50 protein-coding genes (2 of these 50 cut by a window edge) are annotated in these 56829 nt (G+C 65.4%); 24 read left to right on the forward strand and 26 right to left on the reverse strand.

Annotated elements, in window-relative coordinates; all coding sequences use genetic code 11:
• From WMC41_RS17140 to odc2, 3 genes are all read right to left on the reverse strand, one after another.
• On the reverse strand, positions 1–306 hold the 5' portion of the coding sequence (locus WMC41_RS17140; protein WP_432343309.1) for a transposase. Its footprint begins 57 nt before the window's first position; only the first 306 of its 363 coding nucleotides appear in the window; it begins with the start codon at positions 304–306; the stop codon falls past the left edge of the window.
• 139 nt (positions 307–445) lie between these two features.
• Positions 446–1036, reverse strand: coding sequence for a GNAT family N-acetyltransferase (locus tag WMC41_RS17145; RefSeq protein WP_432345056.1), 591 nt, complete (start codon positions 1034–1036; stop codon positions 446–448).
• A 92-nt stretch (positions 1037–1128) separates the two neighbouring features.
• Complete coding sequence (gene odc2 / locus WMC41_RS17150) at positions 1129–2262, reverse strand: ornithine/lysine decarboxylase (RefSeq protein ID WP_272806578.1); 1134 nt, start codon at positions 2260–2262, stop codon at positions 1129–1131.
• A 560-nt stretch (positions 2263–2822) separates the two neighbouring features.
• Here odc2 and WMC41_RS17155 point away from each other — a divergent pair.
• The 3 genes from WMC41_RS17155 to WMC41_RS17165 all read left to right on the forward strand — a co-directional run bounded on the left by WMC41_RS17155 (position 2823) and on the right by WMC41_RS17165 (position 5458).
• Positions 2823–3728: a LysR family transcriptional regulator gene (locus WMC41_RS17155; RefSeq protein ID WP_244768224.1), complete on the forward strand. Its 906-nt coding sequence runs from the start codon at positions 2823–2825 to the stop codon at positions 3726–3728.
• Positions 3729–3815: 87 nt separating this feature from the next.
• Positions 3816–4457, forward strand: a complete 642-nt coding sequence (locus WMC41_RS17160; RefSeq protein WP_244768223.1) for a DUF1007 family protein — start codon at positions 3816–3818, stop codon at positions 4455–4457.
• The gene (locus tag WMC41_RS17165) at positions 4451–5458 is read left to right on the forward strand and encodes a nickel/cobalt transporter (RefSeq protein ID WP_432345059.1); all 1008 of its coding nucleotides are present in this window, start codon (positions 4451–4453) and stop codon (positions 5456–5458) included. Before WMC41_RS17160 ends, WMC41_RS17165 begins: the two co-directional genes overlap by 7 nt.
• 28 nt (positions 5459–5486) lie before the next feature.
• Here the strand turns inward: WMC41_RS17165 and WMC41_RS17170 are convergent, their stop codons facing one another.
• The 4 genes from WMC41_RS17170 to WMC41_RS17185 all read right to left on the reverse strand — a co-directional run bounded on the left by WMC41_RS17170 (position 5487) and on the right by WMC41_RS17185 (position 7949).
• On the reverse strand, positions 5487–5699 hold the full coding sequence (locus WMC41_RS17170; RefSeq protein ID WP_288079769.1) for a hypothetical protein: 213 nt from the start codon (positions 5697–5699) through the stop codon (positions 5487–5489).
• Positions 5696–6385, reverse strand: coding sequence for a GNAT family N-acetyltransferase (locus WMC41_RS17175; RefSeq protein WP_432345062.1), 690 nt, complete (start codon positions 6383–6385; stop codon positions 5696–5698). The genes WMC41_RS17170 and WMC41_RS17175 overlap by 4 nt, the downstream gene beginning before the upstream one ends.
• Positions 6386–6482: 97 nt before the next feature.
• Positions 6483–7175, reverse strand: a complete 693-nt coding sequence (locus tag WMC41_RS17180; RefSeq protein WP_432345064.1) for a tellurite resistance TerB family protein — start codon at positions 7173–7175, stop codon at positions 6483–6485.
• 135 nt (positions 7176–7310) lie between these two features.
• Positions 7311–7949: a 2-dehydro-3-deoxy-phosphogluconate aldolase gene (locus WMC41_RS17185; RefSeq protein ID WP_244768218.1), complete on the reverse strand. Its 639-nt coding sequence runs from the start codon at positions 7947–7949 to the stop codon at positions 7311–7313.
• A gap of 154 nt (positions 7950–8103) precedes the next feature.
• Here WMC41_RS17185 and WMC41_RS17190 point away from each other — a divergent pair, with 154 nt between their 5' ends.
• Both WMC41_RS17190 and WMC41_RS17195 read left to right on the forward strand, forming a co-directional pair.
• Positions 8104–8589 carry a CYTH domain-containing protein gene (locus tag WMC41_RS17190; protein ID WP_244768217.1) on the forward strand — a complete coding sequence of 162 codons (486 nt, stop codon included), beginning with the start codon at positions 8104–8106 and terminating at the stop codon, positions 8587–8589.
• 49 nt (positions 8590–8638) lie between these two features.
• The gene (locus WMC41_RS17195) at positions 8639–9577 is read left to right on the forward strand and encodes a rhodanese-related sulfurtransferase (RefSeq protein ID WP_432345068.1); all 939 of its coding nucleotides are present in this window, start codon (positions 8639–8641) and stop codon (positions 9575–9577) included.
• Here WMC41_RS17195 and WMC41_RS17200 read toward each other — a convergent pair whose 3' ends face one another.
• Positions 9578–11767 (reverse strand): putative bifunctional diguanylate cyclase/phosphodiesterase, encoded by a 2190-nt coding sequence (locus WMC41_RS17200; protein ID WP_432345070.1) that lies wholly within the window; start codon positions 11765–11767, stop codon positions 9578–9580.
• An 87-nt stretch (positions 11768–11854) separates the two neighbouring features.
• Entirely contained in the window at positions 11855–13228 is a 1374-nt protein-coding gene (locus WMC41_RS17205; RefSeq protein WP_432345071.1) for a GH1 family beta-glucosidase, read from the reverse strand.
• A 215-nt stretch (positions 13229–13443) separates the two neighbouring features.
• Here WMC41_RS17205 and WMC41_RS17210 point away from each other — a divergent pair, with 215 nt between their 5' ends.
• A complete protein-coding gene (locus tag WMC41_RS17210; RefSeq protein ID WP_432345073.1) occupies positions 13444–14349 on the forward strand; it encodes an HD-GYP domain-containing protein in 906 nt (301 codons plus the stop codon).
• Between the two features lie 49 nt (positions 14350–14398).
• Here WMC41_RS17210 and WMC41_RS17215 read toward each other — a convergent pair whose 3' ends face one another.
• The 5 genes from WMC41_RS17215 to WMC41_RS17235 form a co-directional block, all read right to left on the reverse strand.
• Positions 14399–15583: a Gfo/Idh/MocA family protein gene (locus WMC41_RS17215; protein ID WP_432345075.1), complete on the reverse strand. Its 1185-nt coding sequence runs from the start codon at positions 15581–15583 to the stop codon at positions 14399–14401.
• Between the two features lie 178 nt (positions 15584–15761).
• A complete protein-coding gene (locus WMC41_RS17220) occupies positions 15762–16814 on the reverse strand; it encodes a sugar phosphate isomerase/epimerase family protein (RefSeq protein ID WP_432345077.1) in 1053 nt (350 codons plus the stop codon).
• Positions 16815–17103: 289 nt separating this feature from the next.
• Entirely contained in the window at positions 17104–18057 is a 954-nt protein-coding gene (locus WMC41_RS17225) for a substrate-binding domain-containing protein (RefSeq protein ID WP_244768210.1), read from the reverse strand.
• A 93-nt stretch (positions 18058–18150) separates the two neighbouring features.
• A complete protein-coding gene (locus tag WMC41_RS17230) occupies positions 18151–19161 on the reverse strand; it encodes an ABC transporter permease (RefSeq protein ID WP_244768209.1) in 1011 nt (336 codons plus the stop codon).
• A 46-nt stretch (positions 19162–19207) separates the two neighbouring features.
• The gene (locus WMC41_RS17235) at positions 19208–20734 is read right to left on the reverse strand and encodes a sugar ABC transporter ATP-binding protein (RefSeq protein ID WP_432345080.1); all 1527 of its coding nucleotides are present in this window, start codon (positions 20732–20734) and stop codon (positions 19208–19210) included.
• A 220-nt stretch (positions 20735–20954) separates the two neighbouring features.
• On the opposite strand from WMC41_RS17235, the gene WMC41_RS17240 reads away from it, so the two are divergent.
• On the forward strand, positions 20955–21986 hold the full coding sequence (locus WMC41_RS17240; protein ID WP_288079761.1) for a LacI family DNA-binding transcriptional regulator: 1032 nt from the start codon (positions 20955–20957) through the stop codon (positions 21984–21986).
• Between the two features lie 34 nt (positions 21987–22020).
• Here the strand turns inward: WMC41_RS17240 and WMC41_RS17245 are convergent, their stop codons facing one another.
• The 7 genes from WMC41_RS17245 to WMC41_RS17275 form a co-directional block, all read right to left on the reverse strand.
• Positions 22021–23529: a methyl-accepting chemotaxis protein gene (locus tag WMC41_RS17245; RefSeq protein WP_288079760.1), complete on the reverse strand. Its 1509-nt coding sequence runs from the start codon at positions 23527–23529 to the stop codon at positions 22021–22023.
• A gap of 348 nt (positions 23530–23877) precedes the next feature.
• Positions 23878–25188 (reverse strand): xylose isomerase, encoded by a 1311-nt coding sequence (gene xylA / locus WMC41_RS17250; protein ID WP_272806595.1) that lies wholly within the window; start codon positions 25186–25188, stop codon positions 23878–23880.
• A 27-nt stretch (positions 25189–25215) separates the two neighbouring features.
• On the reverse strand, positions 25216–26670 hold the full coding sequence (gene xylB, locus WMC41_RS17255) for a xylulokinase (RefSeq protein WP_432345084.1): 1455 nt from the start codon (positions 26668–26670) through the stop codon (positions 25216–25218).
• 10 nt (positions 26671–26680) lie between these two features.
• Positions 26681–27730 (reverse strand): LacI family DNA-binding transcriptional regulator, encoded by a 1050-nt coding sequence (locus tag WMC41_RS17260; RefSeq protein WP_432345086.1) that lies wholly within the window; start codon positions 27728–27730, stop codon positions 26681–26683.
• 83 nt (positions 27731–27813) lie between these two features.
• Positions 27814–28926, reverse strand: coding sequence for a metallophosphoesterase (locus WMC41_RS17265; protein WP_432345088.1), 1113 nt, complete (start codon positions 28924–28926; stop codon positions 27814–27816).
• Positions 28927–28997: 71 nt separating this feature from the next.
• Positions 28998–30587, reverse strand: coding sequence for a DHA2 family efflux MFS transporter permease subunit (locus WMC41_RS17270; RefSeq protein WP_432345090.1), 1590 nt, complete (start codon positions 30585–30587; stop codon positions 28998–29000).
• Positions 30588–30613: 26 nt separating this feature from the next.
• A complete protein-coding gene (locus WMC41_RS17275) occupies positions 30614–31816 on the reverse strand; it encodes an HlyD family secretion protein (protein ID WP_432345092.1) in 1203 nt (400 codons plus the stop codon).
• A 143-nt stretch (positions 31817–31959) separates the two neighbouring features.
• On the opposite strand from WMC41_RS17275, the gene WMC41_RS17280 reads away from it, so the two are divergent.
• The 5 genes from WMC41_RS17280 (at position 31960) to lysS (ending at position 38736) form a co-directional block, all read left to right on the forward strand.
• The gene (locus tag WMC41_RS17280) at positions 31960–32619 is read left to right on the forward strand and encodes a TetR/AcrR family transcriptional regulator C-terminal domain-containing protein (protein ID WP_432345095.1); all 660 of its coding nucleotides are present in this window, start codon (positions 31960–31962) and stop codon (positions 32617–32619) included.
• Positions 32620–32764: 145 nt separating this feature from the next.
• Positions 32765–33514, forward strand: a complete 750-nt coding sequence (locus tag WMC41_RS17285) for a TerC family protein (protein WP_244768198.1) — start codon at positions 32765–32767, stop codon at positions 33512–33514.
• Positions 33515–33811: 297 nt separating this feature from the next.
• A complete protein-coding gene (locus tag WMC41_RS17290; RefSeq protein WP_432345098.1) occupies positions 33812–35584 on the forward strand; it encodes an SLC13 family permease in 1773 nt (590 codons plus the stop codon).
• 175 nt (positions 35585–35759) lie between these two features.
• Positions 35760–37229, forward strand: coding sequence for a glutamate--tRNA ligase (gene gltX / locus WMC41_RS17295; protein ID WP_432345102.1), 1470 nt, complete (start codon positions 35760–35762; stop codon positions 37227–37229).
• Positions 37230–37242: 13 nt separating this feature from the next.
• The gene (lysS, locus tag WMC41_RS17300) at positions 37243–38736 is read left to right on the forward strand and encodes a lysine--tRNA ligase (RefSeq protein ID WP_432345105.1); all 1494 of its coding nucleotides are present in this window, start codon (positions 37243–37245) and stop codon (positions 38734–38736) included.
• A gap of 208 nt (positions 38737–38944) precedes the next feature.
• Here the strand turns inward: lysS and WMC41_RS17305 are convergent, their stop codons facing one another.
• Positions 38945–39586, reverse strand: a complete 642-nt coding sequence (locus WMC41_RS17305; protein ID WP_432345107.1) for a hypothetical protein — start codon at positions 39584–39586, stop codon at positions 38945–38947.
• A gap of 239 nt (positions 39587–39825) precedes the next feature.
• Between WMC41_RS17305 and WMC41_RS17310 the strand changes: the two genes are divergently transcribed.
• The 6 genes from WMC41_RS17310 (at position 39826) to WMC41_RS17335 (ending at position 45683) form a co-directional block, all read left to right on the forward strand.
• Complete coding sequence (locus WMC41_RS17310; protein ID WP_432345110.1) at positions 39826–40728, forward strand: metal ABC transporter substrate-binding protein; 903 nt, start codon at positions 39826–39828, stop codon at positions 40726–40728.
• The gene (locus WMC41_RS17315) at positions 40725–41594 is read left to right on the forward strand and encodes a manganese/iron ABC transporter ATP-binding protein (protein ID WP_280531076.1); all 870 of its coding nucleotides are present in this window, start codon (positions 40725–40727) and stop codon (positions 41592–41594) included. Before WMC41_RS17310 ends, WMC41_RS17315 begins: the two co-directional genes overlap by 4 nt.
• Positions 41591–42463, forward strand: a complete 873-nt coding sequence (locus WMC41_RS17320) for a metal ABC transporter permease (RefSeq protein WP_272806608.1) — start codon at positions 41591–41593, stop codon at positions 42461–42463. The genes WMC41_RS17315 and WMC41_RS17320 overlap by 4 nt, the downstream gene beginning before the upstream one ends.
• On the forward strand, positions 42460–43317 hold the full coding sequence (locus WMC41_RS17325; RefSeq protein WP_432345112.1) for a metal ABC transporter permease: 858 nt from the start codon (positions 42460–42462) through the stop codon (positions 43315–43317). Before WMC41_RS17320 ends, WMC41_RS17325 begins: the two co-directional genes overlap by 4 nt.
• Before the next feature lie 122 nt (positions 43318–43439).
• Positions 43440–44675: an NAD(P)/FAD-dependent oxidoreductase gene (locus WMC41_RS17330; RefSeq protein WP_432345114.1), complete on the forward strand. Its 1236-nt coding sequence runs from the start codon at positions 43440–43442 to the stop codon at positions 44673–44675.
• 57 nt (positions 44676–44732) lie between these two features.
• The gene (locus WMC41_RS17335; RefSeq protein ID WP_432345117.1) at positions 44733–45683 is read left to right on the forward strand and encodes a nucleoside hydrolase; all 951 of its coding nucleotides are present in this window, start codon (positions 44733–44735) and stop codon (positions 45681–45683) included.
• A gap of 24 nt (positions 45684–45707) precedes the next feature.
• Here the strand turns inward: WMC41_RS17335 and WMC41_RS17340 are convergent, their stop codons facing one another.
• From WMC41_RS17340 to WMC41_RS17350, 3 genes are all read right to left on the reverse strand, one after another.
• Positions 45708–46682, reverse strand: a complete 975-nt coding sequence (locus WMC41_RS17340) for a squalene cyclase (protein WP_432345119.1) — start codon at positions 46680–46682, stop codon at positions 45708–45710.
• A gap of 32 nt (positions 46683–46714) precedes the next feature.
• Complete coding sequence (ung, locus tag WMC41_RS17345; protein ID WP_432345121.1) at positions 46715–47410, reverse strand: uracil-DNA glycosylase; 696 nt, start codon at positions 47408–47410, stop codon at positions 46715–46717.
• An 85-nt stretch (positions 47411–47495) separates the two neighbouring features.
• On the reverse strand, positions 47496–48668 hold the full coding sequence (locus tag WMC41_RS17350; protein ID WP_432345124.1) for a dihydrodipicolinate synthase family protein: 1173 nt from the start codon (positions 48666–48668) through the stop codon (positions 47496–47498).
• 375 nt (positions 48669–49043) lie between these two features.
• Between WMC41_RS17350 and WMC41_RS17355 the strand changes: the two genes are divergently transcribed.
• Genes WMC41_RS17355 through WMC41_RS17375 form a run of 5 tightly spaced genes read left to right on the forward strand, consistent with a single transcriptional unit; the run spans position 49044 to position 54984 of the window.
• The gene (locus WMC41_RS17355) at positions 49044–50090 is read left to right on the forward strand and encodes a LacI family DNA-binding transcriptional regulator (protein ID WP_244768186.1); all 1047 of its coding nucleotides are present in this window, start codon (positions 49044–49046) and stop codon (positions 50088–50090) included.
• Complete coding sequence (locus WMC41_RS17360; protein WP_432345127.1) at positions 50087–51097, forward strand: Gfo/Idh/MocA family protein; 1011 nt, start codon at positions 50087–50089, stop codon at positions 51095–51097. Before WMC41_RS17355 ends, WMC41_RS17360 begins: the two co-directional genes overlap by 4 nt.
• Positions 51094–52707 (forward strand): acyl CoA:acetate/3-ketoacid CoA transferase, encoded by a 1614-nt coding sequence (locus WMC41_RS17365; protein ID WP_432345129.1) that lies wholly within the window; start codon positions 51094–51096, stop codon positions 52705–52707. The genes WMC41_RS17360 and WMC41_RS17365 overlap by 4 nt, the downstream gene beginning before the upstream one ends.
• Entirely contained in the window at positions 52700–53479 is a 780-nt protein-coding gene (locus WMC41_RS17370; RefSeq protein ID WP_432345131.1) for an enoyl-CoA hydratase/isomerase family protein, read from the forward strand. Before WMC41_RS17365 ends, WMC41_RS17370 begins: the two co-directional genes overlap by 8 nt.
• Positions 53479–54984, forward strand: a complete 1506-nt coding sequence (locus WMC41_RS17375) for an aldehyde dehydrogenase family protein (protein ID WP_288079736.1) — start codon at positions 53479–53481, stop codon at positions 54982–54984. Before WMC41_RS17370 ends, WMC41_RS17375 begins: the two co-directional genes overlap by 1 nt.
• Positions 54985–55031: 47 nt before the next feature.
• Here WMC41_RS17375 and WMC41_RS17380 read toward each other — a convergent pair whose 3' ends face one another.
• Positions 55032–56084 (reverse strand): LacI family transcriptional regulator, encoded by a 1053-nt coding sequence (locus WMC41_RS17380; RefSeq protein ID WP_244768181.1) that lies wholly within the window; start codon positions 56082–56084, stop codon positions 55032–55034.
• A gap of 345 nt (positions 56085–56429) precedes the next feature.
• Between WMC41_RS17380 and WMC41_RS17385 the strand changes: the two genes are divergently transcribed.
• Positions 56430–56829, forward strand: partial view of an ABC transporter substrate-binding protein gene (locus tag WMC41_RS17385; protein WP_244768492.1) — the 5' end (the start) only. 812 nt of this gene lie beyond the right edge of the window; 400 of the gene's 1212 nt are visible here — the first part of the coding sequence; it begins with the start codon at positions 56430–56432; the stop codon falls past the right edge of the window.

Raw genomic sequence — 56829 nt, forward strand, 5'->3', positions numbered from 1 at the left:
CTCGTTGCCTTCGGCGATCGGCTGGCGCGGAGTTTTTTTCACCAGGTCCAGCTCCATCGTGAGTTGGCCGACTTTACGTTCGAGCGCCGCAATGTGGGCCTCGTACTCGGCAATGACGCTCGCCTCCGCCTCTTCATCGTTCAGCTCACCACGATCGAACTGCGTTAGCCACAACTGGATGAGGTTGGCCGAAACGCTATAGGTGCGCTGTGCATCGCGCCGTCCGATGACGCCGTTTCGGATATCCTGGCAAAGCTGCAATTTGAACGGTGTCGAATGTCGGCGATATGGACCTCGGGACTTCATGAGCCTTCTCCGATTAAGGCCCGCAGAGTGTATCAGTTTTTCCGTGTCCCGTGGTCCAGTCCGAGGGGTTCACTCCAATCCAATTAAAACAATGACACGTATCAAACGGCAAAGGGCCGGCAGGTTGCCGGCCCCGTCCTCAGGCCGCCTTGCGCAGTTCCGCCGCCACCCGGCGGCGACCGCTTGGGACGAGCACGCCGGCGGCACCGGTCAGCCAGCCGTCCTTCAGCTCCAGCCCGAGGAAGCGGCGGCGCTCGAACGGGCCAGGCATGACGAGATGCCGCGCCTTGTCGGCGAAGAAGCCGAAGCGCTCGTAATATTCCGGATCGCCGACCAGCAGCACCGCACCGTGGCCGCGGCCCCGCGCCTCGGTGATCGCCGCCCGCATCAGCGCGCCGCCGATGCCCTTGCCCTCGTGTTCGCAATCGACGGCAAGCGGGCCGAGCAGCAGCGCCGGCACGGCGTTTCCGTCCGGATCGACGCCCGCCTCGACATTCCACAGCCGAACGGTGCCGATGACATAGCCATCCGCATCGCGGGCGACGAGCGCGAGGCCTTCGGCCGGCATGCGGCCCCGGCGGATCTTTTCCGACGACTTGCGGAAGCGAGCCTCGCCCATGACGCGGTCGAGCAGACGCTCGCGCGCAACGACGTCGCCGTTGTTTTCCAGGTCGATGGTGAAAGCGGCATGCGCGAAGAACGCGCGGACAGAATCAAGAACAGTGGCCATCTCTGGGCCTCCCGCACTCAAAACCGATTCAAACGGTATCCGGAACGAATTGTGAAGGTTGGCGCTCCCGCAGGGACGGGAGCGCCAGGTGGTCAGATGACGTAGGCCTTGAGCGGCTCGAAGCCGTTGAAGGCGACGGCCGAATAGGTCGTCGTATAGGCACCGGTGCCCTCGATCAGGACCTCGTCGCCGATCGTAAGGGTGATCGGCAGCGGATACATGTTCTTCTCGTACATCACGTCGGCCGAATCGCAGGTCGGGCCGGCGAGCACGCAGGGCTCCATCTCGTCCTGATCGCGCACGGTGCGGATCGGGTAGCGGATCGCCTCGTCCATGGTTTCGGCGAGGCCGCCGAACTTGCCGATGTCGAGGAAGACCCAACGGTGGTTGTCGTTGTCGGACTTCTTCGAGACGAGAACGACTTCCGCCTTGATCACACCCGCATTGCCGACCATGCCGCGGCCCGGCTCGATGATGGTTTCCGGGATCTGGTTGCCGAAGTGCTTCTTCAACGCGCCGAAGATCGCCTGCCCATAGGCTTCGGCGGACGGAACGTCGCGCAGGTACTTCGTCGGGAAACCACCGCCCATGTTGACCATCTTCAGCTCGATGCCCTGCTTGGCAAGCTGCACGAAGACGCGCTTGGCATCGGCAAGCGCCGAATCCCAGGCATCGAGCTTCGTCATCTGCGAGCCGACATGGAACGAGACGCCGTAGGACGTCAGGCCCAGCTGGTGAGCGTAGACGAGCACGTCGACGGCCATCTGCGGCACGCAGCCGAACTTGCGCGACAGCGGCCATTCGGCACCTTCGCCATCGGTCAGCACGCGGCAGAACACGCGCGCGCCGGGCGCGGCACGGGAAATCTTCTCGACTTCCTCGTGGCTGTCGACGGCGAAGAGCGAGACGCCGAGCGCATGGGCTTTCGCGACATCACGCTCCTTCTTGATCGTGTTGCCGAAGGAGATGCGGGAAGCGGTCGCGCCGGCATCGAGCGCCATTTCGATCTCGGCGACGGACGCGCAATCGAAGTTGGAGCCCATGGAGGCGAGCAGGCGCAGGATTTCCGGCGCCGGATTGGCCTTGACGGCATAGTAGATGGCGCTGTCGGGCAGCGCGTGGCGGAATGCCTTGAAATTGTCGCGCACGACATCGAGGTCGACCACGAGGCACGGGCCGTCGGGGCGTCGGGTGTTCAGGAAGTCGATAATACGTGCAGAGGTCATCTCGGTATTCCCCATATCCAAGTTGCTCCGGGAAAACCCGGAGGACAAAGGGCAGAATGCAGGCACGCTCTGGAACCAGCCGGTGGAGACCCCGGAACCAAGCATGCGCATCATGCGCGAACGGTGAACCGAAGCCCGCCTAGGCTTCAATTCGGCTTTGTCTGCCATGGATTGGTGGGAGAACCCGACCGCACGTCCGGCAATGAAGGTGTGCCTCTTCAGTAACCCCGGCTGTTGGAAAGCCGGCAGACACCAGAAAGGCCCGCACCGTCGTTGCTTCAAGATGTCCTCGCTCTTCCGGTTGGCCGGAGAAACGACTGGAGGGGTTAATTCCAGGTACCTTACCGATTTCCTCACCAATTCGAGGGTCGGCGGACACCCACAGGCACGTGCGACTTTGGGCAAGGCGGGAGATAAGAAGAATCGCTGTCGTAATCAAGAGGTTTTTTGCGGAAAGCTATTGAAAATATTCCGGCAGCCACGACATTCGCCGGACTGGTTTTCTAGAGCATGTTGATAACGCACCGGCCACCGTTTCGGCCGCAGCCGAATGGGGACACATGGATACTCTGACCCGAATTCGCGCCTTCATCGACGTCGTCGACGCCGAAGGCTTCTCCGCCGCCTCGCGCAAGACCGGCCGATCCAAGGCGCTGCTTTCGAAATATGTGCGCGAACTGGAAGACGAACTCGGCACGCTGCTGCTCAATCGCACGACCCGCCAGTTCTCGATGACCGAGGCCGGCCATACCTATTACCGCACCGCCTCCGACATCCTGAAGGAGATCGACAACCTTGCCGATCTCGTGCGCGAGAAGAACACGGACCTGCGCGGCAAGCTGAAAGTCTCCGCCCCGCGCACCTTCGTCGACGCCGATATCGGCCAGTCGCTCATCGATTTCGGCAAGGAGCATCCGGAACTGTCGCTGGAAATCGTCTCGGACGACCGTTTCGTCGATCTCGTCGAGGAAGGCTTCGACGTCGCCGTCCGCATCACGCGGCTCGAGGATTCCGCCCTCATCGCGCGCAAGCTCGGCGATTTCTACCTGAAGATCTGCGTCAGCGAGGAATTTCTCGAACGGGTCGGCCCGATCAACCATCCAAGCGACCTCGCCCGCCTGCCCTGCATCATCGACACCAACGGCAAGTCGCACAGCAACTGGCGCTTCATCGACGAGAAGGGCACGGGCTTTTCCGTGCCGGTCGGCGGCCATATCGAGGTGAACAGCCCGACGGCGGCGGTGCGCGCGGCGGCAAGCGGCCTCGGCGTCGCGCAGGTGCCGGCCTTCATCGCCCGTCATTGCCTCGACAGCGGCAGGATCGTCTCGATCCTGGAGGATTACCTGCCGACGGACCGCGGCATCTACGCGATCTATCCGCACCGTCGCTACCTGCCGGCGAAGGTGCGCACCTTCGTCGACTTCCTGCACGGCTGGTTCCGCCGCAATCCCGGCATCGAGGCTTGAGGCGGCCGAGGAGAGGTCCCAATTCCGACCCATTTGCGTTACATTCAACCGGTCGATTCTGAACGCCGCCGCGAGAGGACATACCCCATGCGATTCCTCCCCCTCCTCGTTGCCGGAGCAGCCATCATCGCCCCGGCTGCGGCCCTCGCCCATCCGCATATCTTCGCGGAGGCGCGGCTGGAGGTGGTGGCCGGCGAGGACGGCACGGTCAGCGAACTGCGCAATGTCTGGCGTTTCGACGAGATGTTCTCGGCCAGCGTCGTGATGGATTTCGACAAGAACAGCAACGCCGAACTCGACCCGGACGAGCTGGCGGAAGTCGGCCAGACCGTGCTCGAATCGCTGGAAGAGTTCAGCTACTACACGACGATCACCGAGGACGGCAAAACCATCAAGGTCGCCAAGCCCGACGCGATCAACGTCGACTACAAGGACGGCCAGCTGCTGATGTTCTTCACCGTCAAGCCGGGCGAGGCCATGCCGCTCAAGGGCAAGCTCACCTTTGGCGTCTACGATCCCACCATGTATGCCGCGATGGACTTCGCCTCGGATGACGACCTCATCGCCGTCGGCGACAAGTTCGCTGCCTGCAAGCGGGCCGTCGTGCGGCCGGACCCGGACGAGGTGCTCGCCCAGAACCAGGACAGCCTGACGGAAGCCTTCTTCAACGACCCGGCCGGCACCGACATGTCGAAACTCTTCGCCACCCGTCTGGAGCTGACATGCTGACCCGCGGCCGGGCTCTCGGCCTTCTCACGCTGACGCTCGCAATCGCCGCAACCGCCGGCCTTGCCCACGCCCAGTCGCCGCTCGGTATCGGCTCGGCCGAACCCGGCTTCAACACGACGGGCACCTTCGGCAGCCTGTTCGGCTGGATCAACGCGCAGCAGCAGGGCTTCTACCGCGCCATGACCGGCGCGCTGAAGGAGATGCGCGAAAATCCCTGGGCAGCCTCGACGCTGGTCGGCCTCTCCTTCGCCTACGGCGTCTTCCATGCCGCCGGTCCCGGCCACGGCAAGGCCGTCATCTCCTCCTACATGCTGGCGAACGAGGTCGAGCTGAAGCGGGGCGTCTTGCTCTCCTTCCTTTCCTCGATCCTGCAGGGCATCGTCGCCATCCTGCTCGTCGGGGCGGCCTATCTCTTTCTGCGCGGCACCACGGTCTCGATGACCGACGCCACCCGGGCGCTCGAAATCGGCAGCTATGCCCTCATCGCCCTTTTCGGCGCCTGGCTGCTCTTCAGGAAGCTGCGGCCGGCGGAACGCCGGGCCTCGGCGCTCGGCGCCCAGGCGGTCGAGGTGCACGATCATGGTCATCATGGCCATGCGCATCACCACCACCATGCCGGTGAAATCTGCTCGACCTGCGGCCATGCCCATGCGCCGGATCCCTCGCTGCTGAAGGGCGAACGCTTTGCGCTGCGCGAGGCCTGGTCGGCCATCGTCGCCGTGGGCCTCAGGCCCTGCTCGGGCGCGCTGATCGTGCTCAGCTTCGCGCTTCTGAACGGTCTCTATCTCGGCGGCGTGCTCGCCGTCGTCGCCATGTCGATCGGCACGGCCATCACCGTCTCCATCCTCGCCACCCTCGCCGTTACGGCCAAGGGCGCGGCCGTGCGTTTCGCCGGCAACGGCTCGGCGGCCGCCCGCGTCGGCAGCGCCATCGAGATCGGTGGCGCCGCGCTGGTCATGGTGCTGGGATTGCTGCTGCTCGGCGCCGCGTTGCAGGGCTGAGACGGCGCAGCAGGTTTTCCCCGGCGCGCTAATTGCCGCGGCTGCGCTGGTAGCGCGCCCGGAGCCAGAAGAGCAGGAAGAAACCGAGCACGAGCAGCGTGCCGAAGACGCCCGCGAGCCACGGCGAGACGTCGCCGAGCGCGATCATTACGCGCGGCAGGAAATAGAACACCACGCCCGTTCCGAGCAGGATGAAGAGCGCTGCCAGCGCCGGCGACTTGCCCTTGCGCTCCCCGCTCATGCCGCGCCCGCCTTGATCTCGGCGCGGATGTCTTCGAGGCGACGTTTCTGCTGGCCGCCGGCATCGAAATTGCCGGGCGAGAGCCAGGCGTCGAAGGCCTTGGCAAGAACAGGCCATTCGCCGTCGATGATCGAGAACCAGGCGGTGTCGCGGTTCTCGCCCTTGGACAGCATGTGCTGGCGGAAGACACCCTCGAAAGTGAAGCCGAGGCGGGCGGCGGTGCGCTTGCTGGCCTCGTTGCCGTTGTGGCATTTCCATTCGTAGCGGCGATAGCCGAGGTCCTCGAAGACGTGCTTGGCGAGCAGGTACTGCGCCTCGGTGGAAAGCGGCGAACGGGACATGCCGCCGCCATGGGCGATGCCGCCGATCTCGACGACGCCGTTCGCCGGATCGGGCCGCATGTAATGCGCCATGCCGACGACCTTGCCGGCCGCCTTGTCGATGATGACCTCGCGCACCCAGCCGGACTTGATGACCGATTCCGACCAGGCGTCGAAATCCTCGATGCCGGCAAAATCGGCCTGCGTAAAATAGCGCAGCAGCGGATTGATCTGCATGCCGCCGAACGCATCCCAGAGCGCCTGGAGATGTTTCGCGCGCTCATAGGGCTCCAGACGCACGGTGCGCCCTTCGAGGACGACGGGCGCCGGTGGCGGGCACCCTTTCCAGTCTTTGAGATCGCGCATGAGGATTCTCCTTCGGTCTTGCCGAAGGGATAGAGCAGGCGCCCTGCCCGCGCAATGCGCAAAACGGGGAGCGGCGTTCGGCCGCCCCCCGAAAGGTTCAGACGGTGGCGGCGGAAACCGTCGCCTCGATATGGTCGACCAGCGCGTCCGGCAGGCCGAGGCGGCCGGCGAGCAGGTCGAGGTAGCCGCGTTCGGCGCGCGACTTCGGCTCGATGGCGAGGCGCGAGGCGGTGTAGAGCTCGACGCGCTGCTCCTCGGTCTTCGCCGCCCCGATGATCGCGTCGAGGTCCACCGGATTGGCAAGCTCGTCCTCAAGGAACTGCGCCGCGTCGGCGCCAAGGCCGGACACTTTCAGCTTGTCCATGATGCGGGCGCGTTCGGCCTCGTCGATATGGCCGTCGGCGCGCGAGGCGGCGATCATGGCGCGCACGAGGATGAGGGCGAAATCGGTGCTGACGGCCTCGGGATGGAAACCGGAATCGGTCGGCGGCGGCAAGAGTTCCGGTGTCGTGCCCTGCGTGGTCTCGACCGGGTTCTGGCCGGCCTTGTAGTTCTTGTAGGCCTGGTAGCCGAGGCCGGCGATGGCGGCGAGGCTGCCGAGCTTGAGCGCGGAACCGGCGACCTTGCGCCCGCCATCCGTTCCGAGCAGGACGCCGGCAATCGCGATGGTGGCAAGCGGGTTGTCCTTGGCGAGCTGCGTCACCTGGCCGGCACGGTCGCGCACGGACCCGCCGGCGCCGGGCACCTGGGAACCGAGGAACTGGTCAAGCAACTTCTTGGCGTCAAACATGGGCGGTCTCCGTTTCGCTTGTTCTCTTGTCATCGCAAGGGCCGACAGCAAGGCAAGATAGGAATGCACGACCGCAATTACAAACGCATAACGGGCGACCAAGGGCCGCCCGTCTGCAAATCCGCTGAACCTGCCTCAGCCCTTCAGCGCCGCCGCTTCCGCGGCGAGCTTCGTGATGCCCGCCCAGTCGCCCTTGGCGACGAGGTCCTTCGGCGCCACCCAGGAGCCGCCGACGCAGACGACATTGGGGAGCGAGAGATAGTCGCGGGCATTGGCAAGCGAAATACCGCCCGTCGGGCAGAACAGCGTACCGGCCAGCGGCGAGGACAGCGACTTCAGGTAGGCGGCGCCACCGGCCTGCTCGGCCGGGAAGAACTTCAGCACCTGGTAGCCCTCTTCGCGAAGGCCCATGACCTCGCTGGCCGTGGCGGCACCCGGCAGCAGCGGGATATCGCTGTCGGCAGCCGCGTCGATCAGCTCCTGCGTCGTGCCGGGGCTGACGATGAACTGCGAGCCGGCCTCGACCGCCGCCTCGAACTGCGCGGCATTGAGGATCGTGCCGGCGCCGGCGACGGCGCCCTCGACCTCGTTGGCAACCGCGCGGATCGCTTCCAGCGCGGCGGGCGTGCGCAGCGTGATCTCGATGGCCTTGAGGCCGCCCGCCACCAGGGCGCGCGCCAGCGGAACGGCGGTCGAAAGGTCATCGATGACCAGCACCGGCACAACCGGCTGCAGCTTCAGGACGGAAAGGAGCTTGGCGTTCTTCTCGCTCATGGCACGACCTTTTAAAACGATTGAATTGAGATCCGAATAGCGCGTCTGCGACGTCGTGTCGAGCCTAAAGCATGAAGGCTTCTCTTGTCATGACAGACTTATCGTGCAAGTCTTCCCCTCGCCCAAGCCCATCTCCAACAGCGAAAGCGAGCCTATGGCGAAAGAGATCGAGCGGAAGTTCCTGGTGTCGGGCCAGCGGTGGCGCACCTTCGCAGACGAAGGCATCGCCATCCGGCAGGCCTATATTGTCGCCCAGGACGACCGGTCGCTACGGGTCCGCATCTACGGCAACGGGCAGGCACGCATCACCCTCAAGGTCGGGCATACCGCGCTGGTGCGCGACGAATACGAATTCGAGATCGACCGCGACGAGGCCGAGGACATGCTGCGCCATGCCATCGGCAATGTCATCCGGAAGGTCCGCTACAAGGTGCCGCATGAGGGCCACATCTGGGAAGTCGACGTCTATGAAGGCGCCCATCGCGGGCTTGTGATCGCCGAGGTCGAGCTAGCCTCGATCCATGACGAACCGGAGCTGCCCAACTGGGTGGGGCGGGAAGTGACGGGCGAAAGCCAGTATTCCAACCAGTCCATGGCGCTCGGCATCAGCGATGGCGCGCGGCTGCACCAGCTCGCCTGAGCCGCCGCGCCGCATTGCCTGAAAAGCCGCGAGGTTGTATGTGGCGGCCATGACCCAAGAGATTTCCTCGCCCGTCCCCGCCAGCGGCTTTCTTGTCGCCGCGCTCTATCACTTCGTCGCGGTTCCGCGCTTTGCCGCGCTGCGCGCGCCCTTGCAGGCGCTCTGCGAGGAGAACGGCGTGCGCGGCACGCTGCTGCTCGCCCACGAGGGCATCAACGGCACGATCGCCGGCCCGGCCGAAGGCATCCGCCAGGTGCTCGCCTTCCTGCGCAGCCAGCCGGAATTTGCCGCGCTGGAGCACAAGGAGAGCCATGCGGCCGAAATGCCCTTCCTGCGCATGAAGGTGCGACTGAAGAAGGAGATCGTCACCATGGGCGTCGAGGACATCGACCCCACGCGCTCCGTCGGCACGTATGTGGCGCCTGAGGACTGGAACGCGCTGATCTCCGATCCCGATACCATCGTCATCGACACGCGCAACGACTACGAGACGGCGATCGGCATGTTCAAGGGCGCGGTCGATCCGAACACGAAGACGTTCCGCGAGTTCCCGGACTGGGTGCGGGGCCATACCGGCCTGCACAACAAGCCGAAGATCGCCATGTACTGCACCGGTGGCATCCGCTGCGAAAAGGCGACCGCCTTCATGAAGGAACAGGGCTTCGACGAGGTCTACCACCTCAAGGGCGGCATCCTGAAATATCTCGAGGAGGTGCCGGCGGAGGACAGCCTCTGGGAAGGCGCCTGCTTCGTCTTCGACGAGCGCGTCTCCGTTCTTCACGGCCTGGAAGAGGGCGAGCACAAGCTCTGCCGCGCCTGCCGCCATCCGTTGACCGCGGAAGAGATCGCCTCGCCGCTCTACGAGGCCGGCGTCTCGTGCCCGCATTGTCATGCAACGCGCAGCGAGGAGGATCGCCTGCGCTTCCGCCAGCGGCAGATGCAGATGGATCTTGCAAGGAAGCGCGGCGAGCGTCACCTCGGCAAATAGTCAACCGGCCGCGGCCTCGACGGGCGGGGCCAGCAGGTCGCTTATCGCCCTCTCGCTCATCGGCTTGCCGAAGAAATAGCCCTGCAGCTGGTCGCAGCCGCACAGATGCAGGAAGGCGGCCTGTTCGGCCGTCTCCACCCCCTCGGCCGTTACCGGCATATCGAAGGAGGCGGCGAGCGCCACCGTCGCCTGCAGCATCGCCCCGCCCTTCGGCGACTGTTCCCCGGCAACGGTGAGCGAGCGGTCGATCTTCATGCGGTCGAAGCCGAAGCGGATGAGATAGCCGATGCTGGAAAAGCCGGCACCGAAATCATCGAGCGCGATGCGCACGCCGCCGGCCTTCAGCCGGTCCATGACGAGTTTCGCACGGCCGGGATTCTGGATGAAGTAGCCCTCGGTGATCTCCAGCGTGACACGGGACGGCGCGATACCGGCCTCCGCGATGATGCCGAGCGCCTGATCGGGGAAATAGGGATTGCGGAACTGCGCCGGCGAGACGTTGATCGAAATATCGATGTCCGGCCAGTTGCGCACCGCCGCGCAGGCCCGCCTGAGGATGAGCGGGCCGAGTGCATCGATGATGCCGGTCGCCTCCGCCAGCGGAATGAAGACATCCGGCGGCACCGGCTTCGTTCCGCCGCGATACCACCGGGCAAGCGCCTCGACGCCGCAGATCGTCCGGCTCCGTGCCCCGACGATCGGCTGGAAGATGACGTCGATCTCGCCGCGTGCCACCGCAGCCCTCAGCGCCTCCTCCATTTCCCGCCGTTCGTCGCGGTCGTCGTCCATCAGCGTCTCATAGTACATCGCACGGCCGCGGCCGGCATGCTTGGCCCGGTACATGGCGACATCCGCCCGGCGCAGAAGCTCCTCGCCCCCGACCGCCCCCTTGCGCGAGACGGCAATGCCGATGCTGGCGCCGACGACGGCGACGCGCTCACCGATCGCGAAGGGTTCGGAGAAGAAATCCAGGATGGAGCGCGTGAGGCGCTCGGCCTCCGGCCCGTCGGGCCTGTCGATGAAGGCGATGGCGAACTCGTCGCCGCCGATGCGCGCCAGCATGGCCTTGGCCGGGACGAGACGGGAAAGCCCGGCCGAAACCCCGCGGATCAGCCTGTCGCCGACCGCGTGGCCGTAAAAATCGTTGACGTCCTTGAAGCCGTCGAGATCGAGATAGAGCATCACGACGTCGCGCTCCTCCGCCCTCGCGCGGGCGGTCAGCTCGTCAAGGCCGAGATAGAGGCCGGTGCGGTTTTTGAGGCCGCTGAGCCTGTCGGTGAGGGCCTGGGTCCGCGCCGTGTTTTCATCCGCCTTGAGGCGTATGGCGAAGGCGGCACCGGTCAGCACGAGGAGCGCGAAGAAGACGACGACTCCGGCGAGCGCCAGAAGCACGAGCGGGCGCACCTGCGCATAGCTCTGGTTACCCGGCGCATCCGGCGTCCAGGAAAGGAAGCCGAGGGTCTTTCCGTCCGGATCGGCAAGGGGCACGGCAGGCCCGCTCGAAGGAGCCGATTCCGCCAGCAACAGGCCCGAGATCAGGAAATTGTCGGCAATGCGGGAAATGCGGGCGGGTGTCAGGTGGCGGATGATGAAGAGCGTGCGCAACGCCTCCGCCGGAGCCTCGACCGCGCTGGAAACCGGCCGGATGGCGGAGGCGGCACCGACCGCGGGTCCATCCGGCGTTTGCAGGAAGACGCCGAGTTCCGCGCCCGGCTCCAGCCCGGCGCGCAGGATCTTGCGGTGCATCTCCAGGAAGGCGGCGCCGCCATAGCTGCGTGCATCGGCCTTAACGGGCGCACCGTTGCGATAGGCGAGCATCGTCCTGCCCGTCTCGTCGACCAGGAAAACCGTATCGAAAAGCGGCCCGCCCTCCGTGGCAAGACCCATATTGGCGATGAGCCAGGGCATGTCGGGCGTGCCATAGACGGCCGCGACCGCATCGTCCCAGACGGCATAGTCGCGCACGGTGGTCACCATGGAATTGCGCATGGTGGAGAGCGCGCCGAACACGGTCTGGCGCGTGCGCTCCTCGTCGAGTTCGTTCGCCCGGTTCGCGAGAAACCCGAGCGCCATCATGACGAGGACAGTGGCAAGGCTGACCACGACGGCAAAGGAGGCGAGCACACCCAGAACGACCGCAAGTCGTCGGGCGCCGATCATGCCTGAAAGGTGGCGCGCTAGCCGCAGCATCGTCTTCTCCGACCAAGCGGGGATGATGCGGCAGAACCGTTATGAATCCTTTACGTCGCGCGCGACAATGCAAGGCAGATGGCGGTTTCAGGCGGCCCGATGCCTGCCCTTGCGAAACGCGCCGGCGAGTTCGGCATACCACTTGCCGCTCTTCTTGATCGTGCGGAGCTGGGTCTCGTAATCGACATGCACGATGCCGAAGCGCATCCGGTAGCCCTCGGCCCATTCGAAGTTGTCCATCAGGCTCCAGGCGAAATAACCGCGCATCGGATACCCTTCGCGGATGAGATCCGCGGTGACGCCGAGATGCTCGGCGATATAGTCGAGGCGCGGCCGGTCGTCGACCGCGCCGTTCTCGACGCCCATATTGTAGCAGGCACCGTTTTCCGTGATGTAGCAGGCGGGCAGCGCGTAATCCGCGTTAAGCTTGCGGATGAGGTCACCGAGCGCCGGCGCAAACACCTCCCAGCCGATATCCGTCCTGATCTCGGCGACCGGCGGCGCGGGCACGGTCGCGGGGAATTCGGCGCCCTCCGCCGGATCGTGCGAAACCCGCATCGGCGTGTAGTAGTTGAGCCCCCACCAGTCGAGCGGCTGGCTGATCGTCTCCATGTCGCCCGGCTCGATCGCCGGCATGCGGGCGCCGAGCGCCGAGAGGAAGCTTTCGGGATAGTCTCCCTTGAAGACCGGGCCGAAGAAGACGCCATTGTGGAAGTCGAAGGCGCGCGCTGCCGCCGCCTGGTCTGCCTCGCCATCGCTGCCGGCATGGATGGAATGCGCATTCAGGACGAGGCCGGTGGCAAGCTGCGGGCGCTCCGCACGGATCGCCGCGACGCCGAGGCCATGCGCCAGATTGGTGAAATGCAGGGCATGGAGCGCCGCATCCATGTTGCACTCGCCCGGCGCATGAATGCCATAGAGATGGCTGAGCCAGACGGAGCACCATGGCTCGTTGAAGGTCGCCACCGCATCCAGCCGGTCGCCGAGCCGGGCGATCACGGTTTTCGCGTAGCGCTGGTAGGCATAGGCCGTCTGCCGCGCCGTCCAGCCGCCATCACCGGCCAGCATCAGCGGCAGGTCCCAGTGATAGAGCGTGGCGAAGGCCTTTATGCCGCGTGCCTTGAGGCCGTCCACGAGGCGATCGTAGAAATCCAGCCCCTTCTCGTTCACCGGGCCGGTGCCTTCGGGAATGATGCGCGGCCAGGCGATGGAGAACCGGTAGGCCGACACGCCGAGCGACTGGATGAGATCGAGATCCTCCTCCAGCCGATTGTAGTGATCGCAGGCCACATCGCCATTGTGACGGCCATAAACACGGCCCGGCATGTTGGAAAACGCGTCCCAGATCGAAGGCTTGCGGCCATCCATCTTCGCTGCGCCCTCGATCTGGAAGGCGGCTGTCGCCACGCCGAACACGAAGTCGCCGGGAAACCGGCCGGCCAGGATTCTGGGATCGTTCATTTTCGTCTCTCACGCGCAGCGAATGGTGTGAATCTTGTTACTGCAACGTTGCAGTATGATTCCGGATCGCAAAAATCAATGTTTTTTCGGATCCGGAACCAGGTTTTACGCCTGGAAGCGGCCGACTCCAAAGCCGCCCTTAAACAGGGATTGCTTAAACAAGACTTAGGGACTTGCCCTCTAAACTGCCGATAGCCCGGGACGGAGGCACTGGCGTGGTACGACGAATTGCGAAGCATCTCGTGCGGAAGGGCATGTTCGTGGAATCGCTGGAATGCCCGAACGCCGAATTCTCCGGGCGACGTTTCCTCATCCAGTCCGACGAAACCGTACGGGCCATCCTGGCGACCTCCGCCGCCTATGCCCTGGTCAATCCGCAGAAGAGCACCGTGGACATTGACCTCGCCACCGGCATAGCGCCTGCCGCGCAGGCCGCCGAAGAGCGCAGGCGCACGCTGGAGACGGTGGCGCAAACAACCCGCTCGCTGCGCAACAGTTTCGACGCGGCGCGAACGGGCCAGCTTGAAATCGACGCGCTGTCGCCGGTCGCCGACGAGATCTCCGACCGCATCGACGCCGCCCCCGATGTCTTCCTGAAGGTCACGCGCCTAAAGACGAAGGACGAGGGGACCTATGTGCATTCGCTGGCGGTGAGCGCTCTCATGATGCGGCTTGCCCGCATGCTCGGCCATGATGAAAGCGCGGTGCGCGAACTCGGCGTGGCCGGCCTGCTGCACGATGTCGGCAAGCTGATGATCCCGAACGCCGTTCTCAACAAGAGCGGTCGGCTGGACAGCGAAGAAAGACGTCTGGTGCGCGGCCACCCCGAACTCGGATACCGCCTGCTGAAGGAGCAGGCCAACGTCTCCGACCTCGTGCTCGACATCTGCCGCTACCATCACGAAGCCCTGGACGGCAGCGGCTATCCGCTCGGCCTCAAGGCCGACAAGCTGAGCCCGGAAATCCGTCTTGCCACGGTCTGCGACGTCTTTGAGGCCCTGACGAGCACCCGCCCCTACAAGCGGCCGTGGACCACGCGCGACGCGCTGAACTGGATGTTCGACCGGGGCCAGCTGTTCGACAAGAAACTGGTGATCCGCCTCGGCAGCATTTTCGCCTGAAAGGCGCCGGCCGCCGCGGAGGGCGGCGGCCGGCAATCCGGCGAAAACCTCAGACCTTGACCCAGGCCCCGTTCTTCTTCGACGACTGGACGCAGGCATCGACGAAAAGCATGCCCTTCAGGCCGTCATCCACCGTCGGATAGGTGACGGCGGGATCGACCGGTGCGCCCTTGCGCTTGGCATGGATGGCCCGGGCGGCCTCGGAATAGATGTTGGCGAAGCCTTCGAGATAGCCTTCCGGATGACCGGAGGGCACGCGGCTGACGCGCGCGGCCGCCGCGCCGGAGCCGGCACCGCCCCGGGTGATCAGGCGCTTCGGCTCGCCGAAGGGCATGTACCAGAGGTAGTTCGGGTCGGCCTGCACCCATTCGAGACCACCCTTGGTGCCATAGACGCGCACCTTCAGCCCATTCTCATGGCCCGGGGCCACCTGGCTGCACCAGAGCATGCCCTTGGCGGCGACCCCGTCCTTTTCCTTGAAGCGCATCATCACATGGGCATTGTCATCGAGACGGCGGCCCGGCACGAAGCTGTCGAGGTCCGCGGCAAGCTCGGCGAGCTCCAGCCCGGAGACGAAGCAGCCGAGATTGTAGGCATGCGTGCCGATGTCGCCGGTGGAGCCGCCGGCACCCGATTTCGAGGGGTCGGTGCGCCAGGCCGCCTGCTTCTGGCCGCCCGACTCGATGTCCTCCGTCAGCCAGTCCTGCGGATATTCCATCTGCACGAGCCGGATCGCGCCGAGATCGCCATTGGCCACCATCTCCCGCGCCTGACGGACCATCGGATAGCCGGTATAGTTATGCGTCAGAACGAAGAGCGCATCGCTCTCCTCCGCCAGCTTCTTCAGCTTGCGCGCATCCGAGAGCGTCGAGGTCAGCGGCTTGTCGCAAATGACATGGATGCCGCGCTTCAGGAATTCCTTCGCCGCCTCGTAATGCACATGGTTCGGCGTGACGATCGCCACCGCCTCGATGCCGTTCTTCAGCTTCGCCTCGCGGATTGCCATTTCCTTGAAGCTGCCGTAGCTGCGCGCGGGATCGAGCCCGAGCTCGCGGGCCGACTGCGCCGCCTTTTCCGGCGAAGACGAAAGCGCACCGGCGACGAGTTCGTAGTGATCGTCGAGCCGCGCCGCGATGCGGTGCACCGCACCGATGAACGCGCCCGAGCCGCCGCCGACCATGCCGAGCCGGATGCGGCCCTCCCGCGCCTCGCTGGCGCTTCCTTCGATTGCCATGGGGTTTCCTCCTACAGTATCTCCGGGGCAGGTGCCCCTCATCCGGCCTGCCGGCCACCTTCTCCCCGCAAGCAGGGCGAAGGGGATATGCCGCGCCGTCTTCCTCAAACAATAGCCATTCGTGGGGCACGTACCCTCTCCCCGCCTGCGGGGAGAGGATTAGGATGAGGGACAGCCCTCAAAGCCCGAGCATGCGCCGGTTGGCCGCCTGGTCCGTGCCGCCGTCGGCAAAATCGTCGAAAGCCTTTTCCGTGACGCGGATGATATGCGCCTTGACGAATTCCGCGCCTTCCCGCGCGCCGTCCTCCGGGTGCTTCAGCGCGCATTCCCATTCCACCACGGCCCAGCCGGCAAAGTCGTTGGCCGCCATCTTGGAGAAAACGGCGCCGAAATCGACCTGGCCGTCGCCAAGCGATCGGAAGCGGCCGGCGCGGTTCACCCAGCCCTGGTAGCCGCCATAGACACCCTGCCGGCCCGTCGGGTTGAACTCGGCATCCTTCACATGGAACATGCGGATGCGGTCCTTGTAGATGTCGATATTGTCGAGATAGTCGAGGCATTGCAGCACGTAATGCGAGGGATCGTAGAGCATGCAGGCCCGGGCATGGTTGCCGGTGCGCTCCAGGAACATCTCGTAGGTGATGCCGTCATGCAGGTCCTCGCCGGGATGAATCTCGTAGCAGACGTCGACGCCGTTCTCCTCCGCATGGTCGAGGATCGGCTTCCAGCGCCGTGCCAGTTCGTCGAAGGCGGTCTCGACGAGGCCGGCCGGCCGCTGCGGCCAGGGATAGACGAAGGGCCAGGCGAGCGCGCCGGAAAAGCTGGCCATGGCATCGAGGCCGAGATGCCGCGAGGCCGTCAGCGCCATCTTCACCTGCTCCACCGCCCATTCCTGCCGTGCCTTCGGGTTGCCGCGCACTTCCGGCGCCGCAAAACCGTCGAACGCCTCGTCATAGGCCGGATGCACCGCGACGAGCTGGCCCTGGAGATGGGTGGAAAGTTCGGTGACCTCGACGCCGTTCTCGCGCGCCCTGCCGGCGAAGTCGTCGCAATAGGCCTTGGATTCGGCGGCCTTCCTGAGGTCGATGAGGCGCGCATCCCAGCTCGGGATCTGCACGCCCTTATAGCCGATGTCGGCGGCCCATTTGGTGATCGAATCCCAGGAATTGAACGGCGCGGCATCACCGGCGAACTGGGCGAGAAACAGGGCCGGGCCCTTGATCGTCTTCATCTGTGGCGTCCTCCCATGGACCGGGCCCGCACCTTGCGGGCGGCCGACGATATTCTTGCGGTACGTACCGCAGCGCGTGGAAAGCTATCGGCGTTTGGCGGGGTGGGCAATGCCGATTTGCAAGGCTAGGCCCCTTCTTCTCCGTCATGGTCGGGCTTGACCCGACCATCCACACCACGCGCGCGACATGGATGCTCGGGTCACGCCCGAGGATGGCGGAAGAGAATGAGGAACTGTCGTTGTCAAACCGCCCGGGCCATCATGTCCCGGGCGGCTCGTTTCCGTCAGGTCAGAACGGGGAATCCGGGAAGTAGAAGTCCTTCGCGTTGTCCTTCGTCACCAGCGTCGCGTCGATCGTGTAGACGCCGCGGACCGGAACCTGGCCGTAGAAGTTGGCGGCCGTCATTTCGAGCGCAGTGCCCACCATCGCCGGCGGATAGAGCACGTCGACCGGGATCATCTTGTCGCCGTCCATGACCTTCTTGATCATGTCCTTCGAGCCGGCACCGGCCACGACATACTGGATGTCCGTGCGGCCGGCCTGCTCGATGGCCTGCAGGACGCCGACGGCCATGTCGTCGTCCTGGCACCAGACGACGTCGATCTTCTGGTACTTGGTGAGATAATCCTGCATGACCTTGAAGGCGTCGTCGCGGTTCCAGTTGCCGTACTGGCGATCGAGAACCTTCACGCTCGAGCCTTCGATGCCCTTGTCGAAACCGTCCTGGCGCTCCTGGTCGATCGGGATCGGCATGCCGCGGATGACGACGACCTCGGCTTCCGGCGTCGTGGCCTTGATGTATTCGCCGGCCGTCTGGCCGAGCGCGAAGTTGTTGCCGGCGACATAGAGGTCACGCACGGAATTGTCGTTCGTGCTCGGCGCACGGTCGACCAGCGCGACGAAGGTGCCGCTGTCCTTGATTTCCTTGATGGCGTTGACCAGCGGATCGGGATCCGTCGGCAGGATGACGAGCGCATCGATGCCCTGCGTTGCAAGGTCCTGCACGGCATTCGCCTGGCTTGCCGGGTCCGGCGACGTCTTGACGACGACGTTGAGGCCCGGATGGCTCGCCATCAGGAGCTTGGCGACGCGCTCGGCATGGAAGATCACGCCGGCCGTCCAGCCGTGGCTGGCCGCCGGGATCGAGACGCCGATCGTCACCTTCTTCTCTTCCTGTGCATGGGCGAAGCCGGTGAGGACGGCGAATGCCGCAACCGTCAGGCCCAGTAGTTTCTTGCGCATGAGTTTCCTCCCAAAATCAGGTCTTCCTCAGAGGCCGGGCGACCTGTAGACCCGGCTACTTCCCCGCAATTCCATGGCTGGAACTGCCTGGTCTCACGATTTGCGCACCAGCGAGCGCTGGACGAGCATCGCAATGATGATGATCGCGCCCTGGATGGCCCCGATCAGGTATTCGCTGATGAAGTTGGAGAGCAGCATGATGTTGCCGACCAATTCGAGGATGAAGGCGCCGCAGATCGTGCCCCAGACACGCCCCGCCCCGCCCTTCAGCGCCGTACCGCCGACGACGACCGCGGTGATCGCCTGCAACTCCCACAGGATGCCCGTCGTCGCCGAGGTGGAGCCGAGGCGCGGCACATAGAGCAGCACGGCGATGGCGACGCACAGGCCCTGGATGACGAAGGCGATGGTGCGCACGCGGTCTACCGGGATGCCCGAATAGCGCGCGACGTCCCTGTTCGAGCCGACGGCGACGACATGCCGGCCATAGCGCATGCGATAGAGAACGAAGGCGGCAATCGCGGTGACGACGAGGATGACGGCAATCGGCACCGGCACGCCGAAGATCGAGCCGAAATAGACCGGGCGATAGAGCGCCTGCAATTCCGGCTCGCGCAGCGTGATCGCGCCGCCCTGCGACAGCCAGGTGGTCAGGCCGCGATAGATGCCCATCGTGCCGAGCGTCGCGATGAAGGGCTCGATCTTGCCGACGGTGGTGATGAGGCCGTTCAGAAGGCCGCATCCCGCGCCGATGACGACCGTAAGAACCATCGCGGCGGTCAGCATCAGCGAGGGATCGGCGATCGCGCCGGAATTCATGAAGAGGATCATGAGGCTGGCGACGAAGGCGACCATGGCGCCGACCGAGAGATCAAGGTCGCCGGACGAGATGACGAAGGTGGCGCCGACCGCGATAATCGCGATGAAGGCGCTGCGCGTCGCCACGTTCGCCAGATTGGTGAAGCCGATGAAGTTGGGGTTCACCAGCGCACCGACGACGAGCAGCAGGGCCAGCGCCGCGAAGGGCGCGACGGCCCTCAGGTCGACATCCCGCCAGCTGCGACCCTTGCCCTTCGTTTCGACCGCGTCTTCGCTTGCCGTCATGTTCATCCCCAACCTTGAATTCTGTGTGATGCCGCCGGCGCAAGGCTCAGGCAGCGGCCTTCTTCTTCAACCCTGCCGAATAGCGCATGATCTCCTGCTCGGAGATCTCCTCGCCTTCGAGAATGCCGACGATTCGCCCTTCCCGCATCACGGCGACGCGGGTGCACAGGCCGATGATCTCCGGCATCTCGGAAGAGACGACGATGATCGACTTGCCGTCGCGGGCGAGCGCCGAGATGAAATGGTAGATCTGCTGCTTGGTGCCGACATCGATGCCGCGCGTCGGCTCGTCGATGATGATGACGTCGGGCTCGGTCTCCATGACCTTGGCAAGCAGCAGCTTCTGCTGGTTGCCGCCCGACATGCGGCCGGCGACGACGCGTCCGTCGCGCACGCGGATATCGAAGCGCCGGCGCGCATGCTCCAGCGCCTCCGCCTCGCTCTTCGGGCTGAGATAACCGTAATGACCGTGCTTATCCAGCGATTGCAGCGTGAGGTTCGCCGTCATGCGGGAGTTCAGGAGCAGGCCCTTGTGCTTGCGGTCCTTCGTCATATAGGCGATGCCGACGCGGTTGGCGGCATGCACATCGCCGCCCGGCACGCTTTCCCCGCGCACCGAAACCTCGCCGGAAAGGCGCGGGCGCAGCCCCGCCACGGCCTCCATCAATTCCGAGCGCCCGGAGCCGATCAGCCCGGAAAAACCGAGGATCTCGCCCTTGCGCACCTCGAAGCTCGCGTCCTTGACATAATGGGTCGAAAGGCCCGCCACGGCGAGCGTCACCTCTTCGTCGACGCTGGGCTCCTGCTTGGACGGGTAGAGGCTGGAAAGCTCGCGGCCGACCATCAGCTGGGCGATCGACTCGCCGTCGAGAATGGCGGTGGGCGCGGTCTTCACCCATTGCCCGTCGCGCAGCACCGTGACCCGGTCGGTGAGCTCCATCACCTCGTCCAGCTTGTGCGAGACGAAGACGAAGGAGGTGCCCTCCTCGCGCAATTTGCGCACCTGGCGGAAGAGATAGCTGGTCTCCTCGCGCGAGAGCACGGCCGTCGGCTCGTCCATGAAGATGATGCGCGCATCGCGGCTGATGGCCTTGGCGATCTCCACCATCTGCTTGTCGGCGATGGAGAGCGAGCTGATCAGCGCGTTCTCGTCGACATGGGAGCCGAGCTGGTCGAGCACGCGGCGCGTTTCGGCGCGCATGAATTTCCGGTCGAGCACGCCGTAGCTCGTCACCTCCCGGCCGAGAAACAGGCTCTCGGTGACGGTCAGGTGTTCGGCGAGGTTGAATTCCTGGTGGATGATGACGATGCCGAGCTGCTCGGCCTGGCCGTTCGGCGGCAGCTTGACTGGCTGGCCGTCGAGAAGGATCTCGCCCGATGTCGGCTGCTCGAAGCCGGAGAGGATCTTCACGAGCGTCGACTTGCCCGCGCCGTTCTCGCCCATCAGGGCATGGATCTCACCGGCGCGCAGCTCGAAATTGACGCTGAACAGCACCTGCACGCCATTGAAAGACTTGGCGATGCGGCGTGCAGCGAGAACGACGGGAGCCCCGTCGGCAGCGTCCGGATTCATGATTTCCTCCCTGCGGCTCCTCGACCGCTTGAGAAACGATGTAAACCTTTACACGATCCATGTAAAGGTTTACATCATGGGATATCAGGAATTTTCACCAAGCGCCGTTTGACCCTCAGTCCAGTCTGTGTAGTGTCCCCCGCACTTCGTTTGTTAATGCAATTCCGGATGCTGCGCTTCGCACCCCCGCCGGACTTGCCCGTGCCGAGTGAGAGCCAGTTTGTCGACGTCCAGCCCCGCCACGATCGAGGATGTTGCGCGCATCGCGCAGGTCTCGATCGCGACCGTATCGCGGGCGATCCACACCCCGGAAAAGGTGGCCAACTCGACGCGGCTGAAGGTCAACCAGGCGATCGCAATCACCGGCTATACGACCAATGCGATGGCGCGCAGCCTGCGCCTCGGCCGCTCGAACATGATCCTCGTCGTGGCACCCGACATCGGCGACCCGAACTTCTCCAACATCCTCGTCGGCCTGGAGAACGAGGCGCGCGCGCACGGCTATGGCATCCTGATCGGCCATACGCAGAACGATCCGCAGCGCGGCCTCGAATACCTGAAGTTCCTGAATTCCAACCAGGCGGCCGGGCTGATCCTCTTCACCGGCATCCTGCCCTTCGGCCACCAGTCCATGACGGCCCGCCTGCCGCCCAGCGTCGGCGTCTTCGAGCCGGTCTACAATGGCGGCATCCCCTATGTCGGCGTCGACGACATCGAAGGCGCGCGCAAGGCGGTCGATCTCCTCATTGCCGAGGGACATCGCAAGATCGCCTTCATCGGCGATTCGCGCACGCGCCTTGCCTATAGCCGGCGCCGCCAGGGCTATGATGCCGGGCTCGACGCCGCGGGCGTGCCGGCCGGCGAGCGCATCATCCTGGAGGGCGACGGCACGATCGAGAGCGGGCGCCTCGCGCTCGAGCAACTCTTCATGCGCGACACGCTGCCGAGCGCCTTCATGTGCGTCAACGACCAGACGGCGATCGGCGTGATGATCGGCCTCGGCGCGCGCGGCTACGACATTCCGAACGACTTTTCCGTCACCGGCTTCGACGACGTGCCGCAGGCGAGCTTCATGACGCCTTCGCTCACAACGATCCGCCAGCCGCGCACCGCGATAGGCAAGAGCGCCATGGCGCTGCTGTTCGAGCTTCTCTCCGACAGCGAGCCGGCTGACACGGAAATCCTGCTCCGGCCGGATCTGATCGTGCGCAATTCGGTCTCCGCGCCGTCGCGGCGGTTCCAGAAACGGTAGAAGCCCTCGATCCGGGCATGCACGCCGCCAACCCTTACCCGTAGCGGCGCTGGGCCGGCTTTGCCATTTGCTGCTCGCGTGCCGCCGAAACCGTGAACCGGTCGACGAGACCCTTCAGCGTCGTGCTGATCTGCATGAGATTGTGCGTCGCGGCATTGGTCTCCTCGACCATCGCGGCATTCTGCTGGGTCATCTGGTCCATGCTGCCGACGGCCGTATTGATCTCGGAAATGCCGGCCGACTGCTCGCGGGCGGAGCTGGCGATGGCATCGATATGCGCGTTGATGTGCACGACCTGCTCGCCGATATGATGCAGCGCCTCGCCCGTCTTGTTGACCAGCGATACGCCGAGCTGCACGTCCTCGAAGGACTTGTCGATCAGGGCCTTGATCTCCCTGGCCGCGTCCGCGGATTTCTGCGCGAGTTCGCGGACCTCCTGCGCCACGACGGCAAAGCCCTTGCCCGCCTCGCCCGCCCGCGCCGCCTCGACGCCGGCATTGAGCGCCAGGAGGTTGGTCTGGAACGAGATCTGGTCGATGACGCTGATGATCTGCGTGATCTTCCCGGAGGAGTCCTGGATGGCGCCCATCGCGGAGACTGCCTGTTCGACGATCTGGCCGGAGCGCCGGGCCTCGTCCGTGGCGCTGCCGACGACGCGGCGGGCCTCTTCCGCGCGCTGTGCGGCCTCGCGGGAAATGGTGGTGATTTCCTCGACGGCCGCAGCGGTCTCCTCCAGCGAGGCGGCCTGCTGCTCGGTGCGCTTGGCCATGTCGTCCGTGGCATTCACCAGTTCGCCGGAATTGCCGGCCGCATCGTCCGCCGCCGTGACGATGGCGCCGAGCGTGTCGTCCAGCTTCTCGATCGCCCCGTTGAAATTGGAGCGCAGGCGCTCGAACTGCGGGGCGAGCGGCGTGCTGATCGAGGCCGTGAGGTCCCCGCCCGCAAGGCGGGTGAGCGAGGTGTCGAGCGCAGCCAGCGCCTCTTCCTGCTCGGCATTCAGCGCCTGCCGTTCGGCCTCCGCCTTCTCGCGCTCCTCCTGCAGCGCCTCCAGATAGACGGAGATCGCGTAGTCCATGTCGACGAGCGCGGCCTTCACGATGGCCGAGATCTCCTCGCCGAGCGCAGCCGCCTTCTTGCGGTAGATGAAGCCTTCGAGATGTTTTGCGATGACGCTCTCGACGATCGCCTCGAGGATCAGCGCGTAACCGCCGATATACCAGCGCGGCTCCAGGCCGAGGCGGGCATGCGTCTTGCCGATCATGGTGACGGCATCGACATATTGCGTATCGAAACGCGCCGAGCCGATCAGCTCCCAATGCTTGACCTGCCGGCCCTTGGCACTCTGGATATGGGCCTCATTGGCAAAGAACCGCGCCGTCTCGGGCGTGGCCCGCGCCTTGCGGTAGAAGGTGTCGAGGGCACCATCGAGCGAGGCGGAGATCGTCGGCAGCGCGCGCTTCAGCGCATCACGCTGGCCACCGTCGAGCTCGACGAAGGAGAGGCGCTCGTTCAGTTGCTGGGTCTTGGCATCCTGCGCTGACATCCGGAAATCCTCGTGCGGTTGGAACGGCGATCGACGCCGGCCCCAAATCGGGCTCCGGCTTGCGGTCTGTCGCGATTTTTCGCAGGAGATGGTAAACAAACATCTACGAACGGGACGGCGATACTTTACAGAAATTGATAGAAGTCAAAAAAGTTGCGGTTTTCTCCAATAATGGATCCTTACCCATATAATTTTAGGGGATCTGGAAAGAAGACACCAAATACAACCTGACGCAAGGCAAAGTATATCTCACCTAAGGTGAGGCGGCTCGCCGCACGGTCTCCCCGAACAAGAAAGGGCGCCAGGAAGGCGCCCTCTCCGGTCCATGAATGACCTCTCCCAGACACGTCAGACGTAACGGTTGACGACGTTTTCCAGAAGTTCCTGCCTGCCGGAGCGCGGTTGCGGATTGATGCCGCCGGCAAGCACATAGGCTTCCAGCGCGTCCAGCGAGGAGCCGCCGGACAGTATCTTCTGCGCTTCCGGCGTCTGCCAGCCGGCATAGCGCTCGGCGAGCGGACCGGACAGCGCCTTGTCCTCGATCATGCGGGCCGCGGCCTTCACGCCGCGCGCGCAGCAATCCATGCCGCCGATATGGCCGATCAGGAGATCGGCCGGATCGATCGACTGGCGGCGCAGCTTGGCGTCGAAGTTCGTGCCGCCCGTGGTGAAGCCACCGCCGGAGAGCACCTGGTAGAAGGCGAGCGCCATTTCCGGAACATTGTTGGGAAACTGGTCGGTGTCCCAGCCGGACTGGTAGTCGTTGCGGTTCATGTCGATCGAGCCGAAGATGCCAAGCGCATTGGCAAGCGCCAGCTCGTGCTCGAAGGAGTGGCCGGCGAGGATCGCGTGGCCCTGCTCGATGTTGAGCTTCACCTCGTTCTCCAGCCCGTATTTCCTGAGGAAGCCGTAGACCGTGGCGACGTCGTAGTCGTACTGATGCTTGGTCGGCTCCTGCGGCTTCGGCTCGATGAGGATCGCGCCCTTGAAGCCGATCTTGTGCTTGTATTCGACGACCATGTTGACGAAACGGCCGAGCTGGTCGAGCTCTTGGCCGATATTGGTGTTGAGCAGGGTCTCGTAGCCCTCGCGGCCGCCCCACAGCACGTAATTGTCGCCGCCGAGGCGGTGCGTGGCGTCGATGCAGGTCTTCACCGTCGCCGCGGCGAAGGCGAAGACATCCGGATCCGGATTGGTCGCCGCGCCCCCCATGTAGCGGCGGTTGGAGAAGAGGTTCGCCGTGCCCCACAGCAGCTTCACGCCGGTCTCGGCCTGCTTCTTTTCAAAGTAGTCGACGATCTCGTTGAGGTTCTTCGTGTTCTCGACGAAATCCCTGCCCTCCGGCCGCACGTCCGCATCGTGGAAGCAGTAGAAGGGAACGCCGAGCAGCTGGAAGAATTCGAAGGCGACGTCGGCCTTCAGCTTGGCCGCCTGCATGGAATCCTCGAACCACGGACGCTCGAAGGTCTGTCCGCCGAAGGGGTCGCCGCCCGGCCAGACAAAGGTGTGCCAATAGGCAACGGCAAAGCGCAGGTGATCCTCCATGCGCTTGCCGAGCACGATCTCGTCGGGATTGTAGTGGCGGAAGGCGAGCGGGTTGGTGCTGTCAGGGCCTTCATATTTGATCCTGGCGATATCGCCGAAGAAGCCGGTGGCCATGGGTGTCTCCTCTGGTGTGCTTGCTTGTCAGTAGGCGGCGCGGATCGCCGGGTAGAGGCGGCGATAGCGCTGGTAGGTGTCCTCGTAGGCGGCGCTCAGCGCCGTCTCGGGTTCGATCGTCTCGGCTGTCGCCGGCGCGCTGCAGACCGCAACGGGGTCCGCACCGGTTGCCGCGACGAGGCCGAGGCGGGCGGCGCCGAAAGCGGCGCCGAAATCGCCGTCCGCCGGCAGGTCGACGGGCAGGTTCAGCGCGGTGGCGATCGATTTCAGCCAGTAGCGCGAGCGCGAGCCGCCGCCGATGGCGGTGACGCGGGAGAGCACCGTTCCGGCGGATTTCAACGCTTCGAGACTGTCGCGGATGGCGAAGGAGACGCCTTCGAGCACGGCCTGCGTCAACACCGTGCGGCTGCTCTCATGGCCGAGGCCGAGGAAGGCGCCGCGGATCGCCGCATCGTTGTGCGGCGTGCGCTCGCCCGAAAGATAGGGCAGGAAGGTGACGCCGGACGGCGCTTTCAGCGCATCGCCGAGTTCCTGTGTCAGGTCTGCGGCGGAGGCACCGGTGACGCGCGAATGCCAGTTCAGCGCATCGGTGGCCGACAGGATCACGCCCATCTGGTGCCAGGTGCCCGGCAGCGCATGGCAGAAGGCGTGCACGGCACTTTCCGGGTTCGGCAGGTAGCTGGCATTGGCCGCAAACACCACGCCCGACGTGCCGAGCGAGACGAAGGCCGCCCCCTCTCGCACCGTGCCCATGCCGCAGGCCGAGGCGGCATTGTCCCCCGCCCCGCCGGCAACGACGATACCGGCGCCGAACCCCCATTTTGCGGCAAGCTCCGGCCGCAGGATGCCGGCGGCATCGGTGCCTTCCACCAGCGCCGGCATCTGGCGCTCCTCGAGCCCGGTCGCCGCCAGCAGTTCGCCGGACCATTTGCGCGCGCCCATATCGAGCCAGGAGGTGCCCGCCGAATCCGACATTTCCGACATGTGCTCGCCGGTGAGCCAGACGCGCAGAAAATCCTTCGGCAGCAGGACCCAGCGGACCTTCGCAAAGACATCCGGCTCGTTGTTCTTCACCCAGGCGAGTTTCGGCGCGGTGAAGCCGGGAAAGACGATATTGCCGGTGACCCTGCGAAAGCGTGGATCCGCATCGAGCGCCGCCGCCTCGCGGTGGCTGCGCGTGTCGTTCCACATGATGCAGGGGCGCAGCACCCTGTCCTCGGCGTCGAGCAGCGTCGCGCCGTGCATGTGGCCGGACAGGCCGATGCCGCGCACAGCGGCGAGCCCGGCGGGATGGGCGGCGCGAAGGCCGGCGATCGCCTCCTCCGTCGCGCGGATCCAGTCCGCCGGATCCTGCTCGGACCAGCCGGCCTGCGGCCGCGCGGTCTTCACCTCCGTGCTGGAGGCCGAACCGACGACCGTCTGCTCCGCATCGATCAGCATGGCCTTGACGCTCGACGTGCCGAGGTCGATCCCGAGATACATGGCGTTCTCCCTAGTTGCCGTCATCCCCGTCCGGACCGGCCGGAAGGTTGTCCTTGATGAAGATATCGAGGCGGATGCGCTCCTGCGCCGCGATGACGGGCAAGCCGTCCGCCTTGGCGCGCAGCACGCGGATGGCGCTGCGCACCTCGTGGCCGGCGTCCTGGTTGAGCACGGCATCGATGGTGCCGGTTTCGAGCGCGGCGCGGGTATGGTCCGTCAGTTCGTGGGCAATCACGCAGATATCGTCGCGGTCGCCGGCGGCAAGCGCCGCGACGAGGCCCTGGTTGCCGGCACCGAGGCTGTAGATGCCTGCAAGGTCCGGAACGGCGGCGAGGCACTCCGAAATCAGCGCACGGGAGCGGGCAGGATCGTCCTGCCCCTCCAGCACCGGCAGGATCGCGCGCGTGACGGGCATATCCGCCATCGCAGCGCAAAAGCCCTCCAGGCGCTCGCGATGGTCGCGCACGCGCATCGAGCCGGCGAGCACGGCGACGGGGCCGGGCCGGCTACCGAGGAAACGCCCCAACAGGCTGCCGGCCGTTCGGCCTGCGGCAATGTTGTCGACACCGACGAAATGATCGCGGCCGGAACCGGCAAGGTCGGAAACGAGCGTGACAAGGGGAATGCCGGCCGCATGCGCCCGGCCGATGGCCGCGGAGACCTCCGGCGCATCCACCGCGACGGCGGCGATGCCGGAGACCTTTTCGGCAATGGCGCCGTCGATGGCCTTCGCCAGCGCGCCGGCGTCGAAGGCGGGAACGGTGACGACGGCAAGCCGGGTGCGCTCGTTCGCCGAATGCATGCCGGCGCGGCGCACCTCCGCCTCGAGCCCGCGCATGAAGGGATTGTCGCCCGCCGGCAGGATGAAGACGAGCGGATAGACCCGGCTCTTGGCAAGGTTCGCCGCCGCCACGTCGCGCACATAGCCGAGCGCCGCAATCGCCGCCTCGACCCTGGCCCGCGTCACGCCGCGAACGCCGGGCCGGCCGTTCAAGACGCGGTCAACGGTGGCGAGGCTGACGCCCGCCTTGTCGGCAATATCGTGAACCGTGGGTCTCATCTCTCCTCCGTGCCGAGACCCATAGAGGAATTTCTGATGTACGTAAATCAGAAATTTTCACGCTGCTGCCCGGCCGTGATTTTTCAGCCAGAAAAGCGCTTGCTGAAAGCGTGGGTGAAGATGATCGCACCCGGCTCATTTCCGGCGCGGGCCAGCACGACGTCCATGAATCCGTCCGTGACGCGGACGAGCGCAAAGCCGCCCAGGAAGGCCGCGATGGGCTTGAAGATATCGTAGCCCTCGCGGTCATAGATCATCGGTGTCGGATGCTCGTGGCCGTGGAAGATGCCGACGACATTGGAGCCCTTGAGCGTCGAAAGCAGACCGGCACGCTCCTCCTCCGTCCACCAGTGCGCGGAGCCGGTGCCCTGCGGATCGAAGGTCTTTGCCGCCGGATCCCAGTGTTCGGTGGAAAACCGGTCCCAGCCGTAGTGCTGGAACAGCACGACCGGCCGGCCATCCGCCGCATAGGTGACAAGGTCCTGCTTCAGCCAGGGCAGGCCGCTGATGGCGCCCTTGGTGTCGTCGCCGCCGAAGCGCTGGAGCTGCACGAGATGCAATCCGCCCCAGTCCCAGGAGAAATTGTCCGACTCGATATCGTAGTTCGTCACCGGCACCGGCGCCTTGTAAAAGACGGTGGAGCGGTGGTTCAGCTCGACATAGTCGCGCAATTCGCGCCGGTACCAGTCGAGATGCGGCGGCACGCCGTCCTGGTCGAGGTCGTGATTGCCGAGGCCGTTATAGACCGGATAGTGCACGCGGTCCGACCCCGTGCCCTGCTGGTAGCGGCTGGCGAACTGCTGGAGCTGCCGCCCCTCGCCCGGCACCTTTACCTGCCCGCCGCCGTCATCCGTCATGTCGCCGCCGAGCACCAGGCCGAGCGGCGCCGCGATGGTCGTGCCGGCGCCGGCAAGGCCGGACGGCCTGCCGTCGATCTCCGCCGGCCAGGCAAGGCCGCCGACCGCATTCACCGCCGCGACATGCCGCAGCAGCGCCGCATCGGTCTTGCCCTCGTCCGCACAGTTGGGGCTGAGCCCGTCCGCCGAGACGAGGCAGGCATGCACGTCGCAGGAGAAGAGGAAGGTCGCATCCGTCGCCGGCCGGGCCGCGCGCGAAGGGAACACCGGCAAGGCAAGCGAGAGCCCCAGGCCGCCGGCGGCGGTGAGGAGACGACGGCGCGTGGGATCGAACGACAAACGGGGCCTCCGGGCAGGGACAGGACCACCCCATTGTGACGGAGCGATCCCGATCACCGCAAGAGGCAGGTTCAGTGCCCGCCGCCCCGCACCGCGCCCTGCGGCTTGCGGATCGCCAGCACACAGAAGATGAGCGTCGCAAAGAGGCCGGTGAGCAGCACGAAGATGTCGATGAAGGACAGGATATAGGCCTGCTGCTGCACCAAGCCGGCCATCTGCTTGACGGCGATGGCGGGGCCGTCGAGGCCATGGGCGCTGTAGTTCGCGGCCATGCTGTTCATGCGCTCGACGGCTTCGGGATTGCCCCACTGCACATGCTCGGAGAGGCGCAGGTAATGCTCCTGCGAGCGCTGGGTGAGGATCGTGTTGATGACCGCGAGCCCCACGGCGCCGCCGAGATTGCGCGTCAGGTTGAAGAGGCCGGAGGCATTGCGGATGCGGTCGGGCGAGAGCGTGCCGAGCGCCACGTTGTTGATCGGCACCATGCAGATCATCAGCGAGACGCCGCGCAGGATCTGCGGCACGAGCAGTTCGTAGAAATCCCAGTCGGCCGTCAGCTGCGTCATCGACCAGGTGCCGAGCGCGAAACCGCCGAAGCCCATCATCATCATGACGCGCGGATCGAGCCGCGACGACATCATGCCGGCGATCGGCGCCGTGCAGAACATGGCAAGGCCGGAGATGAACAGCGTCTCGCCGATCATCAGCGAATCGTAACCGCGGATGCGCGCCAGATAGAGCGGATAGAGATAGGTGAGGCCGTAGAGGCCGATGCCCATCGTGAAGGAGAAGATCGAGCCGAAGGCGAAGTTGCGGTTCGCGAAGGCGCGCAGGTCCACCACCGGGAACGGCACCTTGAAGGCGCGCCAGAAGAAGACCACGGCGCCGACCACGACGGCGACGGATCCCATGACGATATGCTCGTCGCTGAACCAGTCCTTGTTGTTGCCCTCTTCCAGCACATATTCGAGCGAGCCGAGGAACACCGCCATGGAAATGAGGCCCCACCAGTCGAAGCGCTTCATCAGGCTGAATTCCGGCTTGTCGAAGTCGATGAGGTTCCAGGTCAGCACCGTGACGATGATGCCGGGGATGATGTTGACGAGGAACAGCCAGTGCCAGGAGAAGGCGTGGCTGAGATAGCCGCCGACCGTCGGGCCGATGGTCGGCGCGAGCGTGGCGACGAGGCCGATCATCGGCGAGACGACCGACCGCTTGGAGGGCGGGAAGATGGTGAAGGCGGCCGCGAAGACCGAGGGGATCATGCCGCCGCCGATGAAGCCCTGGATGGCGCGGTAGACGATCATCTGGTCGATGTTCGTCGCGGTCGCGGCAAGCGCGCTCGCCAGGGTGAAGCCGGCGGCCGAGAAGGCGAAGAGCACGCGCGTCGAGACGATGCGCGCCAGCGTGCCCGACAGCGGGATCATGATGACCTCGGCGATGAGATAGGAGGTCTGCACCCAGGCGATCTCGTCGGCGCCTGCGCCGAGGCCGGCCTGGATCTCCGAGAGCGAGGCCGAGACGATCTGGATGTCGAGGATCGACATGAACATGCCGAAGACCATCGCGAAGAACGCAACGACGCGGCGGACGGGAACCTTGTCGGCCTGCGCGGGCGCCGCCGTCAGGGCGCCTGCTGCCGGTTGAGCGGTCGCGGCCATCGCCCGCGCTCCCTTGCTGGAGGTCTCTACTCGGCCCGGGCGGCGAGCGCCGTGCCATCCGGCGCCGTGCGGCTGTCGACGTCGACGACGACGCTGAGGCCGGCGCGCAGCTTGCCGCTGTCCAGCACCTCCCGGGGGATGGCGATGCGAACCGGCACGCGCTGCGTGACCTTGGTGAAGTTGCCCGTGGCGTTTTCCGCCGGCAGCAGCGAGAAGACCGAGCCGGAAGCCGGCGCGATCGAATCCACCGTGCCGACAATGTCGTCCTCCTCGAAGGCATCGACATGCAGATGCACTTTCGAGCCCGGCACGAGACGGGCGATCTGCGTTTCCTTGAAGTTCGCCTCGACATAGAGGTCCTTCACCGGAACAAGGGCCGCAAGGCGCTGGCCGGCCGAGACGAGATCGCCGACCTGCACGGAAATATTGCCGACGACGCCGTCATAGGGCGCCTTCAGCACGGTGAAGCCGAGGTCGCGCTCGGCCTTGTCGCGGGCAAGCTCCAGCGTGCGGATCTGGCTTTCGGCTTCCGCGCGCTGCGCCTCGAGCACGGTGATGGCCGCCCTGGCAGCAACGATATTGGCATCCGCGCCGACGAGATTGGCCTTGGCCTGGTCCAGCGCCACGGTGGCGCTGTCGAGCGAGGCTGTGGTGCCGACGGCCTTGGCGTTCAGCTCCTTGGCGCGCTTTTCGGCGACTTGCGCGCCGCTGAGGGCTGCCTGGTAGGCCGTCTTCTGGGCATCCGCCTGGGCAAGGCTTGCCCTGGCGCCTTCGATCTGCGCGTCGATGCGGCCGAGCGAGAGCTTCTGCGTCGCGATCTGCGCCTCGGCCTGCTCGCGGGCGAGCCGATAGTCACCGTCATCGAGCGTGACGAGCGGATCGCCGGCCTTCACCGTCTGGTTGGCGACGGCGTTGACCACGGCCACATAGCCGGAAACCTTGGGGGAGATGGAGGCGATATCGCCCTCGACATAGGCGTCGTCCGTCGAGATCATGAAGCGGCCGTTCGTCCACCATTCATGGCCGTACCAGCCGGCGGCGGCGATGAGGGCGACGGCAAGGATCGGCAGCGCAAGGCGCCGGCCGCCCTTTCTGGTCTCCGGCTGGGCCACGGTGGCGGCGGGTGCAGTCTCCGCCGTGGTTGCCGGCCGCGCCTCGGCGGTCTCCGCCTCGAAATCATCGTTGACCGGACGAACCTTCGCCGTGCCGGCGCCATGGGAAGTCGACATGGGCTTGCCACCATCTCTGGGATAAAATTCCGAACTGAACCGTTCGGTTCGATTTGACATAGTCCTCTTTCTCGCGCATATCAAGTAGAAATCGAACCGCTCGGTTCGAAATAGCTGGCGAGGCTTCGAGCGCGGGAACGGAGATGCAGACGACGGAAGAAAAATCGGCAGCCCCGCATACGGGCCGCCGCATTGCCGGCGAGGATCCCGCCAAGCGCGAGCAGATCCTCGACGGCGCGAAACGCGTGTTCATGGAACAGGGCTTCGAGGCCGCCAGCATGAACGACATCACGCGTGCCGCCGGCGTTTCCAAAGGCACGATCTACGTCTATTTCGAGAACAAGGAAGACCTGTTCGGCTCGATGATCGAGCGCGAGCGCCGGCGGATCACCGAAACGGTGCGCCATGTGCTCGACGGCAGGAAGCCGATCACCGAGACGCTGAAGGAATTCGGCACGCTGTTCGCCACCCACATGACGGCGGACCAGACGATCCGTGCCATGCGCATGGTGATCGCCGCCAACCATCGCCTGCCGAAGCTCTGTAGCCGCTTCTTCTCCGCAACGCCGATCAACCCGGTCTCGGTGCTGCAGGAATATCTCGATCGCCAGGTGGCGGCGGGCATCGTCGTTTCGGACGACACGGCGCACGCGGCCAAGCAGTTCATCGAGCTCACAACGGTCGGTCTTTTCAAGCCCCGCCTCTTCGGCGCGATGGAGGAGGTGCCGCCGAAGGCCGTGATCGAGCAGAACGTCGCCTCGGCCATAAGGGTCTTCCTCGCAGCCTATGGCGCGAAGCCGTAAAGCCGGGAAAACCGCCGGCCGGCCGTCCATCAGATGACGAAATCGTGATATGAGCTTGAACGGCCCTCGCTCAGCTTGTCAGCGGTCAAATTCTGCATAAATACGGAAGTCCATTCTCAAACCCGTATTTGGAGAGGAAGACCGGATGGACAGCATTCTTGCGCTCGTGCAAGACCCGGCCGCCTGGATAGCCCTCATCACGCTCATCGTGATGGAGGTCGTTCTCGGCATCGACAACCTTATCTTCATCTCGATCCTGACGAACAAGCTGCCACCCGAGCATCGCGAACGGGCCCGCCGCATCGGCATCGGCCTCGCGCTCATCATGCGCCTTGCGCTGCTCGGCACCGTCGCCTGGATCGTCCAGCTCACCACCCCGGTCTTCGAGGCCTTCGGCCATGGCTTCTCCTGGAAGGACATGATCCTGATCGCCGGCGGCCTCTTCCTCGTCTGGAAGGCGACGAAGGAGATCCACCACAATGTCGATCCCATCGACCACAAGGAGGACATGGTCGGCGGTGCGGTCTCGACGACCTTCACGGCGGCGATCGGCCAGATCCTGCTGCTCGACCTCGTCTTCTCCATCGACAGCATCATCACGGCCGTCGGCATGACGCCGCACCTGCCGATCATGGTGGTCGCCGTCCTGGTTGCCGTCGCGGTCATGCTGCTCGCGGCGACCCCGCTTGCCAACTTCATCGAGAAGAACCCGACGATCGTCATGCTGGCGCTCGCCTTCCTCCTGATGATCGGCACCACGCTGATCGCCGAAGGCATGGGCTTCCATGTGCCGAAGGGCTATGTCTACGCCGCCATGGCCTTCTCGGCCCTTGTCGAGGTGCTCAACATGTTCTCCCGCCGGGCGCGGCAAAAGAGCAAGGCCTCTGGCCACTAGCACAGAAAGACCGGCGGGACGAAGGTCCCGCCGGCTTCCGTTTGGAAGGGTGTCGAAGACGGGCCGGACGGGTGGGGAGCTCGACTGCCGTTTCGTTGGCCACGGGAAGAAACCGGAAAAACGCCCGCATTCTCCATCTCCGTCGCGTCCGGTTGACACGGCCCGCCTTCTCTTGGCAAACCTTTCGCCGGGTGGATTGTTCCGCGAAAGTTTGTAACCGGTTTGCGCGTCGTGCAGGAACCGGAAAGGCCCGTACGGAATTCATGCCGAGCATCGTCCCGCCGCACGGACCATAACATGACCCTTGAGCAGACCTTCGCCTTCGTCGTCATCTCACTTATGATGGCGGCGTTCATCTGGGGACGGTTCCGCTACGACCTCGTTGCCTGTTGCTCGCTGCTTCTGGCGCTCACGCTCGGCATCGTGCCCTTCGACAAGGCCTTTTCCGGGTTCAGCGACGACATCGTCATCATCGTCGGCAGCGCGCTGATGGTGAGCGCGGCCGTCGCCCGCTCCGGCATCGTCAACCTCGCGGTCAAGCGCTTCTTCCCGAACCTCACCGCCGGCCGCGCGCAGCTCGCGCTGCTGCTCGTCTCCGTCGCGGTGCTCTCGGCGTTCATCAAGAACATCGGCGCGCTCGCCATCATGATGCCGCTCGCCTTCCAGTTCGCCCGGAAATCCGGCACGCCCGCCTCGAAGTTCCTGATGCCCATGGCCTTCGCCGCGCTGCTCGGCGGCCTGATGACCCAGATCGGCACCTCGCCGAACATCGTCGTCTCGCGGCTGCGCCAGGAGATCACCGGCGAGAGCTTCACCATGTTCGACTTCACGCCCGTCGGCGCCACGCTGGCGGTCTGCGGCATCCTCTTCATGCTGTTCTTCAACCGCATCGTGCCGGAACGCACGAACAGCAATGCCAGCATCGAGGAATCGCTGGAGGCCGCCGCCTATTCCTCCGACGCCACGGTGGAGGAAGGCTCGCCCTCGGTCGGCAAGTCGCTGAACGACGTGCTGAAGCATGGCGACGGCGAGGTGATCGCCACCGCCATCATCCGCGGCCATGTCCACCTCTCCCCGCTGCCCGACGTGCGCCTTGCCGCCAGGGATACGATCCTGATGGAGGGTACGGCGAGCGCACTCGACAAGGTCGTTTCCGCCGCCGGCCTCATGCTGTCCGGCAAGCCGATCCGCGCCGGGCGCGGCGAGGAAGGCGAGATCAGCGCCATCGAGGCCGTCGTCGGCAACGATTCCCGGCTGATCGACATTTCGGCGCGCAGCATCGCGCTGTTCCATTCCTACGGCATCAACCTGCTCGCCGTCAGCCGCCAGGGCGAGCGGCTGCGGGAAAAGCTCTCCGAGGTGCGGCTGCGCCCCGGCGACATGGTCGTGCTGCAGGGCAATAACCGCACCCTGCCGACGCTCTTGCCGGAACTCGGCCTGCTTCCCCTCGCCCAGCGCGAAATCCTGCTCGGCGCTCCCCGCCGGGCGATCATTCCCGTGCTTGTGCTGATCGCCGCCATGGCCTCCACCGCCGTCGGCCTCGTGCCGGTGGCGACCGGCTTCTTCGCCGCCGCCGTCGCCATGGTGCTCTTCCGCGCCGTGCCGCTGCGCGAGGCCTATGCCGCGCTCGACGGGCCGATCCTCATCATGCTCGCCTGTCTCATCCCCGTCTCCGACAGCCTGCGCACGACGGGCGCCAGCGAGCTTATCGCCGGCTGGCTGGGCGATGTCGCCGTGCACCTGCCGCCCTTCGGCGCGCTCGCCCTCATCCTTCTGACCGCCATGGCCGTCACGCCCTTCCTCAACAATGCCGCGACGGTGCTGGTCATGGCGCCGATCGCGGCGAGTTTCGCCGGCGCGCTCGGCTACCGGCCGGAGGCCTTCCTGATGGCGGTGGCGATCGGCGCGGGCTGCGATTTCCTCACCCCCGTCGGCCACCAGTGCAACACGCTGGTCATGGGGCCGGGCGGCTACAAGTTCGCCGACTATCCGCGCGTCGGCCTGCCGCTGTCCTTCCTCATCGTGCTGGTCAGCGTGCCCGCGCTGCTCTACGTCTGGCCGGTGCAATAGGCCGGACTGACTTTTTCTTGACGTGCCGGGCTGAATATGGTCTCACCCAGCCCAACGGAAGGCCCTTTCCCGCCGCATATCCGGCGCAAAACCGGGCTCTCCCTCCCTAACGTGACGCCTTCGACGCCGGAACCTCCGGCCGGGGGCGTAAAACCATGTCAAGACGGGCCAAACCATGAGCACTTCCGCAACCGCCTCCGGCGTTCGCGTACGCATCGCACCCTCCCCGACCGGCGAGCCGCATGTCGGCACCGCCTATATCGCGTTGTTCAACTATCTCTTCGCCAAGAAGAACAACGGCACCTTCATCCTGCGCATCGAGGATACGGACGCCACGCGCTCGACGCCCGAATTCGAGCAGAAGGTGCTGGACGCGCTGAAATGGTGCGGCCTCGAATGGTCGGAAGGCCCCGACATCGGCGGCCCCTACGGCCCCTATCGCCAGTCCGACCGCAAGGACATCTACCGTCCGTTCGTCGACAAGATCGTCGAGAACGGCCATGGCTTCAAGTGTTTCTGCACGCCCGAGCGGCTGGAGAAGATGCGCGAGGCGCAGCGCGCCGCAGGCAAGCCGCCGAAATATGACGGCCACTGCCTGCATCTTTCCGCCGAGGAAGTGGCCGCGCGCGTCGAGGCGGGCGAGCCGCATGTCGTGCGCATGAAGATCCCCGCCGAAGGCTCCTGCAAGTTCGTCGACGGCGTCTACGGCCCGGTCGAAATCCCGTGGGACGCCGTCGACATGCAGGTCCTGCTCAAGGCCGACGGCATGCCGACCTACCATATGGCGAACGTCGTCGACGACCATCTGATGAAGATCACGCATGTCGCGCGCGGCGAGGAATGGCTCGCCTCGGTGCCGAAGCACATCCTCATCTACCAATATCTCGGCCTCGAGCCGCCGGTCTTCATGCACCTGTCGCTGATGCGCAACCACGACAAGTCGAAGCTCTCGAAACGCAAGAACCCGACGTCGATCTCCTACTATTCCGCGCTCGGCTATCTGCCGGAAGCGCTGATGAACTTCCTCGGCCTGTTCTTCGTCCAGATCGCCGAGGGTGAGGAAATGCTGACCATGGATCAGCTCGCCGAAAAGTTCGACCCGGAGAACCTGTCCAAGGCGGGCGCGATCTTCGACATCCAGAAGCTCGACTGGCTGAACGGCCGCTGGCTGCGCGAGCAGCTTTCGGAGGAAGAGTTCGTCCAGCGCGTGCTTTCCTGGGCGATGGAGAACGACCGCGTCCGCCAGGGGCTGAAGCTCTCGCAGTCGCGCATCTCCAAGCTCGGCGAACTGCCGGACCTTGCCGGCTTCCTGCTGAAATCCGATCTCGGCCTGACGCCGGAGGCCTTCGCCAAGGTGAAATCCACGCCGGAAGAAATCCTCGAAGTCCTCAATCAGGTGCAGCCGGACCTCGAAAAGATGCCGGAATGGACCGTCGAGAGCATCGAGGCGGAACTGCGTGCGAGCGCCGACCGGCTCGGCAAGAAGCTGAAGGTCGTCGTCGCCCCGCTCTTCGTCGCCGTCTCCGGCTCGTCGCGCTCGCTGCCGCTCTTCGATTCGATGGCGATCCTCGGCCGCTCCGTCGTGCGCCAGCGTCTGAAGGTCGCGGCGCAGGTCGTCGCCTCGATGGTGGGCAGCGGAAAGTAAGGAACAAGAAAGAATGAACGAGAAGACAGAAACCGCCCTTTCCTCCGACCCGACGGAAGTCCGCCGCCAGAAGCTCGCCCAGCTTCGCGAGACGGTCGGCGACGTCTACCCGGCGCATTTCCACCGGACGATGACCAATGCGGAGCTTGCGGAAAAATACGAGGGCCTGGAGCCCGACACGGAAAGCGGCGACGTGGTGACGGTCGCCGGCCGCGTCTATTCCTCGCGCAATTCCGGCATGTTCATGGATATCCATGACGCCTCGGGCAAGATCCAGATTTTTTCACACAAGGATACGACGCCGGAGGAAGCCCGCGCGCTGCTGCCGATGATCGACCTCGGCGACATCATCGGCGTGACGGGCGTCGTGCGCCGCACCAAGCGCGGCGAGCTGACGATCAACGCGCAGGACATCGTCATGCTGACGAAGACCCTGCTGCCGATGCCGGAAAAGTGGCATGGCGTCTCGGATGTCGAGATCCGCTACCGCAAGCGCCACCTCGACATCATGACCAACGAGGAATCCAAGCTCCGCTTCCAGCAGCGCTCGAAGATCGTCTCCGGCATCCGCCGCTTCATGGAGAACGACGGCTTCATGGAAGTCGAGACGCCCATGCTGCACTCCGTCTATGGCGGCGCGACGGCCGAGCCCTTCAAGACGCACCACAATACGCTGAAGCTCGACATGTTCCTGCGCATCGCGCCGGAACTGTTCCTGAAGCGCACGCTGGTCTCCGGGCTTACCGACAAAGTGTTCGAGATCAACCGCAACTTCCGCAATGAGGGCGTGTCCACCCGGCACAATCCCGAATTCACCATGATGGAGTGCTACTGGGCCTATGCCGACTACGAGGACATCATGGACCTCGTGGAACGCCTCTTCGCCGAGCTCGCGGTCAAGATCCACGGCTCGACCGAATTTTCCTACGGCGACAAGGAAATCTCCTTCAAGGGCCCGTTCAGGCGCGTGCCGATGCCCGACGCCGTCAAGGAAGCGACCGGCATCGACTTCCTCGCGATCAAGACGGACGAGGAGGCGCGCGCCGCCGCCAAGGCCGCCGGCTTCGAGATCGAGAAGGACTGGACCTGGGGCGAATGCCTCGCCTTCATCTTCGAGGAGAAGGTCGAACCGACGCTGATCCAGCCCTCGCACGTCACGCACTTTCCGAAGGACATCTCGCCCTTCGCCAAGGAAGTGCCGGGCGAGCCGCGCCTCGTCGAGCGGTTCGAGACCTATTGCAACACCTGGGAGCTCGGCAACGCCTTTTCGGAGCTGAACGATCCCGAAGAACAGCGTGCCCGCATGGTCGAGCAGCTGGAACAGGCGCATGCCCGCGGCGAAAAGGCCAAGCAGCTCGACGACGAGTTCCTGGATGCCATCGACCAGGGCATGCCGCCGGCCGGCGGCCTCGGCATCGGCGTCGACCGCCTGATCATGCTGCTCACCAACGCCCCGTCGATCCGCGACGTCATCCTCTTCCCGGCACGCCGGGCAAAGGTGGATTGAGGGCTGAGGCGGCTGATACCGGCCACCTTTTGTCTGATTTCGTCCTTGGCTCTTGCTCCTCACCCTAACCCTCTCCCCGCAGGCGGGGAGAGGGACGTGGCTCACGACCGGGTATTGGTTGAGGAAACGAGCGCGTCCTACCCCCTTCTCCCCATTTACGGGGAGAAGGTCGCGGCAGCGGGATGAGGGGCATCCCCTCCTCTAACCGTCAATGTTCGCTGGCGGCGACCTCGTGCGACCCTTCTTCGGCCGGCGCCTCGCCGTGGCCGCCCTCGGCCTTGGCCTCAGCGTGGCCACCCGCTTCCTCGACCGCATGCGGATCGACGCAATCCGCCCGATCCTCCATCGCGGTGACGATGGTCTTGATCTCGTCCAGCGACAATTCCTTGCGCTCACCGTAGAATTCGCCGTTGCCCGCCGGCTGGCCGGTCGTGTAGCGCGCGACGAACGGCGCCGTCATGCCCGGAATGGCGGAAGGATTGCGTGTGAAGAGCACCTCGGCGCCGATGGCGCGGCCGCGCATGTCGGCCCGGTTCACCGGGCCGGCAGCATCGAGCAGGATGACCTGGTAGAGATCGGCCTCCTCGTGATTGGACACGGCGCCGGCGACACGCAGCGCCGTCTTGACGCGTGTATCCCCGTCCCTGGCGTCCGAACGCACATATTTGCGCAGCCAGTGCTGGCCGTTGCGCTCGAGGCGGACGGTGGACACCGTCGTGCAGGCGGCGCCCGACACCTGTTCCGCCGGCGGCCCGAGCAGCGCATCGCGCCCGACGAAGATCGCGGCGGCCCCCGACGCGCCCGTCAGCACGACGACGCCGGCGACGATGATCAGAAGCTTCCGGGACAAGCGGAAAGAGGTCGGAAGGAACTTCACGGGCGGTGGTCTTCTCTTGAAACGCAGGAACACGAACGCGCCGAGAGCACGCGAACTGCACGCACTCTACCGGCCGGGCGTTTCGGAAGTTTTAAACGCCGGACGTCCGATTTCGGGACGTTGTTGCGAATGATTTGCAATTGCGTTGACAGCGGCGAAAACAGCCCTATAGTTTAATGCAACTCATTCGCAAAAGCAGACAAGGAGAGCCGATGCTCCGCCGCTCATTCCATGCCCTTCTCCTCAGCCTGCCGCTCCTTGGCGCGGCCCCTGCCCTGTCTCCCGCCCTTGCCCAGGAAAAGCCGAAGGTCGTCACGACCTTCACCATCATCGCCGACATCGCGGCGAATGTGGCGGGCGATGCCGCCATCGTGGAATCGATCACCAAGCCGGGCGCGGAAATCCACAACTACCAGCCGACCCCGCGCGACATCCTGAAGGCGCAGGACGCCAAGCTCGTTTTGTGGAACGGACTGAACCTCGAGCTCTGGTTCCAGAAATTCCTCGCCAATCTCGGCGACGTGCCGAACGTCACCGTCAGCGAGGGCGTCGAGCCGATGAGCATCGTGCAGGGTCCCTATGAGGGCAAGCCGAACCCGCATGCCTGGATGTCGCCGGCCAACGCGCTCATCTATGTCGAGAACATCCGCAAGGCGCTGGCCGCACTCGATCCCGCCAATGCCGCGACCTACGACGCCAATGCCAAGGCCTACAGCGAGAAGATCACCGCGCTCGGCGTGGAGATGAAGGCGAAGATCGACGCATTGCCCGAGGAAAAGCGCTGGCTCGTCACCAGCGAGGGCGCCTTCAGCTACCTCACCCGCGATTTCGGCCTCAAGGAACTCTTCCTCTGGCCGATCAACGCCGACCAGCAGGGCACCCCCATGCAGGTGAAGGCCGTGATCGACGCGGTGCGCGAACACAATATCCACGTCGTCTTCTCTGAAAGCACCGTTTCCGCCGATCCGGCAAAGCAGGTCGCCGCGGAGACCGGCGCGGCCTATGGCGGCGTGCTCTATGTCGACTCGCTGAGCGAGGCGGACGGCCCCGTGCCGACCTATCTCGACCTCCTGCGCGTCACCTCCGAAACCATCGTGAAGGGTCTTTCACAATGATGATGGGTGGCAGGCCGAAGAAGGTGGACGGCATTCTCGCCGAGGACGTGACCGTCACCTATCGCAACGGCCACACGGCGCTGACGCATGCCAGCTTCTCCGTTCCCAAGGGCACGATCACCGCGCTCGTCGGCGTCAACGGCGCCGGCAAGTCCACGCTCTTCAAAGCGATCATGGGCTTCGTGCCCGTCGCCGCCGGCAAGGTGACCATCCTCGGCCTTTCCGTGAAGGAGGCGCTGAAGAAGAACCTCGTCGCCTATGTGCCGCAGGCCGAGGAGGTCGACTGGACCTTCCCCGTGCTCGTCGAGGACGTCGTTATGATGGGCCGCTACGGCCACATGAACTGGCTGCGCATCCCGACGAAACGCGACCACGAGATGGTCGACGAGGCGCTGTCGCGGGTCAACATGAGCGATTTCCGCAAGCGCCAGATCGGCGAGCTTTCGGGCGGGCAGAGGAAGCGCGTCTTCCTCGCCCGCGCGCTCGCGCAGGAAGGCCAGGTGATCCTGCTCGACGAACCCTTCACCGGCGTCGACGTGAGGACGGAGGAGCAGATCGTCGAGCTGCTCGGCAAGTTGCGCGACGAAGGCCGCGTCATGCTGGTCTCCACCCACAATCTCGGCAGCGTGCCGGATTTCTGCGACCGCACCGTCTTCGTGAAGGGCACCGTCATCGCCTCCGGCCCGACGGCCGAGACCTTCACCGAAGCCAATCTGGAGCGCGCCTTCGGCGGCGTGCTGCGCCACTTCATCCTCGGCGGCCACGACCTGCACGACGACGAGGACAAGCGCTCCGTCAAGGTCATCACCGATGACGAGCGCCCCTTCGTCATCTACGGCGAGCGCGAGGCGGAGAAGACACCGTGATCGACACGCTCCTCGAACCCTTCGGCTACGGCTACATGGTGAACGCCATGTGGGTGAGCGCGCTGGTCGGCTGCATCTGCGGCTTTCTCTCGGCCTATCTCATGCTGAAGGGCTGGTCGCTGATCGGCGATGCCCTCTCCCATTCCATCGTGCCCGGCGTTGCCGGCGCCTACATGCTGGGCCTGCCCTTCGCGGCCGGCGCCTTCCTCTCCGGCGGGCTTGCCGCCGCCGCGATGCTTTTCCTCAACCGGAAGACCCGGCTGAAGGAAGACGCCATCATCGGCATGATCTTCTCCTCCTTCTTCGGCCTCGGCCTCTTCATGGTCTCGCTCGCACCGACGCCGGTGAACATCCAGACCATCGTGCTCGGCAACATCCTCGCCGTCAGCCCCGAGGACACGATCCAGCTCGCCATCATCGGCGTCGTCACGCTCGTCATCCTGCTTCTGAAGTGGAAGGACCTGATGGTCACCTTCTTCGACGAGAGCCACGCCCGCTCGATCGGCCTCAACCCGACGGGCCTGAAGATCCTGTTCTTCACGCTGCTCAGCGCCTCGACGGTCGCGGCCATGCAGACCGTCGGCGCTTTCCTCGTCATCGCCATGGTGGTGACGCCGGGCGCGACCGCCTACCTGCTGACGGACCGCTTCCAGCGGCTGATCACGATCGCCGCCGCGCTCGGCGCCGGCACCAGCCTCGTCGGCGCCTATATCTCCTATTTCCTCGACGGGGCGACGGGCGGCATCATCGTCGTGCTGCAGACGGCCATCTTCCTCCTCGCCTTCCTCTTCGCGCCGAAGCACGGCCTTCTTGCCGCGCGCCGCAGGGGCCGCCTCGCCCTCGAAACCCTGGAGGCGAAACAGCCATGAACGAGACGCTCGACCTTGCGATCATGCCCTTCCAGCTCGCCTTCATGCAGAACGCCTTCCTGGTGACGCTGATGATCGCCCTGCCGATGGCGCTGCTCTCCTGCTATCTCGTGCTGAAGGGCTGGTCGCTGATGGGCGACGCGGTCTCCCATGCGGTTCTGCCGGGCGTCGTCATCGCCTATGTCGTGGGCCTGCCCTTCGCCACCGGCGCCTTCGTCGCGGGGCTGTTCTGCGCGCTTTCGGCCGGCTACCTCAAGGACAACAGCCGGGTGAAGGAGGATACGATCCTCGGCATCGTCTTTTCCGGCATGTTCGCGCTCGGCCTCGTTCTCTATGTCAAGATCCAGCCGGACATCCATCTCGACCACATCCTCTTCGGCGACATGCTCGGCATCGGCGCAGCCGATCTCGTGGAGACGGCGGCGATCGCTGCAGCCTCGACGGCCTTCATCCTCCTCTTCCGCAAGGATCTGCTGGTGCAGGCCTTCGACCGGCAGCACGCCGCTGCCATCGGCCTGCCGGTGAAACTGCTGCACTACGGCCTGCTCGCCGTGCTGTCCCTCGTCGTCGTCGGCGCGCTGAAGGCGGTCGGCATCATCCTCGCCATCGCCATGCTGGTCGCGCCGGGCGCCATCGCCGCCCTCCTCACCCGGCGTTTCCCGAGCATGCTCATGGTCGCCGTCGCGGTTGCCCTCGGCGCCACCTTCTTCGGCATCTGGCTGAGCTTCCTCATCGACAGCGCCCCCGCCCCGACCATCGTGCTCCTGATGACCATCCTCTTCGTGCTCGCCTTCCTGTGGCAGGTGCTCCAGAGCCGCCGCAAACCCGTGCAGGAGGCAGGTAAGCAAGCCTGATCCGGCCCGGCCTGCCGCTCAGTCGACAGCCGGACGCTTTCCGTCTATCGTCCGCCGCGATCCGCCTTTCCTGCTTCGCGGGCGGCGGCACAACGAACGAAAACAACACGCAACGGGACGGCATGGCGCATATCGGTATCGTCGGCGGCGGCCTCATGGGCTGCGCCACAGCGCTCAATCTGTTGGAACATGGCCACAGCGTCACCATTCTGGAGCGGGACGCCGGCGGCCTGCCGGCATCGGTCGGCAATGCGGGTATCCTGGCGGTGCCGGAAATCGATCCGCTCGCCCGGTTGGACATGCTGCTCTCCGTGCCGAAATGGCTGCTCGACCCGCTGGGGCCGCTGACCCTGCGCTGGCAGGATCTGCCGGCGCTCACCCCTTGGCTGATCCGCTTCCTCCTTTCCGCGCGTGCCGGCAAGGCCGCCGAAAGCCGCATGGCCCTGCTCCGCCTGATGAAGACGGCGGAGGCCGATCATGTGCACCTCGGCGCGATGGCCGGCCTCTCCGGCCATATGCGTGATACCGGCGCGCTGACGGTCTTCGACACCGTCGCGGCCCGCGACAAGGTTTTCTCGCACGAGGCGGAGAATGCCCGGCTGGTCGGCTGCACCGTCGAGGCGCTGGACGTGGCGGAAGCCCGCCGCCGCGTGCCGGCCCTGTCGGGGCCTTTTGCCGGCGCCATCTTCAATGACGGCTACAAGACCTTCGAATATCCGCTGACCTTCCTGCGCCGCCTGCAGGCGCTGCTGCGCGAACGCGCGGCGTTGATCGACGCCACCGTGTCGCGGGTCGCCCGGGCGGAGAGCGGCATTACCGTGACGACGGAGGGCGGCCGGACCTTCACCTTCGATCGTCTTGCGATCACCGCGGGCGTCTGGTCGCGCCGTTTCGTCGCCGATCTCGGCCTGAAGGTGCTGCTCGAAACCGAGCGCGGCTACAACACCACCTTCATGAACCCGTCGATGACGCTCGAAATGCCGGTCTTCTTCTCCGAGCACGGCTTCGTGGCGACACCCTTCGAGAATGCGCTGCGTATCGGCGGCGCGGTGGAGCTCGCCTCGCCGGACGCGCCCGCCAACTACAGGCGCGCCGCCGCCATGCGCAGGAAGATGCGCCGCTACGTGCCGGACCTCCAGGAGGAAGGCGGCACCGAATGGATGGGCCGGCGTCCCTCGACGCCGGATTCGCTGCCCGTCATCAGCCTGCATCCGGCCGATCCGCGCATCGCCTTTGCCTTCGGCCACGGCCATCTCGGCCTCACGCTTTCCGCAACGACCGGCCGCCATGTGGCCCGGCTGCTTGCCGGCGAAGGCGAAAGCGCGCTTGCTCCCTTCTCCATCGCCCGCTTCCAGTAGGCGCGCGATCCCACGACCACAAGAAGCCCCATAAGAACAACAAGAAAGAGACCGACCATGCACAAGGTTATTTTCGACACCGATCCCGGCGTCGATGACGCCATGGCGCTGCTGTTCCTGCACAACCATCCCGAGATCGACCTCATCGGCATCACCACCGTCTTCGGCAACGCCGCCATCGAGACCACGACACGCAACGCATTGTTCCTGAAGCGCGAATGGGGCATTGCGGCGCCCGTGGCCCGTGGCGAGGGCAAGACCTACAACCCGATGCGCAACCCGATCGACTGGCCGGTGATGATCCATGGCCACGACGGACTCGGCAATATCGACGTACCCGACACGATCGACCTGCCGCTCGATCCGCGCCCGGCGCACCGCTTCATCATCGAGACGGTGCGGGCCAATCCCGGCGAGGTGACGCTGATCGCCGTCGGCCGCATGTCGAACCTCGCCTATGCACTGAAGGAAGATCCCGGTATCGCCGGCCTCGTCAAGCAGGTCATCATCATGGGCGGCGCCTTCGACGTGCCCGGCAACATCACGCCTGCGGCCGAAGCCAACATCCACGGCGACCCGGAAGCCGCCGACGCGGTGATGACGGCGCCGTGGAAGGTGGTGGTGGTCGGCCTCGACGTGACGATGAAGACGGTGATGACCCGCAAGCGCCTCGCCGACCTCACCGAGCGCAACGGCAGGCACCTGAAGCTGCTCTCCGGCATCTCTCAGTTCTACATCGACTTCTACGGCCAGCATGTGGAGGAGGAGGGCATGGTGGTGCACGACAGCTGCGCCTGCATCTACCTCGTCGCCCCCGAGCTCTTCACCACCCGCCCCGGCACCATCCGCGTCGTCGCCGGCGGCATTGCCGACGGCCAGACGATCCAGAAGCCGGATACCCGCAAGTTCCCGCCGGGCAACTGGGACGACCTGCCAAGCCAGCACGCCTGCATCGGCATCGATGCGGAAAAGGTGATGGCGCTGCTCGGCGAGACGCTGGCACGGTAGGACGAAATGACCGGCCGGTGCCCGTCACCGGCCGGCATGCCCCTCCCACCAGCGCAGCACGCGCAACGCCCGCAGCGTGATCCAGCGCGAGGGTTTTCCCACCTCTTCCATCTCGAACCACACCGGCCCTTTCAGCTGCCAGTCGAGCGGCCAGGTCCCGTCCTCCGATTGCCGGGAACGCAGATGGCCGATGGCTTCGCCAAGCCGGGGATCCGGTGGTGTGCCGGTCGCCAGCGAGGCGGCGCGGAAATAGTCGAGCCCGCGCAGGACATCGTAGCGCCAGCGGTTCGGGTGCAGGAACGTCAGATAGCGCTCGTCGGCCGGCGCGTCGCTGCTCAAACGGCGAAAGAGACCACGTTTCAGGAGATACTCCTCGCCGCCCGCCCGCGCCGCGCGCGTTTCCGGCGTCGCCCCCACGGCGGTCTCGTATTCCAGAAGTCCTTCCAGCACATTGATCGTCGAATGGAAGGAAGAGCGGTGAGACCCGTTGCAGCGCTCGCAGTTCCAGCCGCCGTCGGGCTGCCGCTCGCCAAGCAGGCGCGCAACGATCGGCGAGACATCGACGCCGAAATAGGCCCCGGCGATCACCGTGCGCCCGTTGATGCACTCCTCCACCTCGCCATCCCAATAGGGCTGGCCATCATGGTCCCAACGGGAATTCCGCCCGATTAGATCGACCGTCCGCCGTGCCCGTGCGCTCGATGGATCGAGGCCGAAATCATGGAGCTGCTGGAGCGAGAAGCAGGTGGCGGTCCAGGCCTGGCCGAGTTCGCGCCATTTCTCTTCCGTGTAGTCCGCCGGCATGAAAGCGCCGCCGGCCCATTGCCCGTCGGCATCCTGATGGGAGAGAAGCCTTGCTCCCCAGCCTTCGGTCTCCACCCTGGCACGTTCGGCCCGCCATTCCGCCTCCGGCGCATCGATGAGATCGCGCATGACCTGCCAGCGGATCGCGGGATCCGAAGCAAGGAGCCAGTCGATGACGGAACCGGTGCGCGCCATGAGACAAGCCTACCAGCCCGGCCTGCGCATGGCTATTGCGGCGTTGCCGGCAATTGCCAGTCGATCGGCTTGCGGCCGTGCTTTTCGAGAAAGGCGTTCGCCTTGGAAAAGGGCCGCGAGCCGAAGAAGCCGTTATGGGCGGAAAGCGGCGAGGGATGGGCCGAGCGCAGCACGAGATGGCGGTCCCGATCGACGAAGGCCGCCTTCTTCTGCGCATAGGAGCCCCAGAGGATGAAGACGACGGGCTTTTCCTGCTCGTTGACGGCGCGGATGACCGCGTCGGTGAACCGCTCCCAGCCGCGGCCCTGGTGCGAGGCGGCGCGCCCCATCTCCACCGTCAGCACGCTGTTCAAAAGCAGGACGCCCTGCTTGGCCCAATGCTCGAGGAAACCGTGGCGGACCGGCGGGATGCCGAGATCGTCCTGCATTTCCTTGTAGATGTTGACCAGCGACGGCGGGATGCGCACGCCGGGCTGCACGGAAAAGCAGAGCCCGTGCGCCTGGCCCTCGCCGTGATAGGGATCCTGCCCGAGGATGACGACGCGCACCTCCTCGAGCGGCGTCAGGTCGAGGGCACGGAAATATTCCGAGCCCTTCGGGAAGATACGCCGCCCCGCCTGCTTCTGCTCCAGGAGGAAGGCCTTGAGGTCGGCCATGTAGGGGCTGGAGAATTCCGCCGCCAGCGGCGCCTTCCAGCTTTCCCCGACCTTCACTTCGCCCGCTGCCATCGCCCGCTCCCGTGTTTTCCTTCGAGAAGACGCAGTTTAGCGCCTGACAGCGGCAAGAACCGGCGGCAAGGCCGCTCATCCACAGCTAATCTTGCCCGACGCCGAGCACCGTCATCAGGTTCTTCATGCGCGCAGCGGCAAGGTCCGGCCTGTCGAGCACGTTGGCCCGGTCGGCGAGGCGGAAGACCTCGGCATAGTGCAGGAGGCCGCGGGCCGACTGCATGCCGGCCGGCATGGTGAAATGATCCTGGTGGCCGTTGAGCCAGGCGAGGAAGACGACACCCGCCTTGTAATATTGCGTCGGCGCCTCGAAGATCTTGCGCGAAAGCGGCACCGTCGGCTCGATGACGGCCCGGAAGGTGGCGGCATCGCCGGCCGCAAGCGCCGCCAACGCCTTGGAGGCCTGCGGGGCCACCGCATCGAAGATGCCGAGCAGGGCGTGGCTGTACTTCTGCCCGTCACCCTCGATCAGCTCGGCATAGTTGAAGTCGTCGCCCGTGAAGCAGAGCACGCCCTCCGGCAGCCGGTTGCGCAACGCCACCTCACAGGCATTGTCGAGCAGCGAGATCTTGATGCCCTCGACCTTCCCGCGGTTCTCCGCGATGATCGACAGGACCGTCTCCAGTGCAGGCGCGAAATCCCTGGAGCCCCAGTAGCCCGCAAGCTGCGGGTCGAACATGTCGCCCAGCCAGTGCAGCACGACCCTGTCCTTCGCCTGGCCGAGGATGCGGCCATAGACCTTGCGGTAATCGTCCGGCGAGGCCGCCAGGCGGGCGAGCGCCCGGCTCGCCATCATGATGGCCCGTCCACCGTGTTTCTCGACGAAACCGACCTGCTCCTCATAGGCCCGGATCACGTCGTCAAGCGAACGCGCATCGGCGGGGTTGAGATGGTCCGTGCCCGCGCCGCAGGCGAGATCGGCGCCCGGCACGGTCTTCGCCTCGGCCAGCGAGCGGCGGATCAACTCCTGGGCGCCGGCCCAGTCGAGCCCCATGCCGCGCTGCGCCGTGTCCATCGCCTCGGCGATGCGGAAGCCGAGCGACCAGAGATGATGGCGGAACGCCATCGTGCGTTCCCAGTCGATGGCCGGCGCCTCCCAGGGTCGCGCGTCGCGACGCGGATCGGAAACCACATGGGCCGCCGCATAGGCGATGCGGTTGAAGACAGGCGCGACGGTGGGGCGCTCAAGCGGCCTCCCGACAAGATCGTAGCGGGCAAGGCCGCCATCCGGCTGCGGCAGGGTAAGGCTGATCGGCATGAAATCCTCCCGGTTTTTTCAGGGCAATAATTTAGATCGTTCCAAATTTCAAGGGAGATTTTGAAGGCGACATTCGGGATCGCATAGCCGCTATTCACCGGAACGGGATGGGAAACCATTCGCCCCGCCCTCCTCCGCCATCCTCGGCCTTGAGCCGAGAATCCGCGGAATCCAGCGTGATGCACGCCGTTTGGATGGTTAGGCCAAGCCCGACCATGACGAAAAGAGAGGGCGTACCGTGAAGCAGAGAAACGCGAAAGGCCGCCGAGCGGCCGAACTCCATCAACTCGCCAAATATCTCTTGACAGATTTGGAACGATCCAATTATTTAGCTCCAGCAAGCGCCGGAACGAACGCCGCGCAGGGAGGAAGACCGTGAACAAGAGCCGGGTGACCGTCGTCGATATTGCGCGCGCCGCCGGCGTGTCGAAGTCGACCGTCTCGCTCGTGCTGCAGGCAAGCCCCCTGGTGAACGAGGCGACCCGCGCCAAAGTGAACGCCGTCATCCGCGAACTCGGCTATGTCTACAATCGCGGTGCGGCGAACCTGCGCCAGTCCGCCTCCTCGCGGATCATCGGCATCATCGTCAACGACCTTACCAACTCCTTCTTCGCCGAGCTTGCCGTCGGCATGGACATGGTCATGCAGTCGGCCGGCTACGTGCAGTTCCTGTCGAACTCCGCCGAAAGCGTCGACCGCCAGCGCGAGGTCATCGCCTCCATGCGCGAGCACGGCATTGCCGGCCTCATCCTGTCGCCCGCCCGCGGCACGGAGGCGGGCGACCTGAAGCCGCTCGCCGCCAGCGGCATCCCGGTCGTCGCCGTGGTGCGCAATGTCGTCGGCGCCAAGGTCTCGACGCTGTTCTCCGACAATTATGCCGGCGCGAAGGATGCCGTGCGGCACCTCGTCTCGCTCGGCCACACCCGCATCGCCTTCCTCGGCGGCATCGCCAATACCACGGTCTTCACCGAACGCGTCGAAGGCTGGCGGGATGCGCTTTCGGAAGCGGGGCTTGCGGCGCCGGACCGGCTCGTCATCGGCACGGCGGCTTCGCGCGCCGGCGGCGTTGCCGCCATCGAGCGTGCGCTGCTTCTGCCCGAGGCGCCGACCGCCGCGCTCTGCTTCAACGACGCCGCCGCCTTCGGCGTGTGCGACGGCCTGCGCGCCGCCGGCAAGGAGCCGGGCCGCGACTTCGCCGTGGTGGGTTTCGACGACGTGATCGAGGCCGAAACCGCCGTGCCGGCGCTGACGACGGTCTCCGTCGACCCGCAAGGCATGGGCCGGCGCGCGGCGCAACTCTTGCTGAAACAGATCAATGCCGGCCGGGTGGAGCCCGAGACCATCGTCAGCTCCGTGCGCCTCGTCGTGCGCCAGAGCTGCGGTGCCGGCCAGACGGACAGGACGAGGAGGATTTCCGCATGACAAACTGGGGTTTGATCGGCGCAAGCACGATCGCGAAGGAATGGGTGATCGGCGCGATCCGTGCGACGGGCGGCGAGGTCGTTTCCGTGATGAGCACGAGCGCCGAGCGCGGCCGCGCCTATGCGGGCGAACAGCGCATCGCAAAGTCGGTCACGGCGCTTGCCGATCTGCTCGACGACCCCAAGATCGACGCCGTCTACATCTCGACGACGAACGAGCTGCACCGCGACCAGGCCCTCGCCGCGGCGAAGGCGGGCAAGCATATCCTGTGCGAAAAGCCGCTTGCCCTTTCGCTCGACGATGCCCGCGCCATGATCGCGGCGGCAGAGGCGGCCGGCGTCGTGCTGGCGACGAACCACCACCTGCGCAACGCCGCGACGCACCGGGCAATGCGCGAGGCCATCAAGGCCGGACGCATCGGCAGGCCGCTGTCGGCCCGTGTCTTCCACGCGGTCTACCTGCCGCCGCATCTGCAGGGCTGGCGGCTCGACAAGCCGGAGGCCGGCGGCGGCGTCATCCTCGACATCACCGTGCACGATGCCGACACGCTGCGTTTCGTCCTCGACGACGATCCGGTGGAGGCTATCGCCTTCTCGCAGGCCGGCGGCATGGGCAAGGCCGGGCTGGAGGATGCAGTGATGGGCGTGTTGCGCTTCGGCTCCGGCACAATCGCGCAGTTCCACGACGGCTTCACCACGAAATTCGCCGAAACCGGCCTCGAAGTCCATGGCACGGAGGGCTCCCTCATCGGCCGCAATGTCATGACGCAGCGCCCCACCGGCACGGTGACGCTCCGGGATGCCGATGGCGAGCACGAGCTGCCGCTCGACCATCGCAACCTCTACGAGACCACCCTTGCCGCCTTCCACGCCGCCATCGCCGGCAAGGGAACGCCCTCCGCCACCGGCGAGGACGGCGTCTGGTCGCTGGCGACGGGCCTTGCCGTCGTCGAGGCGGCGCGCACAGGCCATGCGGTCCGCATCGAACCGGGACTGCGAGCCCCATGAGCAAGCACATCACCCCGCGCGAGGCGGCAGGCCTGATCCCCGACGGCGCCGTCGTCTCGGTCTCCTCCTCCTCCGGCCTCGGCTGCCCGGACCTGATGCTGAAGGCGATCGGCGAACGTTTCGACGAGACGGGCCATCCGAAGAACCTGACGACGCTGCACCCCATCGCCGCCGGCGACATGAGCGGCATCAAGGGTGTCGACCACATCGCGAAAAAGGGCCTGCTGAAGAAAATCATCGGCGGCTCGTATCCGTCCGGACCCTCGTCTTCCGAACCGCCGCTGATCTGGCAGATGATCGGCAAGGATGAGGTGGCCGCCTACAACATCCCCTCCGGCATCCTCTTCGACATGCACCGCGAGGCCGCCGCAAAGCGCCCCGGCGTCATCACCAAGGTCGGCCTTGAAACTTTTGTCGACCCAAGCCGCGAAGGCTGCGCGATGAACGCCTCCGCCGCAAACGAGCCGGTGGTCGAAAAAATCACCTTCGCCGGCGAGGAATGGCTCTACTTCAAGGCGATCGCGCCTCACGTGGCGATCATCCGCGCCACCACCGCCGACGAGCGCGGCAACCTCACCTATGAGCACGAGGGCGCCACCCTCGGCGGGCTCGACCAGGCGCTCGCCGCCCGCAACAATGGCGGCATCGTCATCGCACAGGTCAAGCGCATCACCAAGGACGGCTCGCTGAAACCGCACGACGTGCGCGTGCCCGGCGTGCTGGTGGATTACATCGTGGTCGATCCGGACCAGAAGCAGACGACGCAGACGCTCTACGACCCCGCCATTTCAGGCGAGATCTTCCGTCCGCTCGACAGTTTCCGCGTGCCGGAATTTAACATCCAGAAGGTTATTGCCCGCCGCGTGGCAGAGGAGCTGGAGACCGGCAGCGCCGTCAATCTCGGCTTCGGCATCTCCGCCAACGTGCCGCGCATCCTGCTGGAAGAAGGCCTGCACGGCGCCGTCACCTGGGTGATCGAGCAGGGCGCCGTCGGCGGCGTGCCGCTGCTCGACTTCGCCTTCGGCTGCGCCTCGAACGCCGATGCCTTCATGCCCTCGCCCTACCAGTTCACCTATTTCCAGGGTGCGGGCTTCGATGCCTCGCTGCTCTCCTTCCTGGAAATCGGCAGGGACGGCTCGGTGAACGTCTCGAAACTCTCCTTCCGTCCGCATGTGACGGCGGGGGCCGGCGGCTTCGTCGACATCACGGCGCGGGCGAAGAAGATCGTCTTCTCCGGCATGTTCAACGCCGGCGCCAGGCTTGCCATCGCGGATGGAAAGCTCGTCATCGAGAAGGAAGGCAAGCTGAAGAAGCTGGTCAATGCCGTCGAGCATGTCACCTTTTCCGGCCCGCGCGGCGTCGCGCAGGGGCAGGACATCACCTATGTCACCGAGCGCTGTGTCATGAAGCTGACGCCCGACGGTATCGTGCTCACCGAGATCGCGCCCGGCGCCGATCTCAAGACGCATATCCTCGACCAGTCGGAATTCGCGCTGATCGTTTCGCCCGACCTCAAGGTGATGGACGCAAAGCTCTTCACCGATGCGCCGATCGGCCTCACGCTGCCCGAAAAGGCGCCGCGCACGCTGGCAGGGGCCGCCCATGGCTGAGCCGCGCATCCGCATCGATATCGAAGGCTCTCTCGCGACGATCACCGTCGCGCGGCCGGAAAAGCTGAACGCTTTCGACATCGACATGCTGAAGGAGCTTTCGGCGGCCTGCGACACGGTCGAGGCGAATGCCGCAGTGCGTGTCGCCATCCTCACCGGCGAGGGCAAGGCCTTCTCCGCCGGCGGCGATATCCGCGCCTGGGCCGGCATGGAGCCGAACGAATTCGGCCATGCCTGGGTGCGCTTCGGCCACCGCGTCTTCGAACGGCTGGCGACGCTGCGCATGCCGCTGATTGCCGCTATCAACGGCCATGCGCTCGGCGGCGGGCTGGAACTGGCGGCGGCGGCGGATATCCGCATCGCGGAGGCCCAGGTGAAGATCGGTCTGCCGGAGGCCGGCCTCGGCATGGTGCCCGGCTGGTCCGGCACGCAACGGCTGGTGAAGCGTTTCGGCGCACAGGTGGTGCGCCGCATGCTGCTCGGCGGCGAGGTGCTGACGGCGGCGGAAGCCGCGATGCTCGGCATCGTCGATCAGGTGGTGGAAACCGGGACAGCCGTGCAGGCGGCCAAGACCTATGCCGCGCGCATCGCGGCCCGCGGGCCGGCGGCAACGGAAATTTCCAAGCTGATGATCGCGGTGGCGAACGGCGAGGACAATGGCGCGGCGGTGGAGACGCTCGGCTCGATCCTCGTCGCCAAGACCGGGGACCTCAAGGAAGGCGTCGCTGCCTTCACGGGCAAGCGCCCCGCTGATTTCAAAGGAGAATGGTGATGACCGCGCATGTGAAACCCAAGGCGCTGGAAAACTTCAAGGCACGCGATTTCCGCATGCTGATCGACGGCACGTGGACGGAGGGTGCCGGCCAGCCGATCGAGCGCATCGCGCCCGGCCACGGCATCGTCGTCAGCCGCTATCCGGCCGGCAGCAAAGCCGATGCCGAACGCGCCATCGCCGCCGCGCGCAAGGCCTTCGACGACGGACCATGGCCGTCCATGACCGGCGCCGAGCGTTCCAACATCCTCCTGAAGGCCGCCGACCTCATTGCCGCCCGCGCGGACGAGCTCGCCTTCCTCGACTGCATCGAAAGCGGCAAGCCGATCAGCCAGGCCAAGGGCGAACTCGGCGGCGCGGTCGACATCTGGCGCTACGCCGCGGCGCTCGCCCGCGATCTTCACGGCGAAAGCTACAACACGCTCGGCGACGGCACGCTCGGCGTCGTGCTGCGCGAGGCGATCGGCGTCGTGTCGATCATCACGCCGTGGAATTTCCCCTTCCTGATCGTAAGCCAGAAATTACCTTTTGCGCTCGCCGCCGGCTGCACGACGGTGGTCAAGCCGTCCGAGCTCACCTCGGGTTCGACGCTCGTCCTCGGGGAGATCCTTATCGAGGCCGGCGTGCCCGCAGGCGTCGTCAACATCGTCACCGGCACCGGCCCGGAGGTCGGCGCGCCGATGACGACGCACCCGGATGTCGACATGGTCTCCTTCACGGGCTCGACCGGCGTCGGCCGCCTGACCATGGCCAATGCGGCGCAGACGTTGAAGAAGGTGTCCCTCGAACTCGGCGGCAAGAACCCGCAAATCGTCTTCCCCGACGCCGATCTCGACGCCTTCATCGACGCCGCCGTCTTCGGCGCCTATTTCAATGCCGGTGAATGCTGCAATGCCGGCTCGCGGCTGATCCTGCACACGTCGATTGCGGCCGACGTGACGGCCCGCATCGCGGACCTGGCGAAGAAGGTGAAGGTCGGCGATCCGCTCGATCCGACGACACAGGTCGGCGCGATCATCACGCCGCAGCACCTCGCAAAGATCGGTGCCTATGTCGATGGTGCCGCCAAGGCCGGCGCTTCGGTGGCGCTTGGCGGCGCCGCGCTCGATCTCGGCCTCGGCCAGTTCATGGCCCCGACCATCCTTTCGGGCGTTCAGCCCGACATGGCCGTCGCCCGCGAGGAAGTCTTCGGCCCAGTGCTTTCGGTCCTGACCTTCGAGACGACGGAAGAGGCGATCCGCATCGCCAATGCCATCGATTACGGCCTTTCGGCCGGCGTCTGGAGCCGGGACTTCGACACCTGCCTCACCATCGGCCGCAAGGTGCGTGCCGGCACGATCTGGATGAACACCTTCATGGACGGCGCTTCGGAGCTGCCCTTCGGCGGTTATCGCCAGTCCGGCCTCGGCCGAGAGCTCGGCCGCCATGCGGTGGAGGATTATACGGAGACCAAGACGCTCAACATGCATATCGGCACGCGCACCGGCTGGTGGATGCCGCGATGAGCCACGCTTTCCCGACAACCATCGCTGGGACCGGCGCTGCCGCCCGCTCAGGGCGTCGGGAAGCTGAGTTGCGGGCTCTGCAGGATGGTGAGATCCTCGATGGGCTCGCCGCCGATGCGCTTCAGCAGCAGCCGGCCCATCGCCTCGCCGGCCGCCGTCAGATCCTCGTAGATCGTCTCGACCTTCGGCTGGATCTGGCTGAGCAGCCGCGACGTCTGCTTGGCGACGATGTCGTATTCGCCGCCGAGCGAAAGGCCCCGATCGCTCATGCCGGTGATCGTGGCGAGCGCCGAGACTTCGCCGGGACAGGCGAAACCGTCGGGCGGATCGGGCTCGGCGCTGCGGCGGCGAACATAGTCGCGGATCATGTCGGCGGGGCTGTCGAGATCGAGCGCCTCGGGAATCTCGTAGGCGGCGCCGGCCTCGCGCACGGCGGTCATGAAACCGTGCAGCATGTGCTGGTAGAAGGTGAGGCGCCGGGGCGGCAGGATGATCGTCACCTTGCGCCGGCCCTTGACGATCAGCCGTCTGGTGGCCGCATAGGCGAAGGCGAAATTGTCGTAGTCGACGAAGGCGTGCGGGATGGAGAATTCCGTGCGGCCGTGGGTGACGAAGGGAAAGCCGTTTTCCAGCAGCAGCCGCACGCGTGGATCGAAGGGTTCCGTGCGCGAGAAAATGAGGCCGTCGGCCATGCCGTTGCGGATGATGTAGTTGACGGCATCGACATTGCTGCCGTCAAGGAAATTCGGCGTGACGATGAGGTGGTAGGCGGTGCCCTGAAGGGCGCGCGCCAGGCCATGCATGATGGACGTGCCGAAGCCCAGGATCTCCTCGTGCGGATCGAGCAGGACGGACACGACATTGGTGCGGCCGGTCTTGAGGCGCTGGGCGGCACGGTCCGGCAGGTAGCCGATCTCGGCGGCGACCTCGTGCACGCGCCGGCGCGTCGTCTCGGAAATCTGCGGCGCGTTGCCGAGCGCGCGGGAGACCGTGGTGATCGCAAGGCCGGTGATTTCCGCAATCGTCTTCAGCGTCGGCTTGCCGGTTCGAAGCGCGTTGCGGGCGGGGTCACTGTCGGCGGGCTTTTCGATGCGGGACACGGGTGCGGTTCTTCGGATGGCGGCAGGCGATATGCGGCACCATACCGGCGAGCCCCGCCTTCGGCAATCTTGCGCCGCACAGAATTTAAAACGATTTCAGTGCGCTGCACAACGCCGCGCGAGCTGTGCCGATCACCCGGATTTCCGGAATTTACTGCATTTGCAAAAGCATGCCCGAGGATGGATGGCATGTGCTTGACTCCGCAAATTTACAACGTTTTAAATTGGCTCGGCGCTTTGAGCCGCAGATGAACCATCGGCGGGAGGAGGCTCTCGCCCTTCGAACTTGCAAACGGGAGGAATACGATGCGCAAGTTTCTGACGACCACCGCGATCGCCGCGGTGATGATGACGATGGGCGGCCTGTCCGCCAAGGCCGCGGAAGGCGTGGAAGTCCTGCACTGGTGGACCTCGGGCGGTGAAGCCGCCGCGCTCGACGTGCTCAAAAAGGACCTCGAATCCAAGGGCATTTCCTGGACCGACATGCCGGTCGCCGGCGGCGGCGGCACGGAAGCCATGACGGTGCTGCGCGCCCGCGTCACGGCCGGCAACGCACCGACCGCCGTGCAGATGCTCGGCTTCGACATTCTCGACTGGGCCAAAGAAGGCGCGCTCGGCAATCTCGACGAGATCGCCGCCAAGGAAGGCTGGGACACGGTGATCCCGACCGCCCTGCAGCAATTCTCCAAGTATGACGGCCACTGGATCGCCGCGCCCGTCAACGTGCACTCGACGAACTGGGTGT

It is taken from the genome of Shinella yambaruensis (assembly GCF_050859155.1).
Lineage (GTDB): Bacteria > Pseudomonadota > Alphaproteobacteria > Rhizobiales > Rhizobiaceae > Shinella > Shinella yambaruensis.

Excerpts from the sequence above, each read along its gene's own strand:
- WMC41_RS17145 (WP_432345056.1), bottom strand. The coding sequence starts at position 1,036 with ATGGCCACTGTTCTTGATTCTGTCCGCGCGTTCTTCGCGCATGCCGCT.
- odc2 (WP_272806578.1), bottom strand. The coding sequence starts at position 2,262 with ATGACCTCTGCACGTATTATCGACTTCCTGAACACCCGACGCCCCGAC.
- WMC41_RS17155 (WP_244768224.1), top strand. The coding sequence starts at position 2,823 with ATGGATACTCTGACCCGAATTCGCGCCTTCATCGACGTCGTCGACGCC.
- WMC41_RS17160 (WP_244768223.1), top strand. The coding sequence starts at position 3,816 with ATGCGATTCCTCCCCCTCCTCGTTGCCGGAGCAGCCATCATCGCCCCG.
- WMC41_RS17165 (WP_432345059.1), top strand. The coding sequence starts at position 4,451 with ATGCTGACCCGCGGCCGGGCTCTCGGCCTTCTCACGCTGACGCTCGCA.
- WMC41_RS17170 (WP_288079769.1), bottom strand. The coding sequence starts at position 5,699 with ATGAGCGGGGAGCGCAAGGGCAAGTCGCCGGCGCTGGCAGCGCTCTTC.
- WMC41_RS17175 (WP_432345062.1), bottom strand. The coding sequence starts at position 6,385 with ATGCGCGATCTCAAAGACTGGAAAGGGTGCCCGCCACCGGCGCCCGTC.
- WMC41_RS17180 (WP_432345064.1), bottom strand. The coding sequence starts at position 7,175 with ATGTTTGACGCCAAGAAGTTGCTTGACCAGTTCCTCGGTTCCCAGGTG.
- WMC41_RS17185 (WP_244768218.1), bottom strand. The coding sequence starts at position 7,949 with ATGAGCGAGAAGAACGCCAAGCTCCTTTCCGTCCTGAAGCTGCAGCCG.
- WMC41_RS17190 (WP_244768217.1), top strand. The coding sequence starts at position 8,104 with ATGGCGAAAGAGATCGAGCGGAAGTTCCTGGTGTCGGGCCAGCGGTGG.
- WMC41_RS17195 (WP_432345068.1), top strand. The coding sequence starts at position 8,639 with ATGACCCAAGAGATTTCCTCGCCCGTCCCCGCCAGCGGCTTTCTTGTC.
- WMC41_RS17200 (WP_432345070.1), bottom strand. The coding sequence starts at position 11,767 with ATGCTGCGGCTAGCGCGCCACCTTTCAGGCATGATCGGCGCCCGACGA.
- WMC41_RS17205 (WP_432345071.1), bottom strand. The coding sequence starts at position 13,228 with ATGAACGATCCCAGAATCCTGGCCGGCCGGTTTCCCGGCGACTTCGTG.
- WMC41_RS17215 (WP_432345075.1), bottom strand. The coding sequence starts at position 15,583 with ATGGCAATCGAAGGAAGCGCCAGCGAGGCGCGGGAGGGCCGCATCCGG.
- WMC41_RS17220 (WP_432345077.1), bottom strand. The coding sequence starts at position 16,814 with ATGAAGACGATCAAGGGCCCGGCCCTGTTTCTCGCCCAGTTCGCCGGT.
- WMC41_RS17225 (WP_244768210.1), bottom strand. The coding sequence starts at position 18,057 with ATGCGCAAGAAACTACTGGGCCTGACGGTTGCGGCATTCGCCGTCCTC.
- WMC41_RS17230 (WP_244768209.1), bottom strand. The coding sequence starts at position 19,161 with ATGACGGCAAGCGAAGACGCGGTCGAAACGAAGGGCAAGGGTCGCAGC.
- WMC41_RS17235 (WP_432345080.1), bottom strand. The coding sequence starts at position 20,734 with ATGAATCCGGACGCTGCCGACGGGGCTCCCGTCGTTCTCGCTGCACGC.
- WMC41_RS17245 (WP_288079760.1), bottom strand. The coding sequence starts at position 23,529 with ATGTCAGCGCAGGATGCCAAGACCCAGCAACTGAACGAGCGCCTCTCC.
- xylA (WP_272806595.1), bottom strand. The coding sequence starts at position 25,188 with ATGGCCACCGGCTTCTTCGGCGATATCGCCAGGATCAAATATGAAGGC.
- xylB (WP_432345084.1), bottom strand. The coding sequence starts at position 26,670 with ATGTATCTCGGGATCGACCTCGGCACGTCGAGCGTCAAGGCCATGCTG.
- WMC41_RS17260 (WP_432345086.1), bottom strand. The coding sequence starts at position 27,730 with ATGAGACCCACGGTTCACGATATTGCCGACAAGGCGGGCGTCAGCCTC.
- WMC41_RS17270 (WP_432345090.1), bottom strand. The coding sequence starts at position 30,587 with ATGGCCGCGACCGCTCAACCGGCAGCAGGCGCCCTGACGGCGGCGCCC.
- WMC41_RS17275 (WP_432345092.1), bottom strand. The coding sequence starts at position 31,816 with ATGTCGACTTCCCATGGCGCCGGCACGGCGAAGGTTCGTCCGGTCAAC.
- WMC41_RS17280 (WP_432345095.1), top strand. The coding sequence starts at position 31,960 with ATGCAGACGACGGAAGAAAAATCGGCAGCCCCGCATACGGGCCGCCGC.
- WMC41_RS17285 (WP_244768198.1), top strand. The coding sequence starts at position 32,765 with ATGGACAGCATTCTTGCGCTCGTGCAAGACCCGGCCGCCTGGATAGCC.
- WMC41_RS17290 (WP_432345098.1), top strand. The coding sequence starts at position 33,812 with ATGACCCTTGAGCAGACCTTCGCCTTCGTCGTCATCTCACTTATGATG.
- gltX (WP_432345102.1), top strand. The coding sequence starts at position 35,760 with ATGAGCACTTCCGCAACCGCCTCCGGCGTTCGCGTACGCATCGCACCC.
- lysS (WP_432345105.1), top strand. The coding sequence starts at position 37,243 with ATGAACGAGAAGACAGAAACCGCCCTTTCCTCCGACCCGACGGAAGTC.
- WMC41_RS17310 (WP_432345110.1), top strand. The coding sequence starts at position 39,826 with ATGCTCCGCCGCTCATTCCATGCCCTTCTCCTCAGCCTGCCGCTCCTT.
- WMC41_RS17315 (WP_280531076.1), top strand. The coding sequence starts at position 40,725 with ATGATGATGGGTGGCAGGCCGAAGAAGGTGGACGGCATTCTCGCCGAG.
- WMC41_RS17325 (WP_432345112.1), top strand. The coding sequence starts at position 42,460 with ATGAACGAGACGCTCGACCTTGCGATCATGCCCTTCCAGCTCGCCTTC.
- WMC41_RS17330 (WP_432345114.1), top strand. The coding sequence starts at position 43,440 with ATGGCGCATATCGGTATCGTCGGCGGCGGCCTCATGGGCTGCGCCACA.
- WMC41_RS17335 (WP_432345117.1), top strand. The coding sequence starts at position 44,733 with ATGCACAAGGTTATTTTCGACACCGATCCCGGCGTCGATGACGCCATG.
- WMC41_RS17340 (WP_432345119.1), bottom strand. The coding sequence starts at position 46,682 with ATGGCGCGCACCGGTTCCGTCATCGACTGGCTCCTTGCTTCGGATCCC.
- ung (WP_432345121.1), bottom strand. The coding sequence starts at position 47,410 with ATGGCAGCGGGCGAAGTGAAGGTCGGGGAAAGCTGGAAGGCGCCGCTG.
- WMC41_RS17350 (WP_432345124.1), bottom strand. The coding sequence starts at position 48,668 with ATGCCGATCAGCCTTACCCTGCCGCAGCCGGATGGCGGCCTTGCCCGC.
- WMC41_RS17360 (WP_432345127.1), top strand. The coding sequence starts at position 50,087 with ATGACAAACTGGGGTTTGATCGGCGCAAGCACGATCGCGAAGGAATGG.
- WMC41_RS17365 (WP_432345129.1), top strand. The coding sequence starts at position 51,094 with ATGAGCAAGCACATCACCCCGCGCGAGGCGGCAGGCCTGATCCCCGAC.
- WMC41_RS17370 (WP_432345131.1), top strand. The coding sequence starts at position 52,700 with ATGGCTGAGCCGCGCATCCGCATCGATATCGAAGGCTCTCTCGCGACG.
- WMC41_RS17375 (WP_288079736.1), top strand. The coding sequence starts at position 53,479 with ATGACCGCGCATGTGAAACCCAAGGCGCTGGAAAACTTCAAGGCACGC.